The following is a 57,671-nucleotide window of genomic DNA, read 5'->3' as shown; positions in this document are numbered from 1 at the left end:
CCCTAGAATCGCTTTCCTCTCATTTTCCCCGCGCCGGATAAACTTTTTCTGCTGCTGCCTGATTGAATCCCTCCTGAGCCAATCCCGGAAGGTCACCTTTTTGCACACCTTTTCCGGAAGCTTTGCCATATAGACCTTTGCAATTTCGCCACAAAGTCCCTGTATGCCAATCAGCGTCCTCTCCGGCCTCCCAAACGCCCGAACAGCCGCCAATGTGTGCGGAAATTCCGTTCCAAAAATATGAATCACACCCGGAGAAAAATCCTGAATTATCTCCCGGAACACAGCCTCAAGCCTGCTATCATAAACCTCCGGCGTATTTAAATTTTCTTCAAAAGCGTAACAGACAGCCCCCTCTACCGGAAACTTTTTTTCCTTAATCCCTCTTATTTCCATCTCGCCCAAGGGGAAACAAATTCCTAAAGTAAAAGGCGCTTCCCTTTTCTTCACCTTCTCAAAAATACCGGAAAGCCACCCCTCCCGGTTGCTATAAGGTAAACCAAGCTCCTGCCCAATCGCAGGCAGCATAATGTTACATATCCATAAAACCCTGTTCATCCATTGCTCCATCTATATCGCTGTTATTTCACGTATGTTATCCTATGTTTTCTGTCACAATATGTCCCGCCGATACTAACGTTTTACCGTATATATATTCTCCTTCAATCGATTATAAATTCCTGCTGTCCTCTCATTCTCCGCAATTTTGGCCCGAAGCGGCGCTAAAGTAACCAGCATAATCAGCCTGAATTGAAAGAGCTGCCCTTTCGTCATATATTTTTTAGTTATTTCCCTGTGTTCCCTGGCTGATACTTTACGGTTCTCCCTCATCTCCGAGAAACCGCCCCCTTCATAATCCGCAATCACAATCTCTTTATAGGCAAAAGCTAACCTGTCCCTCTTTTCATACCCCAAAAAGCACCACAAAAACTGCTCATAATCCGCCCTCACCTTATACTTTACATCAAAAGGATGTGCCAAAACAATCTCTCTGGAATAAAAACAGGCCTGATGACAGGGCACATTCCTATAACACCCAAAAACATCCATATGGGGATTAGACGTCACCACCTGACCTGTCCGCCTTTCATAGATATTCCCATAAAAAATCCCTCTCGACTTCTTACTCTCCGTAATAAACTCCCACATATCCCCAAGAACATCCGCTGAAAAAAAGCAATCCCCGCAATTTAAGAAATAAAGATACCTTCCCTCGGCCGCCTCGGCTGCCTGATTCATAGCATCATAAATCCCTCTATCCTTCTTTTGGACTACCCTGACTCTGCAGCCCCCGGCATCTTCCTCCCTATCGCCGCTTTCTTTGTCCGCACCCTTTCTTCCGTTCACATCCTCCGCCATTGTATACGCATAATCCAAAGACCCATCGCTTGACATCCCATCCTTAACCACCACCTCAAAGTCCCGAAACGTCTGCTTTCGTATACTATCCAAAGTATCTTTCAATTTTTCTCCTGCATTTAAGCAAACCACAATAATTGAAAAGAAATACTGCATATGAATCCCCCATTCTTGCCAGTGCCCTCAAATCGGAGCGAAAGCACTAATTTCAGTTTACATCCGAAAGAATCGGTACCATCTCATGAAACATAAACGTCTCATAAGGCAAAATCCTCAGCCCGTCATTCCCCGCCTTCATCAAGATAAATACGCCAAAGTATAAGATTCCAGCGCCAATCACTCCCGCCGTAAACAATCTTTTTATCTTCTTATTTTCAATCCCAGCAAGCAAAGCCGGCAGGAAAAATATATGCGTGATTGTCAGGTAATACCCAATCCTGGATATAATCGGCAAAAACGAACAGCACACATACATAACCAGCGCTCCCAAATTGCAGTAAAAATAAAACCGATTCCTCCGGCTATCCTTCACCACATGCTTATAACAAAAAAGCGCCAAAATCAAAACTGCCAAACACCGCACAATATTAACCAGACTTGTACCGCCCTCCAAATATTCCGTATCCTCATAAGTGGGGTAAAGAAACACCACAACCTTTAAATAGAAATCCTGCATAAAGAAAAAAGTACTGCAAAGCAGTGCCATGATCGCAAGCTGCCACCTTTTCCAGGGCAAGGATGCCAAAAAATACAGCGGAATCACCACCAGGATCGATTTGTGCAGTGTTGCCCCTAAAAGCACTAGCAGAACAAACTTTACCCATTCCCTTCTAAGCACATAGGGGATCGCCACCACCGCCATGGCCAGCGCCAGATAATACCGCACCGTATTAAAAGACTGAAAATAATATCCAAAAGCCATAAACAGGAAAAAGCTAAATCCAAAACTGTCCGCCTGCCCGTAAATAGCTCCTAGAAAAAACAGAATTGTAAAAAAAGCAAAAAAGGCAAAAACCAGCTGATAATTCTCAAATCCGCTGATTCCATAAAGGATCCTTACCACCTGGTTAAACCCAACCTCCGTAGGCACAAAGGCATCACAGTTCACAAGGTGCATAAACTCCACATATTTCGCATAATCATTTCCCACATTCAGACGACATGCGCAGACCCCGAACAAAAGCAAAAAAACAGCCCCTATGCAAAGCCAGTTAAGCATTTGCTGTCTGCTTACAATATTCACCTGCTTTCGATAGCGATTATCCACCAAAAGCCCTAAAAGGACCGTAGATGCCGCCACAAAAATATATAAAATCAATGTCTACCCTTTCCTTCCCCTATTCCCTGTTTCATCAATTGATACGCCTCGCTTAAAGATATTTCCTTTAACATTTCCTCTTTGTGGGCATACAAAAACCTCAGAGAAAAAACCTTTGCCAGACCTCCATAAAGATGATGATACAAGACGCCTCTATCAATAAAAAATTTCGCATTATATCCCTTAAACCAGGTAGACGCCCGATAGACCTCCTGGCCAATCTCATCCGTAACTGCATATAAATGCAAGCCCTTTTTTAAACAGTCATGCAAAAATAAGCTATCCTCACCATTGCTGTATTTAGCTCCGCCCCCAAAAAGCAGTGAAAAACTCACATTCGCCCTGTGAAGCGCCTCTGTCCTTGCCGCCACAGCATAAGTCGGGTATCGTCCATAGTTATACCAACGTATTCTTTTTTCCGCCTGATTATAATAAGTTGCACGTGATGGATCCACCTTAAAATTGAAAGTAATGATATCCGCATCCGCCATTCTCTCAAAAGCCTTTTTTACAATTTCCCCATACCCCGGATAAAATACAATATCTTCATCTGAAAAAAGACAAAGATCTTTGTCCGCCCGCATCAACGCCTGGTTCCTGCTGCGCCCCACTCCACGCTCCGCCATGCAGAAACATTGGATTCTTTTACCCTCATGCAGATATTCCTGGTACGCAAAATGGTCACATTGATTCACCACCACCGCCTCTGTCTCCAAGTGCATCTTTTCCGCCAGCTTATTCACTTCTTCATTTACCGCCGCCACCAACACCTGCAATTCCATATATCCCCCCTGCATACCGCAAGCTTTGCTTGTGGTACTGCTACCAATAAGGAGTTTGGAAGTTACTTCCAAACTTATACCCTCTGCATACCGCAGGCTTTGCTTGTGGTACTGCTACCTTACTTAATTGGAAACGATCCACATTTTACGCATAATATCTATTTAAAAATTCTTCGTCCGCCTGAGCAATCACCATCCCCAGCACCTTGCAGTCCTGGTTGCGAAGAAGGCTTAAAATCCTCGCGGTCTTTCGCCCCGTGTCAGTGCCAAAAGGAAGCAGCAGAATCACGCCGCCAATTTCTCTAATCTTACGGCATTCTTCCTCCGACAAAATATTTTCATTGAAGGCCATCACATCATACTCACTCTTTTTCTGATTGCTGTCCTCTCTTTTACCAATATTCCAACTAAAGTCATCCTCCGCCTGGCCGCCGCCAAACACATCCGTCTCCTGGCTGCTCAGCAGACGCTCCAATTCCAGCCCACGGGTATCCGCATGATTGGCCATGTCTATAATCGCAAAGGCCTTCCTTTCCTCTAATAAATAACGGATATTAGCCTTCAGCTCCCTTGCATAAGGCTGTAATCCCTTTTGATTATGGGTTAAAAGTCCCAGTGCTTTCACACCGTACTTTTTCTCTATGTCCTCCTGCACATAGACCGATTCATCAAACACATAGTTAAAGCTAACCACCAAAAAAGCTATCACACCAAGAATCACTGCGCCGGTAACGCAGGCCGCCACCGTCCGGTCGTCCCAATATATCCGCTCCGGAGCGCCGGAACGGATCACTTCAATTTGGTCCAGTTCCTTGCTGTTACTTGCAAACTCCCGCAGGCCGCTTTCCACTGCTGTCCTAATTTCCCTGACAAACTTTTCATTTTCTCCCTTCACCGTAACCGTAAGGAGCCTTATGTCAGATAAAATCTCGGCAGTAGTAGCCGCTATCACCTGCTCTCTCTCATAGCCTGGCAGCTGCATCATCACCAGGTCCAGAATCGGGTCCGTATCCAGCAGGTCATTCCAGGTATATCCGTTATAATACTGGTACACCTCACCGCTTTCATCGTGTCCGAAACTAATGTACAGCTTGGACTCTGCCTGATATTCAACCGGCATTTTCATGGAACGCATCATCTGGTAAATGATTCCTCCGCAGCATGCACCCAAAACCGCCAGCATGATTACCAGCCATATCTTCTTTTGAAGATAAAGCACAAGCCGCTTTAAATCCATTCCTCTATTTAGATATTCCTCATTCATTTCCATCTTCTTTTTCATGGGCTTCCCCCGTATTTGCCGCCTTCATGGCCGTTGTCTGGGTGTCCTCCACCCCTTCTGTGCTCTCAGGCCGAATCAGGATCTTAAGCGTCAAAAGCATCAGCTTAATATCCAGCCACACAGAATAGTTTTCTATATAAGATAAATCCAGCTTCAGCTTATCATAGGGCGTGGTATTATATTTTCCATAAACCTGCGCATACCCTGCCAGCCCCGCTTTCACCTTCATCCGAAACAAAAATTCCGGCATCTCCTCCACATACTGTTCAATAATCTCCGGCCTCTCCGGTCTTGGGCCGATAAAGGACATATCCCCTTTTAATATATTAAGAAGCTGCGGCAGCTCGTCAATCCGTACCGCACGGATAAATTTCCCTATGGGTGTGATTCTGCTGTCATTTTTAGAAGCCAGCCTGGCCACTCCATCCTTCTCCGCATCCACCCGCATACTCCTGAATTTCAAAATATAAAACTTTTTACCCCCTGCCGTGCAACGGATCTGTTTATAAAACACCGGCCCGCCGTCATAACATCTTATCACAATTGCCGTAAGCACCATAAAAGGCGCCAAAACCGCCAACAGGATAAGAGCGCAGACCACATCAAGCAGCCTCTTTGCCGCCCTTTGCTCAACTGACAGTGCATATTCCCGTATCAGAAAAAGCGGGGTATCAAATAGATGAAGCTGATCCGATCCCTTCACAAGCACATCCGGAATCTTGGGCATCATATAAACCCGTATAAATCTGCTGTAACAAAATTTTAACAGGCGGTTTCTCTCCTCGGTGGGAATATCCCACAGCACCACCGCCCCATATCCTTTCACAATCTCTTTTTCCAGATTTTTGAAACCCTCCCGCACATCAATACACTTCGTAATTTTATATTTATCACCACGGGATTCAAATTTTCTGAGAATATCCTCCATGCTCCTCTCTCCATACACCAAGAGCATTTCCCTTGGGGGAAATACTTTGCGGTATAGGCTGTTGCAGACAATTGTCCATACGCCCGCCACTAAAAGCTGGAAAAAAGTAGCCGCCGCAAAAATATCTACGGGAACCAGCCAGCCTTTCATCAGAGATAACTGAAAATATGTAAATACATTTACAATAAGCTGTGAAAACAATTGTGAGAGAAAAATATCCATGGACTTCAGATAGCCTATCTTCAGCCCTCCATAAGTGTTCATAAAGAAAAACAGCAGAACAAAGTATAACCCAATAGTCACAAGATGACCGTTTCTCTCAAACTTAAGACCCCGATTAAAGTTATTGATAATCGGATAGTAATATTTAAGCCAAATATAAGCGTAAATACCTGTCTGAATCAAAAGCCCTATCAGGCTCATCCACAATACGCTGATTCTTTTCAAAGATTCTAAACGTTTCACTTTAACCTCCATGCTGCCGCTTTGCGACAGCACAAATTCTGCCAAAATGCCGGAATACTACAGTCTTCTAAGCGTAGCCCGCAATGCCCAAAAAAACAAATTATAAACACTGTATCCAAAAGAAAGCTTTTCTTCCTTCCTGTACAGATTCCATATTCTCCTTACAGCCTTTAATTTATTGGAGGATAGAGATTTGACCGGCCTCCGATAAACTGCAAGCACTTCATTTAATCCATAAGCGGTAAAGCCACTACGCAAAATTTTCCACCAGGTCGCCGTATCCTCGCTTTTCACTGCCGGCATTTGGATCAATTCCCGTCCCGTTTTATTCGTATCAATCAAAACCGTTGTGGTAAAAATGACCGTCCGTGATAATGCCTGATGGTAAGTGAGCGTCTTAGGAACATGAACCACCTTACCCGTTCCTTTTGCCCGCTCATCCCCAAACTCATAGGCAGTAAACACAAAAGCCGCCTGCTTTTCTTTCATAAATGCCAATTCTTTTTCCAGCTTGTCCTTCATCCACACATCATCTGCATCCAAAAAGGCAATATACCTTCCTTTCGCTGCCCGTATGCCTGTATTTCTTGCCCTGGCGGCGCCCTCGTTGACATCTTTTTTCATCAGGCGTATCTTATCCGTAATGTACTTTTCTATCCTGACACAGCCATCATCTGTGGAGCAATCGTCTACCAAAATCAATTCCCAATTAGTATAAGTCTGTGCCTGTACCATAGCAATCGCTTCTTCTATATAATGACCGGCATTATAAACCGGAACAATAATGCTAATCAACTCATCCGGCCTTTTCATCCAATTCCTCCATGTTTCCAATGGTCCTCAAATTTGGGCGAAAGCACAAATTTGTACTTGGAAAATCTTTGATTTTTCAATCTATTTTCCACAGCTTATTTCTTCCTTTATAAGATAGATTGGCCTTCTTTTTACTTCCATATACGTTTTTGCAAGATATTGTCCCACAATTCCCAGACAAAAAAGCTGTACGCCGCTAATCAGGGAAATAATACACACCAAAGACGGCCAGCCTGAGGTTGGATCCCCAAATAAAGCCTTTCTAACAATTGTAAAAAGAATCAATGCAAAAGCTGCCAGACAAAATAGCACTCCCATAAAAGCTGCAAAGGCCAACGGCGCTGTAGAAAAAGCCGTGATTCCATCAAGAGAATAAATAAACAATTTCCAGAAAGACCACTTGGTCTCCCCTTTTTTCCTCTCAATGTTTTCAAATTCAATCCATTTGGTCTCAAATCCCACCCAGCCAAATATACCTTTACTGAACCTGTTATACTCCGGCATGGAAAGAATAGCCTCTACCACAGGTCTTTTCATCAGCCGGTAATCCCTTGCCCCATCCATAATTTCCGTTCTGGAAATTTTTTTCATCAAACGATAAAACATTCTTGCAAAAAAAGACCGGATAGGCGGCTCCCCTTTTCGGGTAACGCGTCTTGTGGCAACCGAATCATAGCCCTGCTCCAAAAAACCCAGCATTTCCGGAAGAAGTGCAGGCGGATCCTGCAAATCCGCGTCCAAAAACACCACATAATCACCCTTTGATTTCTCTAAACCTGCATAAATTGCCGCTTCCTTTCCAAAATTTCTGGAAAAAGATAAAAGATGCACACGGCTATCCTTTTCAATCAGATTTTTAATTTTCGAAACAGTGCCGTCCTTTGACCCGTCATCAATATACCAAATCTCAAATTCTATTTCCTTTTCTTTAAAAAAGGGCTCATTTTTTACAAATTCCTGATAAAAATCAGCAATATTTTCTTCCTCATTGTAACAAGGTACAATGGCACTGAGTAATTTCATTTTTAAGGCACCTCATATTCTGATTCGTCAATTGTTACTTTTCACCGTTTCACCGTTCAACACCAAAAGCAGCTTGTCCTGTGTCCGGCGTGTGCAAAGCAGCATGATACCTTTATCCCGTAATTCTTCTATCCAGCTTCTTAGAAAGCTTCGTTCCAATTACCTGCAAAATCTGCACCAGTACCACCAAAAGCACTACCGTTATCATCATAATATCTCCCTGGTATCTGTAATAACCATAGCGGATTGCAATATCGCCAAGTCCGCCTCCGCCTACCACACCGGCCATAGCCGAATACCCTAAAATAGTGCCAAGGGAAATCGTTGCCCCCACAATCAAAGAAGTTCTGGCCTCCGCCAAAAGCACCTTCCAGATAATCGTCCACAGACTGGCACCCATACTTTGCGCCGCCTCGACCACACCATGATCTACCTCAAGGAGGGAGGATTCCACCAGCCTGGCCACAAAAGGAGCCGCCGCAATAGACAACGGCACCACGGTTGCCGCCGCTCCATAGCTTTTTCCTACAATAAACCGGGTAAAAGGTATAATCAGCATCAGCAAAATCAAAAAGGGGATACTTCTGACGATATTAACAACCACATCCAAAATCTTGTATACAATCCTGTTCGGTTTCAGTCCCCCCGGCGCTGTCACTACCAATAGAATTCCCATAGGGAGCCCTAAAACATACGCTATCAGTGTGGAAAAAAGCGTCATATACAGCGTTACGCCAGTTCCCTCTACTATCATCATAATTGTCTGATTATCCAACATAATTGTTCAGCTCCTCCACTTCCAGTTTCCTGTCTCTTAAGTACCGTATCATCTTCTCCGCCACCGCATTATCCTCCGGCAATTGGAGAATCATCTGGCCATGGGCCACGCCGCCAATATCCCTGGTATCCGCCAGCAGAATATTAACCGGTACCTTACATGCCAGCACCATATTTCCGATAACCGGTTCAAAAGAAGAATTGCTGGTAAACACAATACGTATACAGCGTTTGCCCTTCATCTCCTCATACTGTTCCCGCTCTCCCTGGAAAACCAGCTTTTTGGCCGCCTTACTCCTTGGTCTTTGAAATACCTCCTCAACTCTCCCCGTCTCAGCAAGATTTCCCTCGTCTATAATCGCCACATGGGTACAGATTTCCTGCACCACCGACATCTCATGGGTAATGATCACAATGGTAATTCCATACTTTTCATTGATTTCCTTAAGCAAAGCCAGAATCGCCTTAGTGGTAGTAGGGTCAAGCGCACTGGTAGCCTCATCGCAAAGCAGAATCTGGGGATTCGTAGCAAGAGCCCTTGCAATTGCAACCCTCTGCTTCTGGCCGCCGGATAACTGCGCCGGATATGCCTGCTCCTTCTCAGAAAGTCCCACGATACCAAGCAGCTCTTTTGCCCTGGCTAAAGCGTCCTTCTTGGGCATCTTGATAATTTCCATGGGAAAGCAGACATTATCAATCACGGTCCTTTGCATAAGCAGATTAAAATGCTGAAAAATCATTGCAATCCGCGTACGCATCTTACGAAGCTCACTGTCCCTTAGCGTGGACAAATCCTTCCCCTCCACAAGAACCGTTCCGCTGCTGGGCCGCTCTAAAAAATTAAGGCATCTGACCAGAGTAGATTTCCCGGCGCCGCTCATACCGATGATACCGTAAATCTCCCCTCTGTGTATCTCAAGATTAATTCCCTTTAAGGCCTCCACCGTATTATCCTTGCCTATAAAGGTTTTCGTCACATCCTTTATCTGAATCATCGTCTCCATATATCCGTAAAACCCCATTTCTATTTATTTAGAAAATTTCCATTTATAAGTTTTCTTAAATACTTGTCGTCTGTGCAAAAAAACATTTTTTATTAAAACACTTCATATTTTTCCATATTAATATACATTATCTTATCACAAAGCTAGTTGGCTTGCAACGTAGGAAATTTCCATACTTATACCCCTGCATACCCAAAAAAGCGTTTAGCCACCAATGTCGCCAAACGCTTTTCTTTTTCATATATGTAATTATTATGACTCAGATCATCCTTCAGATGCCCTTTCATCACCGATAACCTGCTCTCTAAACTGTTGACAAATCCCATTCTTCATAAATCTTAGGCACGTCATTGATCAGTCTCTGTGTATAAGCAGCCTTCGGATGCAGAATCACATCTTCTGCCTTCCCATGCTCCACAAACTTACCGTGCTCCATAATATATACGGAATCAGATATATAGTAAGCCAAACCAATATCATGGGTGATGAAAATAATTGTCATGTTGATTTCGTCACGGAGCTTTAAGAGCATATCCAGAATCGTTGCCCTTGAGCAGGCGTCAATCATGGAAGTAGGCTCATCCGCCAAAAGAATCTTCGGCTTAAGCAGGAAAATTCGTGCAATCATAAGTCTCTGCATCTGCCCGCCGGAAAGCTCGAAGGGATATTTGTTCGTCAATTCCTTAAACTCCAAATTTACGAAGCTGCAGGCTTCCCGCATCATTTCAAACTTCTTTTCATAAGGAAGGGATTTGCCCCCTCTCATGTTAATACAGTCCAAAAGCACCGAGTCAATTTTATTAAACATATTATAGGAAGAAAATGGATCCTGGAAGATAGCCTGAATCCCCTTCCAATATTCCCTTTTCTTTTGACCGGTTGAGATATCTCTGGGTTTCCCTTGAAAGAGAACCTCTCCTTCCGTCACACTGATTAGACCTAGAAGCATCTTGGAAAGAGTGGTCTTGCCGCTGCCGGATTCTCCTACAATAGATACGATTTCACCTTCCCGGAAATCAAAATCCACGTTATTAACAGCCACAGTCTTTTTATCACCAAAGCCAAAGACCTTGGTAACTCCATTCCCTTTTAAGCAGGACGCTCTTTTATCACTCATTCTCATACACCTCCCTAATCTTTCTCACAGACATCAGGCAGCGATACTCGCGGTTGTAGCCCTCGTTCTCTTTGCTGGGAACTTCCAGGTTAGGAACTTCCATTGACATACAGGTTGGTGATGCATATTTACATCTGTCTGCAAAACGGCATCCTTTGGGCGGATGTTTTAAGTTAGGAGGCGTACCTGGTATCGCTATCAGTTTATTCTCCCTGACGCCTTCCTCCGGTACGATAATAGAGCCCATCAGACCTTTCGTGTAAGGATGCAGGGGATCAAATACCATCTCCTTAGCTGTACCGCGCTCCACGATCTGCCCGGCGTACATTACCATGATATCATCTGTTACATTATATAGAAGTGGCAACTCATGGGTAATGAAAATCATACTTCTGATAAATCCTTTATCCATCAGATCCCGCATCATCTTGATAACCATCTTCTGGCTGGTAACGTCTAAAGCAGATGACGGCTCATCTGCAATCAGAACCTTAGGAGAAAGGATAGTGGATATAGCGATAACCGTACGTTGTTTCATACCACCTGAAAGCTCAACCGCATGTTTTTGCAATACTTCCTCTGGAAGACCTAAGATAGCAAATCGCTCCTTCGCCAAATCATAAATATCCTTTTTGCTCATTTTAGGATCATGTACGTGAATTACATCTTCTATAAAACGGATAATTTTCTGGGTAGGATTCAACGCATTCATAGCGGCCTGAGGAATATAAGCAATTTCTGTTCCCAGTACTTTTCTCCGCACATCATCTGGCTTCATTCCGGAAATATTGTTTCCATCTACAATAATATCACCGCTGATATAATGTAAAGGCGGGAAATAATATCCCATCAGTGAAAGGGCCAATGTGGATTTACCACAGCCAGACTCTCCGGCAACACCTAAAGATTTTCCTTCTTCAATTTTTAAGGATACGCCGTCAACCGCAAATACGTCTTCCCTTAAACGGGTAACATATTTTGTTTTTAAATTTTTTACTTCAAGCATTACTTTTCCCATGGTATCCCTCCTTAATCTCTCAGCTGTGGATTGAAGATCTGATCAAGTCCCGTATTCATCAAATTGAGAGAGAACGAAATCAGGGCAATCATAATAACAACAGGAAAATACGCCCACCAAGAACCATTAAGAGGCGCTGCGTACAGGTTTGCCCAGTTCATCATAAGGCCCAGTGTAGCCGTGGTTGATGTTGAGGGGCCAAGACCTAACATGGAAAGCTGTGCTTCTGCAAGGATACCTGATGATATCTGCAAAATAAATGCCATTACCACATAAGAAGCAATGTAAGGCAGAATATCCGTAAGTACAATACGCATCATACTGTGTCCGGACAGTTTGGATAGATTTACATGGTCACGGTTTCTCAAAGAGATAACCTGCGAACGCACGGAACGCGTTGTCCATGTCCAGGAAGTCAATCCGATAATTGTAGCTACCAGATTAACGCCTCTTGCCGCCTGGCCTACGGAGTAAGAAATCAAAATCAAAAGAATAAAGGAAGGAATAACCGTAAACAGGTTGGTAATGAAGGTAATAATATTATCCACCATTCCTCCCAGGTAACCCGATAAAAGTCCTAAGAATAATCCAATCAGTGTTGCAACAACACCTGCAATTAATCCTACTCTTAAGGATGTCTTCGTTGCGTCTAAAAGTTCCGTGAGCACATCCCGGCCAAAGTTATCCGTACCTAAAACAAAAGTTCTTCTGTTTGCAACATCCTTTGTATTGACAAATTCCTTAGATGCAATCGTACCTGTCTGCTCTAACTCGCCTGTTTCAGAATTTTCTTTTGCAATGATCACATCATTGTCTTCCAAAATACCATTCAGACTGTTGTTCAGACGAACATAGTATTTTTTCTTAGAGGCAAGAATCCCTGTCTGGTCCGCATCGGGATCATAATGGGTCTGCCAAAGCCCAAGCAGACTTTCAACATCGTTAACGTTTATATCAGCTTCAGCAACTCCTCCATATTTTATCAGCCAATCTTTCATATCATCCTTATCACTGGAACTGATCTTGTTATCCAGTGAACCGGACTGTACATCAATATTCAAAGTATAATGGGTTCCCTCCACCGCATCCTTAACAGATACATAGGTACCCGGTTTAAAAAAGTTACCATTACCTACCATTTCAAGAGGATCCGCAATCACCACCAGCGGATAAATAATGACAGTAAGTAATATCAATGCAAATATCGAAAATCCAATCACAAATTTGGGAGAATGGAACACCTGTCTTAATGTATTTTTCATAATCCACCTCCTAATCCTGTTGAGCTGCCTTGACACGAGGGTCAATCACGCCATAGAGAATCTCAACCAACAGATTTGCTAAAAGTACCATAATAGTAATAATCAATGTACAAGCTGACAAAAGAGGATAATCCTGCCCTCTTACCGCAGTCATCATTGCCGTGCCGATTCCAGGGTAGCTGAAGATAATCTCCGCAACCAGAGCGCCGCCCATCATAGTTCCCAGAGACATTGCCAAACCGGTAATCTGGGGCAGCATAGCATTTCTGAACACATAGCCTACGATCTTTCTGTCTTTTATTCCCAGGAAACGACTGTATTTTACATAATCCGCATTCAATTCGTAAATAGACATGGAACGCATACCAATTGCCTGACCGCCAATGGTAATCAAAACGATTGACCAGAAAGGCATCTGATAATGGGAAATAACGGAACTGATAAATTCCCAGCTGAAATTCGGGATTAATTCAAAACCATACGCTCCACTGGTTGGGAACCATTTTAAATTAATACCGAATACCGTTAACAGAATAATCGCCATACCAAAAGCTGGTACATTACTGATAAACATGAATACCGGCAAGAGCACCTTATCAAAAGCACCTTTTATGTACGCTGCCACGGCTCCTAAAATATTACCCAGTAACCATCCCACTATAATAGCCGGCAGCTGCAGCGCTAATGTCCATCCGATAGATGAAGATATGATGTTGCCTACCGTTCTTGGATACTGACTGAAGGAAACGCCAAAATCTCCTTTTAAAGCATTTCCCGCCCACATACCAAACTGCACGATCATGGGCTTATTCACACCAAACTTTTCCGCATATTCCTCATATACCTTTTGAATCGCGGTAGCATCCGTCATACCGGATACGGCTCCCGATGCAATACCGGCCACTGGATCGCCCGGCATCAGTCTCGGTAATACAAAGTTCAAAACAATTGCAAAGAAAAGTGTAATCAGATACCATATGATTTTCTGACCGTAATATTTCTTATACCCTTTCAAACACTTCACCCCTTCCATTCCTTATAAAACGCCCACTCTCCACAAGAAAGCTTATTGATAAAATCCGGCCGGAGAATCTGTCCCCGGCCGGTTCTTTAAATATTTCCTAAATCTTATTCAACCAGTGTCAGATTGTAGAGAGCTGCAATTCCATAACCATCTGTACAATCAGTAGGAGGAATATTGCTTCCGTCATCCTTCATAGGATATCCTGTCCACACGCTCTCATTTACTGCATAGAACAATTCCGGTCTGTACATCAGAGCAAAGGAAGGAACATCTGTCAGGTAAATCTCATTTAATCTTGTGTAGTATTCTTTTAAAGTAGCCTGATCTGTCTCCAGAGGAATCTTAGCAAGAATCTCATCTGCTTCGTCATTCCTGTAGTGACTCCAGTTACCATTCCAGTTAACTTCCAAGTCAGCGTACTGGCTGCTTAAGAACTGCATGCAGCGTCCCCAAGGGTTGGTAATAGATGAACCGGAAGGAGAATTCATACAAATTTCAAAAGAGCCTGTTGTGATATCATTGTAGAAAGTATTGGTATCCGGGAAATATGTCTGAATATCAATACCAATATTCTTAGCGGAAGATGCTACGATTTCAAGAGAAGCCATCCAGTCTGTCCATCCATCAGGGCATTCAGCCTTAAAGGAAAGAGGCTTGCCATTATATTCACGGATTCCATCGCCGTCAGAGTCAACGATACCTGCTTCATCAAGTAACGCATTTGCGCCATCAACATCATTTCCTGCGAACTGTAAATCTTTAACTGCTGCCTGATCATATAGAGCCTGCTCGCCGTCCGTAGGGTTCATAGTAGAACGAGGAACATCCTTAAAGGTAGGGGACTGATTGGACATAGCGGATGCAATAACCTGATCAAAATCCGTAGCCATTGCAATTGCTTTTCTAACTTCAGCCTGATCCAAACCTTCCACATCAACGTTCATCCAGCAGGAAGGCATGGTCGCACACTGTCCATAAGGAGGCTCGTCAATGTATGTAGTAATTGGAAGACCTTCTTCTTCCCATAATTTCTGTACGTCTGTGATAAACTGCTGGCAAACGTCAACTTCCCCTGCCGTAAGTGCAATCTGTCCCGCATTGTTATCTGCATAAATCACATGAGCAATATATTTAGGTGTCGGCAACTTGCCCCACATAGAAGCCGCCTGGCCCCAGTAATTCTCATCTCTGATAAATACAACCTTCTGGTCGTCATCATAGAAAGGCATATAAGGACCGGATGCAATCAAATCATCCATCTTGTCAAGTTTCATAGCTTCTTTATCGGAATCATTTCTTGCTTCAACGGTTTCAAGATATGCTTTCTGCATAATGTACATCTGCTGTAACAGCTGCTGAACCTTCAGGGGATTCGTAGGATTCCCTGCATCATCCAATGCACACTTGATTGCTACTGTGGTATCGTCTACTGCCGTAATGGATTCAATGTAGTTCGGAAAATCCACGCCCAGAGAAGACTCATACTTAACGTTACAGTCCCATGTGTAAGCAACGTCCTCTGCCGTAAGGGCAGAGCCATCACTCCAGTGTGCATCAGGATTCAAATTAATAGTCAGGCTGGTCATTGTATCATCATCCCAAGCCCAATCTGTAGCAAGTAAAGGATAAAGCTCGCCATCTAACATATTAAACATAAACAATGTTTCATAAATCAATGTACGGGAAGAATCCTTCTGCTGAATTGCCATTGCATTGTTGGAATTAGCTGAGAAGGGATTCCAGTCATTTATAGTTCCCCACTGCTGACCTGCAAAATATAAAGTTTCATTTCTCGGTGTGCTGTTTACATCACCTGAAGCTGTGCTGGTGTCTGCTGCATCGCCGGTATCCGCTGCATCTGCATCTCCTGCTGCGTCAGGCGCTTCCTCCTGCCCCGCTTCAGTACCGCTGCCTGACGTATCGCTGCTAGCCGGTTCGGAAGTTCCGCCGCCACAGCCTGCCAGTAAAGACACGGTCATAGCAAGAGTTGCAAAAAGCGCAACCAGTCTTTTACTACGTGCTTTCATAACTTTTCTACCTCCTGATTTGTTTTTTGAAAAATATAGTTTATTCTTACTAACAATTCTATATTCTTCGTACTCTTAAAAGAGTAGCACAAATGCACAAAAAAAGCAAGGTAAAATTTATTATTCTGTGAATTATGTTTAATTTATCAGTGAATGGAACTATTTTTGCATTGTCAATTATGTCCACCTCTCTTTTTGGGCAAAAAAAACACACTTTTCTGTCTGATAAGCGTGTAAAAAATTGACTAAAAGTCAAGATAATAAAATTATGATACATGCCTATGCCAACCCATTCTTTCCGTGAAAATCTCCACATTGATGTTTCGCGCCCACCCTCCATGATTCCGCTTTGCGGAATCTCAAATCGGTGCGGAGAATGCCCGTATTTTAGGCATTCTCCTGTGTGAGACTTAGTACTTCTCCACGAAACAGCCCCTGCTGTGAGTGGCTAGAAGTACTTCTCACACTAATCCCCATGCATATCGCAAGCCTGCTTGCGATACTGCTTAAAAAGAAGATTGATAAAATCAGCCATCAGGATGATTTTTCAATCTATTCCCATACATCATTTCCCAATCCATTGATGAACCCATGCAGCTCCAGAGCCATATTCATTGCCTCCTGTACCCGCACATGCCCCGGCGTTCCCCTTCCATTTTCTCCATACAGAAAATGCGCTATCCTGGAATCGTTTAATTCCGCGCACACTTTTCCAATGTTCCTGTCCCAGCCGGAATGATGCGCCCGTATGGTAGTCGTCAGAATAATCCACGCTTTTGGGTACAAACGCCGCAGGGATAATATCCATTGCTTATAACGCTCCCTCCATACCTTAGCTTTTTCTCCTTTGTCATCTTCCTTCATAATATCCTCCGGCCAGGCATCATTCTGTCCCACAGCCACCACCACCACATGGGGCGTATAACGGTGAAAATCCCACTCTGCCGGTTCTGCATTTTCTCCTTCTTTCCCGACAAACCCCACCTTCGTATAACAGCTTTCCATTCCCCTTTTACCTTCCATAAAATATCCGGCGCCGTCTTGAAAAGCAATTCCGTTTTGCGCCACCAGGTGCACCCGGGCATGGAGCATGCGGGCCGCTGCCCAGGCATAGGAAAAATATGCATTGGAAAGCTCTCCCCTATGGTCCGGGTCCGGCTTACCACAATATCCTATTGCCTCTGATGCCTCGCCTGCGGTTACGCCATCCCCATAAAATTCCATCTTTTTTCTGGGAAGGGCCGCCCCTTTTATCACCCTGCTGCCATATTCCAAAAGGAATCCCAAAAAGGCGTACTCATGGCTGTGGTCCATCCGTTTAAAAAAGGTGATCATATGTTCCTCACCCTTTTCCAGATTTTCTGCTAAAGTCAGTACCACCGGCTCTCCATCCTTTTCAATCTTCCTTTTCGCCTGCTCCTGATCCAGCAGCACTCCTACCCAGGGATCATTGTAAAAGCTCTTATTCACCACCACAGCCTTCACATAAGAAGATCCTGTAAACTTCATGCGCACAAAGCTGCCCGGCATGGTAAATACGGGCGCGCCTACGTCCCTGTCATCAATCCTGCCGCAGTATTGCAAATCATCGCAAATTGGTTCCACCAGCCGTTCTTTTTCCTTGTCCCAGTCATTCCATTTTTCCATTTTCCTCTTAATCCTCCTGCATTCACATTATTGAAGTATTTCATATGGTGGCACTAACCATAACTACGGCGACACTATATTCAGGTGATTTTAAACTTGGGGTAGGTATGAATTTTCAAATGCACTCCACGCCTTGAGAAGATCGCCTCACAATTATTACTTCTATTATACTCCTCCGAATACCTTCTACACAACTGTTACCTTTCCTCCATTTCTCATATGCTGTACAAATCCCCCCTCTTTTGATATACTATTTTTGTGCTTTATTATAATTATAAGCTGAAACTAATGCTTGCCGCATAAATACAAAAATCTATTCCATAGAAAGGTTTATCAATCATGAATCCAATGACAAGTCATAAGAAAAAAGCAGTGGTTTCCCTTGGGCATAATGCCTTAGGCCACACCACCACCCAGCAGCGGGACGCTGTCAAGGTTACCGCCAGAACACTGGCAGATTTGGTGGAGGCAGGCTATCAGCTTACCATCACCCACAGCAACGGCCCCCAGATCAGCATGATTCACAAGGCTATGACAGAGCTGCGCCGTCTTTATATTGATTACACGCCGGCGCCCATGTGCGTCTGCAGTGCCATGAGTCAGGGCTATGTGGGCTACGATATCCAAAATTCCCTGAAAGCTGAACTCTTAAGCCGGGGAATCAGTAAAACCGTTTCTACCATTTTAACCCAGGTAACGGTGGACCCTTATGATGATGCCTTTTATGAACCCACCAAGCTGATTGGACGAAATATGTCATCCGATGACGCTGAAATAGAAATCAAGAAAGGCAATTATGTGCAGGAGATACCCGGTAAAGGTTTTCGCCGAATCATTGCCGCACCTAAGCCTATCGACATTGTGGAAATTGAGGCCATCCGCACACTTTCTGAGGCCGGTCAGATCGTCATTGCCTGCGGCGGCGGCGGTATCCCTGTCATGGAACAAAAGCATACCTTAAAAGGGGCCTCGGCTGTTATTGAAAAGGACGCCATTGCAGGGAAACTTGCCGGCGACCTTATGGCCGACCAGCTCATCATCCTGACCAGTGTCCCTAATGTTTACAGAAATTTTGGAACGCCTGAGCAAAAGAACATTTCATCCCTTACCATAACCGAAGCCAAAAGAATGATTGACGAAGGACAGTTTGGCAAAGGTACTATGCTCCCAAAAATCGAAGCCGCCATCTCTTATCTTACCGTAAATAAAGAAGGCAGCGTGTTGATTACTTCCCTTGAAGCAGCAGCCGATGCCTTAAAAGGAAAAGCAGGTTCTCTAATCACTGCCTAGAGCGTGTCTGAAAAATGCTCTGGCGCTCCGCCAACGTACTATATGAAAGGCAGAGTCCGCATCCACGCAAAACTCTGCCTTAATTTTACCTCATAATTTCGTTTCATAAACCAATCTGCTTATATCTTTGCCCTACTCTAATTCAAGCTTATGACGGATCAAATACTCGCTCATAAAATACAGCCCTATCCCCAATACCAGCGACACACCTGCCACCAGGAAATAAAAAGATGTCAAAATCGGGAAAGGCGACTGTGCACCATATGCGCTGTCGTAATAAGATGAATCCATCATTTTCACCATCATAGGAATCATAATTACCGTACTGAAAATCTGAACAATAATAGTCAGCCCAAAATAAGCGCCTACCGCTCCCAGTATTCTATGCTTGCGTACCATCTGGCCTAAAGTAATCGCGCCGATCAACATCATGCTATTGCTAAACGCTCCTATCAGCACCACAAGCAGTCCTCCAATACAAAATCCTTCAAATCCGTCCATATAAGGAGATTTTAATACTTCCGGCCAGGCTCTGATTGTTTCCATAAGCTCTCTGGTAAAACTGCTGTCCTTAGGCGCCAATGACAATATCATAATTGCAAAAAAGACAAATATACTGATCACCACCGCCAGCATTGCAATCAGATTCCACGCACTCATGGTAATCGTTTTGTTTAAAAGAAGCTGTCGGGCGGTTACCGGCAGAGTATGGGTTAAATATCCCTCGTCCGTAAACATATTTTTGTAATACCGTACCGCAAAATAAATCATAATTCCCACAGTCACCGCTATTATTGCAAAATAAAACATACAAATTAACATTATTCCCGAAAGCGGAAGTCCAACCCACTCGCTGTCCCATATAGGCAGAGCAAAGGTAAGCCCGGCCATCACTGCGGTGATCATCAGTATCGCAATCAAAAGCATCGGCACCTTCCAAACTGCTTTCCATTCATGTTTTAACAGTTTCCCTAACATGCAAACACCTCCCTGAAATATGCATCTACCGACTTTCCTCTGCATTCCCGGATATTTTCCACTGTATCCTGAAGTATCACTCTCCCATTTCGGATAAATATAACTTCATCCAATACCTTCTCAATATCGGAAATTAAATGAGTTGATAAAAGTACGGTGGCATTTTCATTATAATTGGTAATAATCGTCCGTAAAATATAATCCCTTGCTGCCGGATCCACGCCTGCTATCGGTTCATCCAAAACATATAGCTGCGCCTCCCGGCTCATCACCATGATAAGCTGCACCTTTTCCTTAGTTCCCTTAGACAATGTCTTTAACTTGGCGTTTTCACTGATGTTTAAGTTAGACAGCATCTGCCTTGCCCGCTCCGGGCGAAAGTCCTGATAAAAGTCACAGAAAAAACGAATCAGCTCATCAACGCGCATATTATTATGGAAATAGGTCCGCTCCGGCAGGTAAGAAATCCAGTTCTTCGTCTGTGGCCCGGGCCTGTGCCCATTCATCAGCACTTCTCCCTCCGTAGCTTCCAGCAAACCGTTCATCAGCTTAATCAACGTAGTCTTTCCGCTTCCATTAGGCCCTAAAAGCCCGATAATCTTTCCTCTGGGTATGGTAAGATTCATATGGTCTAACGCTATCTTTTTCTTCTCATAAATCTTGGTAAGATTGATTACTTCTACCAGTGCATTCATGCGTCTTCCCCTCCCATTCTCTCAAAAAGTTCCACTACTTCCTTTTTGCTAAATCCTAATTCCTTCATTTTATCAATAAACTCACTTACCTGCTCTCTGGCAAGCTTATTGCGGGTCGTTTGAATCATATCCATGTCCTCCGTTACCATCCTGCCACTTGTTCTCTGGGTTACCACTAATCCGTTTCTCTCCAGCTCGGCCAATGCCTTTTGCATTGTATTGGGATTTACGCCTGCCTCTGCCGCTAAATCCCGCACACTCGGTATCTTCTCCCCTGGACGGTACCGGCCTGAGATAATACGAAGCTGTATCACATCAAGGATTTGGGCATAAATAGGACGATCCGAATTTAAATTCCACGCCATGCATATCTTCCTTTCTTTGTATTATTGTATTACTTAATTAATACAATAACGCAATAGAGACACTTTGTCAAGACTTATTTTTATAAACGTAAAAAAGACCGTAACCGTTCAGCCTTCGGCTTCACTGTTACCAAATCTAACTGTTGCAAAAGGCCGCTGCCAATGTTTTCACAGGTTCACCGCCGTCCCCTCCTGGCTATGTTGCTGCCTGACCTGCGGAAAAACAGTTTATTGCTTCTCCCAGCCGATCACGCTCAGCAGCGCTCCCACCATTATGCAGAAATCACTTATGTTAAAAATTACCTTCCGAAGGCCAAATGGCACATTAAAACTCACATAATCCACTACATATTTCCGCACAAGCCTGTCATAGGTATTACTATAAGCACCTCCCAGCAAGAAAGTAAGCCCCCACTTCAAAAGCCCTTTTCCTGCATTTCCAAGCGTTGCCAAAAACAAAACCGTAAGTGCTGCTGTCAGACAAACGGACAGCCTCACAACCACTTTCCGCCTATCCTGCCCTGCATTCAAAAAAGCCCCTCTGTTATGATGCTTCCTTATCAGCAAAAAGCCTCCGCACTTCTCCTTCGTCCTCCCTTCCTCCATCCTCTCCTCTATATCATTTTTCACCTTCCACTCCGCTCCGAAAATTCCCAAAATCACAAAAAAATACCTCATGTCCATTCCTCCTGCCTGCCACATATGATCCATGCTGGCATAATCTCTTGATTCCTTAAATTACATCATACAATAATACACTGTTTCCCACAATCACGACTGTAATATTTTTCCCTGTTTACTTTTCCCTTTCCCCACTATAAAATATGATTGAAAGTACAAACTGCACGGGCATTTCCATATATTCCGTTGAATCGGGCATGCCCCATACATAAAGGAGGAAAATCTCTTGTACGAATGTCCAAACTGTGGGGGGAACCTAAAATTCGATATCCCCACCCAACAACTCAAGTGCGAACACTGCCTTACCTTAAAAGACCCTTACGAAGTGACCAAAGACAGGGATGCCGAAGAAAGCAATGTTTTTGATGCAACCATATTCACCTGTCCCCAATGCGGTGGTGAAATTCTAAGCACAGACACATCTGCTGCCGAATTTTGCAGCTTCTGCGGCGCCTCCACTATTTTAGACAGCCGCATCAGCAGAGAATTACGCCCCACCCGCATCATCCCCTTTCAGCAGACAAAGGATGCCTGCAAGAGCGCATTTATCGCTCACATAAAGCGCTCTCCCTTTGCCCCAAACGACTTAAAGGATGAAAAGCACATCGAAAGCTTTCGCGGGATTTACATGCCTTACTGGTCTTATAATATTTCCCAGCAAGGAGCCGTTAACCTCACGGCGGAAAAATCCTACCGTAGAGGAAATTACCTCTATACGGACCGCTATGCCCTAAGTGGCAGCATAGATGCCCAATACCATAACCTGTCCTATGACGCGTCCTCCTCCTTTGCAGACAACATCAGTGAGCAGATTGCTCCTTTTGATACCAAGATGCAAATAGATTTTGCGCCCTCTTTCCTCAGCGGCTTTTACGCGGATACTGCTGATGTAGACAGCAGTATCTATGAAAATGACGCCAGGGCTCTTGCCAACGATGCCAGCTACAAGGAAATCAAAAGGGTACCCTCTTTCTCCGGCCTTTCCTTTAAAAACAGCGGTCCTTTAGATGAGATGCTGGGCACCAAATGCCCCACCCCAAGACGTGTCATGTATCCGGTCTGGTTTATGTCCTACCGCAAAGGCGACCGTATCGCCTACGCTACCGTTAACGGTCAAACCGGCAAAGTTGCAGCGGATATTCCTGTGGATACCAAAAAATACATCATTGCTTGCCTCATAATGGCAATACCGATTTTTATATTCCTAAATTTATTTTTTACTATCTCACCAAAAATAACACTTATATGTTCTATGATCTTGGCAGCCGCTACCTTTTTTATTTACCTGTCGGAGATTGTAAAAATATATCACAGGGACAAAAAGGATGACGACCGGGGCTACCTGTTCCAGCAAACCTTCAATTCATCCACCGACTTGGGAAATCAGACAAAAGCCTCGAAGGCTCCGGCCATGAAAAAGCTCCCACAAGGTTCCGGCTTTGAAGGGGGCAAAACGCCAGTCGGTATTATCGGCTCATTGGCCGCCATGATTGCCGCTATCTTTGTCTGTGTATGGAACCCTGTATCGGATATTTGGTATTACGGCAGTACAATCCTTATCTTCCTTGGCATTTTATTTACAATCACAGGAATCATACGCAAATATAACATACTGACTACCAGAAAGCTTCCGCAGTTTGAAAGAAAGGGAGGGGACGATAATGCTTTTTAAAACAGAACCTGCTTATAACACTTATCCTAACGTATTCATAAGGTATATAAAATTTATAAAGCAGGTGAACGCCTGCAAAAACAGCTCCAAAAAAAGAGTGCTTCTGGCAGGCATAATTATCTTTTTATTATTCGGCCTTAACTCCTTAAAGGCGCAGGCTGCTATCTCCTCCGCCAATGCTCCGGAAACAGAACTATGGGAAAATACGGAAACCGGCTACTGCGTTATTTTAGAGGATGATGCCGCTTTGCTTAGCCAGTCCGAGAAAGAACAGCTTTCTTTGGAAATGCAGGCTATTACGGACTATGGAAATGTAATTTTTAAATCAATTGATTACAACCCATACTCCACCTCCTATTTTGCCGAAGATTTTTATCATGAGCGCATCGGCACAAACAGCGGCTGCCTTTTTCTGATTGACATGGACAACCGTGAAATTTATATCTTCAGCGATGGCGCCGTTTATAAAACCATCACCTCCTCCTATGCTGACACCATCACTGACAATGTATACCGCTACGCATCAAAAGCCGATTATTTCAGCTGCGCTCTGAGAGCCTTTGCCCAGATCCATACCCTTTTATCCGGGCAAAAAATAGCGCAGCCTATGAAGTACATAAGCAATCTCCTGCTTGCCCTCATATTAGCTGCGCTCATCAACTATTTTGTTGTAAGAATATCATCCGGCACCGCCAAACCATCTGACAGAGAACTTTTACAATCAGCTTCCACCAGATTTGCCTTCACCAACCCTCAAATGAAGTTAACCCACCAGTCCAAGGTGTACAGTCCTCCCAGCAACAGCAGTGGCGGTGGTGGAAGCCGCAGTGGTGGCGGAGGCGGCGGCCGAAGCGGCGGGGGCGGCGGCCATAGGTTTTAAATACTTGTTACCATACAGTCCATCAAGTTTTCTACCGTGGTAAAGGCCAGTCCCGTTACGGTATCCGCACATCCATAATAGATGGCAATTCTTCCTGTTGCGGCATCTGTCAGTGCCGCGCAGGGGAATACCACATTAGGCACATCTCCTACACATTCGTATAATTCGTGAGGCCCTAAAATATAATCTTTCGTTCTCTTTTTTACCTTCCAGGGTTCCTCCAAATCCAACAGAGCGCATCCCATCCTGTAAACGAATCCATTACAGGTATTAATCACGCCATGGTAGAGCAAAATCCAACCCTCCTGCGTCTCAATGGGCACACTGCCGGCTCCAATTTTGGTACTCTGCCAAGCCGATGCATCTCCCTTGACAGTTCCCATCACATAACGATGGCATCCCCAATATTTCAGGTCAGGGCTTTCACTTAAGAAAATATCTCCAAAAGGCGTATGCCCATTGTCACTGGGACGGCTGAGCATATAATAGTTACCGTTTATTTTTCTGGGAAACAGCACACCGTTCCTGTTAAAGGGCAGAAATGCATTTTCCAACTGATAAAAAGTCTTAAAATCAAAGGTATATCCCACTCCAATTGTCGGATATCCATGGTACCCATTGCACCAAGTCACATAATACCTGTCCTCAATAAAGCAAACCCTGGGGTCATACCGGTAATCCCGCTTTGCCACCTCCGGATGCGCCCCCTCAAACTTAACCGGTTCATCTGAAATATCCCAATTGATACCGTCACTACTAAATCCTGGAAAAATATCCATACTAATCGACTTACTGTCACAGCGGAACACCCCTGCAAAGCCGTCCCCAAAGGGCACTACCGCGCTGTTAAAAATACTGTTTGAATTTTTGGTAGCAAACCTTTCAATAATCGGATTCGCATCATAACGCCATACCGGCAGCTTTTCATTACCTTTCGGCTCCTGCCATGGCATATTCGGCAAAGCCTTACCTACAATCTTTGTCATTTTTTCCTCCATTCTTTTTTCTATATGAGACTATTTCCAGAAACACCCTGTAAGGCCATCGCCTACAGGAATCATTATCTCAAATTATAGACGATTTCCCGCCATGCGTCAAACCTTCCTGATATTCATATAATTTTTATTACCGTTACCTTGTTACTTTCCACTGCGCAATTTCACCCAACTGTAAAGTAGACACTTTTTTTAAACTATGATACAATGTTATAATATATATGAGAATTACAGACATTGAGTATACACAGGAAAGGTGGATTCAGCAGCATGAAAAAAGCGCTTGTCATAGGTGCAGGCCCCGCAGGCTTGACCGCAGCTTATGAACTCCTGACAAAATCAAAAGATATTGAGGTTGTCGTGTTCGAAGAAAGCGATTGTTTTGGAGGCATTTCCAAGACTGTAAATTATAAAGGTAATCGTATGGATATGGGTGGACATCGCTTTTTCTCCAAAATCCCGGAGGTAAACGCCTGGTGGGACAAGATGCTTCCCATGCAAGGCGCCCCTACCTATGATGACATCCTTCTAAACCGTTCCATGCCCCTGCATGAGGGAGGCCCGGATCCTGAAAAGGAAGACAAGGTAATGCTGACACGCCACCGCGTGTCCAGAATTTACTTTGGCTCCAAATTTTATGATTATCCCATCTCCCTAAAGTTTGAAACTTTAAGGGATTTTGGCTTTATCACCACCATGCAGGTTGGTTTCAGCTACCTTGCCGCCCTACTTCACAAACGGCCGGATGATAATCTTGAAAATTTTTATATTAACCGCTATGGCCGCAAGCTCTATTCCATGTTCTTTGAATATTACACGGAAAACCTGTGGGGACGACATCCCAGCGAGATTGACGCTTCCTGGGGCGCACAGCGTACTAAGGGCTTATCTATTATGGCAATCATTAAGGATGTCGTTGAAAGGAAATTAAAAAGGAAAAACCGCAAGGTGGAAACCTCTCTGATAGAAGAATTTAAATACCCCAAGCTTGGCCCTGGTCAGTTATGGGATGTTACTGCTGCCGAAATAGAAGATTTAGGCGGAACTATCATCAAAAATGCAAGGGTAACAAAACTCAACAAAAAAAATAACGTTATCACCTCCCTCACCTATGAAAAGGGCGGCCACGAGTACACTATGTTTGGCGACTATTTCATCTCCTCCATGCCGGTGAAGGATTTAGTGGCAGGTATGAATGATGTTCCCTCCGAGCCTGCCAGAATTGCGGCCGGGCTTCCTTATCGGGATTATATGACCCTGGGTGTGTTGGTGCCCAAAATCAACCTGGTAAATAAAACCAATATCAAAACCATTGCCAATATCGTTCCTGACTGCTGGGTGTATGTTCAGGACAGAACCGTAAAGCTGGGCAGATTCCAGATTTACAACAACTGGTCTCCATACATGATTAAGGATTTACAGCACACCGTATGGATTGGTCTGGAATACTTCGTAAATGAAGGCGATAAATTCTGGAATATGACAGAAAAAGAATTTTCCAAAATAGGCGTGGAAGAAATGATTAAGCTTGGTCTGATTGATAACGCTGAATGCGTTTTAGATACTCATATGGAAAAGGTGAAAAAAGCTTATCCTGCTTACTTTGATACCTATGACGAAATTGACACTCTGGTAGCTTATCTAAGCTCTATCGAGAATCTTTACTGTGTAGGACGTAATGGCCAGCACCGCTACAACAACATTGACCACTCCATGGTCACATCCTTTGAGGCTGTAAAAAATATTCTAAGCGGCACCACGGACAAGACCAATATCTGGAACGTCAACACCGAAAAAGAATATCACGAGGAAGGCGTTCAAAATGAAGCTGAAGTAGATTAATCCTCCATGTTTCCAATAGCCCTCAAATTTGGGCGTAAGCACAAATTTGTAGGCATTTTTCCGGGTGAAAAGAAGTTCTTAGCGAAACAGCCTCTGCTGTGCGCTTTAGAACTTCTTTTCACCCTATTTTCTAAACAGGGATTGTCTTGCCCCATGGTTAGCGGCTCTGTTTTTCAGCGTATCATCCACCACATCCATACGCAGGCCTGCGTCAATAAAATCACAATACTTACAAAAGCTGTAATCTCCGCGCCCTTTCCTGATTGCCTGGCGGAGCTTTTTGTATTCTTCACTGTTCCATGCTTCCTTTAAAGGTGTTACCCTAAGGTCTGCCAGCGCAGTCACTTCAAAATTATCACAGCAGCAAATGCCCATTCTTCCATCTGGGAATATGAACATATCCGTATAAGGCATCAGGCAAGTTTCCTTGATCACCTTTTGGTCATTCTGTTTATTAGGAGCGCTTCCTGCACGGTTGGTCAGCACTGCGTCCATATAACGCATCTGAAAAAGCAATTCCACATCCTTAAATTCCTCCTGATGCGTTCTTGCATAATCATAAATTTCTTTTATATTATCATGCAGCTTCATATCCCGGCAGTAATTGTTAATAATGAACTGATCTAAATAAGGAACCATCTCCTTTACCTTATCCACCGTAAGCAGCAGTCCGTTGGTAGAAAGGAAGATAAAGCAGTCCGGAAGCTGTTCCCTGCAATACTTATGAAATTCCACCACCCTGGTATCCAAAAAAGGTTCATTGTTCCCATACAGGGTCAGGTGCCCCTTGTAGCCCCAATCCCGCAGCTGGTCAATAATGCTATAAAAAAGCGCCTCCTCCATCCGCTTATAGGGACGCTTCTCCGCATTCTTATTTGCCGTACAGAAAGAGCAGGTACTGTTGCAACGGTTAATCGTCTCCAAGTTTACCACCAGTGGCATAGGAGCTTCCTCACTCTGAAGGAAATATTCAATATACTTTTCCTGCAATTTGTTTCTGGTAAGAAACTGTAATTTTAAGTAGCTTTCTGACGACAGCTTAGGAAATTTCTTCTGCAGATTCCACCCCAGCGCACCGCCAAAATTATGATATTTAACTGACATTTCTGCCTCCTTCTATACTTATTTTTATTTTTCTCATACTAACATTGATTTGAACTACCGTCAAGCACGCATCCTAGCGTCCTCTCATCCATATAAACCAGATAAAAAAGTAACTAAAAAGCAACCTCCCCGTCATGAGACACCAGCGAAACGCTCTCCACTCCTTCCAGCTTTTGAACAGCCTGTATCATTTCATATTCCTTAGAGGCCCTGACCTCCACAACTAAATTACATCTGCCCGCGGTAACATTTCTGGATTTTACCTTATGATATTTACAATACTCTGAAACCTTACCCATAAAAAGCGGCTCTTTTTCCAAATCCTGCAAATTTGCCACCAAAATCATTGGCGCCCGTCCTATCGGCAGCCTGTCCAGGATAAGCACCAGCACCGTAAGCACCAAAGAAAGCACCATCGCAATCTCCGTCATATGGGCGCCGCAGCATATGCCCACCGCAATTGACCAAAACAAAAAGCACAAATCCATAGGCTCCTTGATTGCAGTACGAAAACGCACAATCGAAAGAGCGCCCACCATTCCCAGCGAGATCACAATACTGGATTGCACCGCCAGAATAATTCCTGCCGTAATCACTGCAATTGCCGCCAGCGAGATATTAAAATTCTTAGAATAAAAAGTTTTTTTCGTGATAAGCCTGTACACTACGAAAATATAACACGCTATAATTGCCGTGATCAAAAGCACCGCCGTTATATGGGGTACGCTAACCCCATCGGTCGTGTAAGACGCCAAAAAATCTCTTTTAAATATATCTGAAAAACCCATCTTAGTATCCATATTCCTTTCTCTTGCTAAAAGTAAATTGTTTACATTCCAAACTTTCTACAAAGATAATACTTTGAAAATGTACTGGCACTCAGTCCATCAAGCTGTAAAAGGCTGTATATCTCATCAGGCAGAAAACTGTCAAACTTCACTTCCATAAGTGCCTGCCCTGCCGTCAAAACGCCCCTTCCATATATCCTTTCGTCCAAAAATGAACTGACATCGTTTACCGATGTAATGTTGCTGTCAAAAGTAACCCTTACATTCGCATCCTCTCTCCTGTATAGATAGGGAACCCTGTCATAATCTACAATAACTGCCGGCTTCATGAGCCGCACTGCCATCAGGTATGCCAGCTTATGCAGCACTTGCTGCTGCGGCTTTATATCATCCGGAATCATACCATCCATCAGCTTTCTGCACTGTGCCAGCGTAATCGGACAGGTTCGCTTGCTGGTTTTCCCGCGAATTTTTTGCTTTAATTCCAGCGTAATTCTTTCCGCGCTGTGGTTATAAATCCGTATCCTGTATTTTTCCCTGTTATCCACACCGTTTTCATTATCCATGTAACAGCTATTATCATAATCGTCAAAATACAGACTTCTTATGTTATAAAATCCTGCTTCACCCACATGCGCATCCTTTTGGGCAACTGCACTTATTTTAGCATTTTCTATCAGTATTTGTCCATGCATTAATGGGTATTTGTATTCATGTCTATAATGTATTTCATCCAAAATAGTGTTTATCCTCCTACTGCCCTGTAACACCCTCCAGCACACAATCCTCCCATAGGATAGTGCCATCAGAAATTTTTTCTCCTGTTTTCCTGTCCACATACGCACAAAGTGACCCATTTTCATCCTTAAACTGAGGAAGGCCCTGTAAAGGTTTTCCTTTCTCCACCCAGTAATAAATCGTCTGATTATAATCCTGGTTCAAAAAGGGGAAATCATTCCGTACCTCCACAATACAAAATTCCTTATGTTCTATCCACAGCTTATCCAAAAAGTCTTTCTTTTGTGTCAAAAAATCCTTTACCATCTGGACATGGCTTTTTAGCTGCGTATAATCCTTATAGTCACACGCCCGCGGAATTACAAGATCTTCTGGCAGTGCAAACATCCACCCCAGTCTTTTTTCATGCCATCTGAAAGCATCTAAATCTGCGCAGCGCTCTATTTCCTCCATATAACTTTCGATTTTTACATTTAATATTTCCTCTAAATTTCCACGAAAAACGCTTTTATACTTTTCTTCCACCACTGCCCTGAACTGTTCATTTTGATATAAAGCGGCGAACCAGCGGTTTTGGTTGGCATTTCCTTCCGGTCTGGTCTGCTCAATGGATGCCACAAGCGCCACCGGATTTTTAAACATAGCCGTATTGACATTTCCCATAGTTCCGTCAAAATCCCACACCGGACCGGCATACAAAAGGGAGTCTTCTTTCTGAGGTGCATAAGCAAACTGGCTGGCAATTCCCGTGTCATGATCCCCGGATATTTCTTGCACAAGAAAGGCTTCCGCCCAGGATTCTAAATCAATTAATTCTCCTAATTCTTTTCCGCTCAGGGTACTGATACCATCCTTCGCGCTAAGAGCGCTTTCTATATCGTTTAACCTGCTGCAAATCCTATCTTTTTCCACCTCCGAAATGCCCGTGTCGGTATGAATTGCAAAAATCTGCCCTCTGTCCGTTACCACATAAGGGGTATCTTCCTCCAGTCGAAAATCAAGCTCCATCTCCAAAAACCAACTCTCCTTTGGCTCTATTTCAACACGATTTTCCGCAATCCCTACTGCCTGCGTCAAAAGATAGAGGCCCTGATAGCCGCCATTTAAATAAACCTCCACAAATTCTCCCTCAGGCTCATAGGCCGAAATACTCTCGTTCGCTAAGTCCAGCGTCAGCTTATTCCGCAGATAAGAACCGTCCGTGGCATTCGCCAGCAAGTTCCACTTAATACCAGGTGTCATACCACATAATCCAATTGGCGTACGAAAGGAAAAGGTAAGAGGCTTCTTGTCCAAAGCAGCGGTAAGATTCCCTCTTACCTTAAGCTTTTCAAGGCTCTCCCTGCAGACAACATTCCCCCCTTCATCCACCATAACCAGACTGCCGGTTTCAATATATTTTTTGTGATCAAATTCTTCCATACGCAGCAAATCTTCCTGTGCCTGCACCGTAAACAAAAGGGCAGGCACCTTTTCAGAAACAAGTACCCTAAACCCTTTGTCCCCATATGTTCCGCCAAAAGGACTAAGCAGCTCAAGCCTGTGCATTTCCTCTCTGCCATCCTCCGTAAAAAAGTCGCCGTCCCTATAGGAAACATTATCTATTTTGACGGAGCCTTTTCTGTCCTCATACCGAAGTACAAATTCTTCTCTTTTTTCCGCAAATAAAGACGGCAGAAAGAGATAGTATGTCCCTGTTTCCGCATCCTCCCACAATCCAAACCTTATTGTCTCGCCATTAAGGCTATACTCAAAAAACAAACTGTCTATTATCTCCTTTTCATGATCGGTCCTCATGTAGGAGCCTGCCAAAAGTACTGTCAGCATCAGGCAGGCAGATAAAATCATAAAAATGCGTATTTTGTTTTCAAAGCTTATCCTGCTATGCATACAGCCGCTCCGCCTTCCAAATTTGCTCCACTTATTATAAAATATACATAGCTAAAAAACAACCTCCTCTAAGCACGTCCTAGTATTCTAATCCATCCAGTGTCCCATCTTCATAGCTTTGCAGCTCCTCGTAGATCATTTCCACATTGGCGTCCCATGATTCATACCCCTCCTGTCCCCTTCGGTCAGGTATTCTGTCATAGGAATCCAAAAAGGAACCCAGATATTCCGTAAATTTGCAGCTTCCCCAATAATTCAAATGCGAATCATCGTTAAAATCCTTTTCAAAATCCAGCCCGATTGTTTCGTAATACTCATTATAATTAATAAAAATAAGTCCATTTTCCGCTGCAATCTCAGTGATCCTGTTATAAGTCCTCTGATCCTCGGACGTAATCACATAAGGTGAAACAATGAGTACCAGATCGCTTCCCTTCTTTTTTGTGAGGGCAATTATTTTTTTCAGATATTTTTCCGATTTGGATGTCAGCCCATCATTTCTGTCCTCTGAAAAACCCGGTTTTTGCTGAGGCCTTGTATTCCAATAAGGCGTATACCCTTTAAAAGCTTCTTTTTTCTCATTGTTCCACAAAAAGTGCTGAAAATCTTCCTCCTCAAGATCATCATACCTGCTGTGATAAACTGCAAAGTCAGGGAAATAGTGATGCAGCTTTACAGGCTCCACACTGACGGGCAGCATCTGCATCTTGTTCAGGGAAAACCGCATGCCATATATATTTTCCGCAATCCAGTCATATTGGTAATCTTCCTTAAATCTTGCAGGGGCATACATATCCAAAACAATCACTTCCGGGTTTTGATATTTATACAGCTCCTTCAAATAATAATATGTCATCCATAAGGGCTGCTCCGCCCCGCTGTAATCATACGCCGCAATCCCATACTTTTCCCATAAAATACCTGTATTGATGTCACAGTGAATATGGCTTGTCCCCATCATCGCCACATCTATAGAATCCTTTGGCTGTATATACAGCCCTGCTTTCTGATTCACCCCATGTTCCGACTTAATGCGCAAAACGCTGGCCGTAAGATAAATTGTCACCAGAAAAAGCACAGCAAAGCCGGCCCGTATCAAATTCTTTTTCATTCTGCTCGCTTTCATACATATCCCTGCTCTGAAATGTTTTCTCAAAACCGCATATAGATAAACTGCTCCGCATGATATCCTGGTCCGTACATCCCAAAAATGAAAATTGCCATAATCAACAAGTAGAAAACAAAATACCTGCCCGCATTTTCCCTGTACTGAATCAGCATTGGCAGATGACGCTTTTTCCTGTTGCAAAGATTATCCACCATCCATATCACCGTTATCCCTATCAGAATCACTCCAATTTCCACCTGACTTAAATCCAGCGTCTGCACCATTTGTTCCCACTGCCTGAAATGCACACCCACAGTAAACATCCTTCCGATATAGGCAAACCCTGCTTCGGCGCTGCTGGCCCTAAAGAAAATCCATGCCAAAGACACCGCAAAAAATGTGATAATTTGTCCGCCTTTTACCTTCCATCCCATCTTCTTTGAAACAGTCTCCACAACAGAGTAAAAACCGTGCAGCAAACCCCAAATAACAAAATTAATGCCGGCCCCATGCCACATTCCGCATATCAAAAACACAATCATGGTATTGATACATTTTCTTACCGTTCCCTTCCGGTTTCCTCCCAAAGGAATATAAATATAATCCCTAAGCCACGTACTCAGCGAAACATGCCACCTGCGCCAAAAATCCGAAATGCTGCCGGTCAGATAAGGCGCTTTAAAATTTTGCGTTAATTCAAGACCAAAAATCTTAGCACAACCTATGGCAATATAAGAATATCCCGCAAAATCGCAGTATATCTGCATGGTATAAAAGATCATGCCCGCCATAAGCCAAAAGCTGTCAAATCCGTCAGGATTATCAAAAATCCTTCCCACGGTTACTGCGAGTCTGTCCGCCACCACCATCTTCATAAAATAGCCCCAAAGCATATAAGTAAATGCCGTAGACAGCCGTCCCCTGTCCCAGGCTTTTACCTGACTTAAATTTTTAAGCTGAGGCAGAAAATCCTGTTCCCGCTCTATAGGACCGCTGACCAGCTTTGGAAAAAAGGCCAGATGACAGCTTAAAAGTAAAAAGCTGCTTTCCGCCTGACTTTTCCCCTTATAGACATCCGCCAGATACCCAATTGCCTGAAATAAGTAAAAGGACAAGCCCACCGGCATAATAAACTGCTTTAGCACTCCCTCCGGTATTTGATTTTCCATACCGGAATCCATGAAAAAATGGGGAAGATATTTATAGCTGCACAATATCATGCAATAAGCCGCTATCACAGTTATCATAAATATTTTGCTTATAAGGATACTTCCCCGTGCGCGTAATTTTTCTATTTTTAACCCAACTGCCCATGTACAAAAAGAAATAAAAATAAGAACTGCCAGGGCACGTATTTCCATAAATCCACAAAATGCATAGCTGGAAATAAGCAAGACCATTGGTCTTAGCTTTACGGGCAGCAAAAAGAACAGCATCACGGTCATTCCCAAAAAAGCAACGAAAAACACAGAAACAAACAAACTGATTCCCTCCTGTCACTTCATGAAATATTTCCATTTACTTTTCACCACGAAATAAATGCTCCATTTCATATCATGAAATATAACTTTCTTTCGTGTCAGATTTCTAATCCGCACATTTTATTTGCTGCCTGTCTTCTCACAGGAATAAGATTTCTGCAATAAATACTCCACTAATTGCGTACATCTGTCGCAGAAAAATTATTCCTTTAAAAGCTTGGCTTTTACACAAACTGATTTCCAAGATCAGCCAATCGTTTTTAACTGGTATTAGTATAACAAAAAAAAGCCTTTTTTATAGGCTTTTTTCCAAAATTAAGAAAGACTTAAATAAATATTCAAAATTTCCTGCGGATTTTCAGGCTTTTAGCGGTTTGTTTGTCACTAGCGTATCACTGGTTCGGTCGGGCGGATTCGGGACTTGAACCCATTGGAAACGTGCGCCGCCGGGCACACAACCTGCAATATCCCGGGAAACCTGTAAACCTCCCCCGGATATTCTCTCTTAAGAAACTGTCATAAAAAATTACTGCGTTTCATTCAGGTAAAGCTGTACTCTGTTTTGGACAACTGATGCCACGTCCTCCACGCTCTTTTGTCCGCTGAAATACCCGGAGGCCTCCTCCAAAATGATATGCATCACTTCCTCGTCCATGCGCACTGTGCCCTGCGCTGACATGATCACTTCTCTTACGCGGTCTACCTGTTCCTGGGTGGCGGCATAAACCGCTACGGAATATTCTTCGCCTCCCATACTGCCGGCCCATGTCATCTTGGGCATCTGTGTCTGATTACCATTCTCCTCTTTCCTATATTCCGGTTCCATATCCTTCTCAAACTGTTTTTCAAGAGCGGATTTTAAGATAGGAAAGCCGCCGTTAGGGGCGCCTACATTTTCCTGCCGCTCCTTTGTCACGTTAAATCGGATAAATTCCCATACCCCTTCTTTGTTTTCAGAGCCAGAGCTCATGGCGGCAGTGGTTCCATTAGAAAACAATGTCAGGCCGCCCTTGCCGAAGGTGGGATAGCCAATCAGATTTACCGGCCCGCCAAACATAAACTCATACATCTGATACTGGGAAACAGAAGTGACATATCCATTATACAGCAATGTTCTTCCGTTTTTTAAATCATCCAGCGTGGCTTCATCGCCTGCTTTATCGGCAAAGCCGTTCGCAAATGTAAGGATTTTTTTAAAATCCTCTCCTGTAAAGTTACATGTACCTGTTTCCTCATTGATAAACAGCTCCTGATTCATTGTGCACATAGTCCACAAAATATCTGACTTGTCCACACCGGATAAAAGCTCCACGCCGCTGTCTGCATCCGCCATCAGCTCCATTACATCCTCCACTGTCCATGTTTTGGCATCTCCAATTTCCGAAACCTTGCCTATCAGAGCCTGCACGCCATAATAGGGCATAATTGCATACAGCTTCCCCTCTCTCTCATAAGCCTCCAGGACACTCTCCACATAATCTTCTCTGTTTATAATCTCATCCGCCTCTAAATAAGGATTCAAATCCTCAATAGCCCCCACTGAAATCAGCGTTTCCAAAGGCATCGGACAATAACTCAAATCTATGATATCCGGGAACTGCCCGCTTTCCAATTCCTTTAAATACAGGTCGGACTTTTCGCGGTAGTCCATGGAGGCATCCCCATATTCTTTTATCATGATGTGGTACTTCTGACTTTGCCTGTTGAAGTCCGTAATATCCCTCTCTGCAAAAAAGGAAGGATAATAGGTTCCGTAGGTCAATATGATCTTTTCCGGTACTTCTGATTTTCGTTTCTTTGTAAGAACCACCAATTCCGTACCTCCCTCCGGGCTCATGAAGTCCGTGGTCAGCGCCGCGATCCTTCCATCAGGAAGGACAACAACCGAAGTAAGGTTGGCGGAGTTGACATCATAATCTGTCCAGCGCAAAATTTCCTCCGGCTTTTCATCTGATAAATTACAGGATAAAAGGACGCCGTTTTCTGTGTACAACAAATCTGTGTCTGCTCCGCCCTGATAGGTTCCATAATCAAATGAAATAGAGCTGTTTATCTGCTTCAGCTCTTTTTCTCCCGGAATAACCTCATTTACAATAAAACCCCGGGCATCATCAAGATATGCCGCCCCTATCTTTCCGTCCTTCATGCGGAAAAAGCAGTTTATGTATTCTCCCGGGCTCATTTGGCTATATACGCTGCCGTCCGGCTTCAAAATAAAAATTTCCCGTCCATCACAGACATAATAATTGCCATCCCCATCCGTCAAAACATTTGCTATATAAAAACCAGGCGACTGCAAAAAAGCCTCGCTGACATCTAAGGACGCTAATTCTTTTCCATCGGCATCCAGTGTTTTAATGAGTATCTCTTTTATTTGGGCAGCGGTTTCGTCCGTATAGCCTGTCACACTCACCAAAAGATTTCCTTCTCCGTCTGAATCAAGGCTGGTAATATATTGGTATTCCCCAAGCTCTGCCAAAAGCTCCACGGTCTCCTGACTGTCCATATCCATGGAAACAAGCTTGGCTTGTGAATTTTCATATTCCAGATAAAAAACGTCCCCGTCATTTCCAATTATCGCCATCCCAATTTGCTCTCCGGCTCCGCCTATAGGATGGTACTGCGCCACATAGACATACTCATCCTCCCCTGCATCCTCTGTGCCTGTGGCCTCCCCTGGCGTTTCTTCTTTCTGCCTTCCACATCCTCCAAAAACGAATGCTGCTGCAAGCGCCATGGTTGCACACAATGTAATTCTCTTTTTCATTTTAGTCCCCGTCCTTGCCAGCACTCTGCAAATCTGAGCGCCAGGCACAAATTTATTTATAAAAAATCTTATAGCGATTGCAGGCGTCAATCACTTTCCCTGCCTCCTCATCCGTCATCTCCGGGAAAAGCGGCAGTGTTACGCAATGCCTGGCCAGATATTCTGCATTCGGGCAGTCCCCTTCCTGATAGCCCAAATTTCCATAAGCCTTCTGCAAATGACAGGGCACCGGATAATGCCTATGGCATTCTATCTCCAGTCCTTCCATATACGCTACGAAATCCTCCGGATTTTCCACGGTTATCACAAATAAATGAAAAACCGGATCCGTATTTTCAGGATGTGCCTGTAAGGTAAGCAGCGGGTTTGTGATTTCCCGGATATACCGCCTGCCAATTTCCCTACGTCTTTGTGTCCACTTCGGCAAATACTTAAGGCTTACGCTAAGTACCGCCCCCTGAAGGCCCTCCAAACGGTAATTATAGCCTATCAGGTCATGATAATATCTTACCTGGCATCCCTGATTTTTGATTGTTGTAATCACATCATAATACTCCTTTTTATAGCAGGTCACGCTGCCCCCTTCTCCAAAGGCGTATAAGTTTTTCCCGGGATAAAAGCTAAAGCATCCCAGTTCTCCTAAGCTTCCAACCAATTTGCCCTCATACTCCGCGCCATGGGCCTGGGCGCAATCCTCCACCACATAAAGACCATACCGGTCGGCAATGGCCTTCACTTTATGAAATTCAAAGGGCTGTCCGTACAAATGAACCCCCAAAACCGCCCTGGTTTTATCTGTAATTTTTTCTTCTATCTTGTCCGGGTCTATCTCCCAGGTATCCGCTGTGCAGTCCACAAACACTGGGGTAGCTCCTGTATAAGTAACGCCCCAGGCCGTTGCAATATAAGTATTGGCAGGAACAATCACCTCGTCTCCTGCCCCAATTCCAAGCGCCATCATGGCACAGTGCAGGGCGGAGGTCCCATTATTAACGCCCGCCGCATAAGGCACTTTACAAAAGGCTGCAAATTCTTTATCAAACTGGTCTGCAAATCTGCCTCCTGAAAAAGCGGTCTCCTGACAAACCGCCTCAATCGCTTCCATATATTCCTTTTTATGCTTTTGAAAATCTCTGGTTAAGTCTATCCTCTTTAACATCTGTCATCCCTTCCTTTTATCTTCCCTGCCATTTTCTTAACGGTTTGCATGATTTTACTATTGTCGTGCTTTCTCCTCCGCCCTAAAAGCCTTTCGCAGCCTGTACATCTGCACCAGATAATTCTTAATTGTTTTCCACATCTTCACGGTAGTATTATAATCCTCCTGCCATTCCACCGGCATATCATAGATTACCACTCCCATCCGCTCTGCGCGCAGCAGGAATTCTATGGTATAAAACCAGCCATTGTCATCTCCGCAGGCTTCCACCAGCCGTTCAGCCGTTTCTTTGCGCAGAAATGTAAAACCGCATACTGCGTCCGTTGCTTTCATATGAAAAATCATTTTCAAAAGGAATACCAGTCCCATGGAGGTAATCTTCCGGTACCATTTCCTTCCCCGTGTATCAGATTCTCTGCTGAAACGGCTCCCGTTTACGTATTCCAGTTCCGGCCTTCTCTCGAACAGTTCAATGGTACGGCCCAAATATTTGATGTCCGTGGACAAGTCTATGTCCATATACCCCACCAAGGCACATTCGTTTAATGCAATCCCTTTTCGGAAGGCAACGCCCACGCCTCTTTCGCCTACCCGCACATAAGTTACCTCCGGGTATTTTTCCTCAAGCGCCTGCCCGATTTGAGGCGTCTCATCCTCCGAACCATTATCTAAAATCGTAAGTCTATAAGGAATCTTGACATGTTCTTTTAAATAAGCCATTGTTCTTTCTATTCCGCTTTCAAGGCGAAGCCTTTCATTTAATACCGGGAATAAAAGATTAATTGATAATTCCACCGTTCTTCCACCTTTTCTTTATAAAGACAAAGTAAAAAATTATTTTGCCTTGAATCCATCCTTTATGTTATCTCCCATCAAGGTACTTCTATCTAACATAAATTTGTAGCATGTACCCGGAAAAGTATGATATGTGTTTACTTCATCCGCCATAGAATAATAAACAACATTTCCATTTATTACAAGACTGCCCTCCTGGGCCCTGTCATAATCCTTCTGACGGATATAATAAGGCTCTTTCAAGCTCTGCTTCAAAAAAACTCCCGCATCCGTAATATAGTGATCCCAATAAGGGCTGATTGACACAAAAATACAAAACATCAGCCCTCCGGTCAGGATACTGTAAAAGCCTTTCTTTTCCTCGCTGAGATACTCCCCTGCCGCAATCATAGGAAGGGCAAGGATAAAAGCAATCCCATACCGGATAAAAGGCGCGGTAAAAAACCACACAATAAGATTACCCCAAACCGCCACCATGAGCACTGCCATATTCCACCTTAATTTCCGGTGTTCCATCACCTTTTTCGCGCTTAAAACCACCATCATAACCGCTCCAATGAAGGCTGCCCCAATTAACATTTTCTCATACCGTTCCTGCCCTTCCCACCATATGGGAAGCCAGCTTGCAACCGGCCAGTCAATTTTTTCCACATCATATAAACATCTTCCCCATACCTTAATCTGGTTGGCATCCACCAGCAAATACTCCTTTGGCACCTTCCACTGTACCGAAAAAAGATCAATCCCACCAAAAGGATACAAAAGCCATCCTGAAATCAAATAGTTCCGTACCAAGAAAGGAAACAGCATCAGACATCCACATCCAAAGTAAACTCCTATCTCCCTCCAGCGCTTTTCTTTCACCAGAAATACAGCCGGATAAATTACAATAAGCACCAGCAAACATGCGGAAAATTTTAATGTGGCCACAAAAACCGCCAGCACCGCCAGCAGGGAATATTTTGCCACACTGCTTCCCTTTTCCATATTTCCACACCATTCGGTGAGCACAAACAACACCATAAACATTGTTGCATAATCCGTAGCCGGAGACATACTTCCCGTCACAATCACCAACGTATACAGCAGTATACCCACCCGCATCATATCTGCAGTATGACGCCTGTGTCTTTTAAAATCCTTCAGCTCATGAAATGCATATAGGCACATAACCGCCTCAATAAAACCTGTGGTCGTATGCAGGGACTGTCCCAGAAGCCATCGCAGACTGAATATAGAGGCAAAAGCCAGGTAAGCGCTATTATACGCAAAGTGAAGCTGTAAATTCCCCATCCCCTTGAGCAAACCATATTCCTCATACAAACGAATCATCTGGGCATGGTAAATATTCGTGTCCGTATGAAAATTTCCGCGGGAGGTAAAAAAGGCCAACACGAAAATAAAACCGATATAAAAAAACCCTTCCCACGAAAAAATAAGCTTTTTATATTTTTCCCATTCTGTAAAAATAATCTTTCTTCCAGCTACCCCAAACCCGGCTGCCGCCAGCACCATCAAAATATGAGAAACGGCGCCTATTTTTCCAAAAATACTGAAAACTTCCACGTAGACCGTGACAGCCGCAATCCCAGCCACCAGTTCATGCGCCATGGAAAATTTTTCCGGTTCTAAGCCAGCCGCCCTGTATAGTAAATAAACACTGCCTCCGCCTATACAGCCGCACACCAATGTCATGTATATCCAGCTTATTATTACTGCAACCATATACGCTTCCTTCCCTTCGCCGCTGCTCTTGGCCTCTTTTAACGCTTTACCACCTTTTCTATGTCAGAAACCAAATATCTCTGCTGCTTAAAAATCAAATTCAGCATAACAGACAAATATTTTAATATAATTGTTAGCAGCGCAAACACACCAAAAAAACCCAACGCTAAAAAGCCCATAGTAGAAAACCACCCTTCCACCGTCTGCTTTCCCATAAAAAGGTCGGAGAAAATATAAAATCCCACTCCAATTGTCACTAACAAAAACAGACCGCATACAATTGCAGAAATTCTCTCCAATACATTTGTAAAATAAATAAAGGAATCAAGGGCAAGTGTGGTTCTCTCCGAAACCACACTTTTATTTTTCACTCTCACATCCACATCCGTACTGTCATAATGAATTGTTGTGGTATTTAAACCGCAATTCATGTACACAGCTTTTCTATATGGAATATACTGTCCCATAGATTTAATCCTGTTGATTGCTCTTCTGGAGACTAACCTGAAGGTCTCTGGCCCAATTTTGGTCTCTCCCCTGCTGGTTTTATTGTAAAGAGCATAAAACAGCCTTGACGTAATGCGGAGCTTTCCCTTACTGCTGGCGGCCACAATATCATTTCCCTCAAGCAGCTTATTGTAGACAGTCATCACTACCTCAGGATTATAATCCACAAAAATATCATCAAACTCATAAACAAAATCGCCAATCGCTATGTCCCTGCCTGCGTTCATAGCACTTTCCAGTCCCTGAAAAAAGCTCATATGCACCACATTTACCATAGCCCCAAACTGTCTGTTTTCCACATAATCCCGCAAAACTTCCACTGTGCCGTCCTGACAGTCATCGTCTACGCATACCAGCTCAAACTGCTGGAAATTTTCCTCAACCACAGGAATAATTGTATTTAAGAAATACTTGACATAAGGAGCTGCGTCATGTAGGTAAACCACCAGCGATATAAACTTTTTTTCTTTTTTACTTACATTTTCACTCCCCATAGATTCCTCCATACTATTTTTAAATCATTTTCTATTCCATTACCAAATATTCATCCAAATCATAAACCGTGTTGATTTTTCCTGATAAGACACTTACAAATACCGGCTCCCTGCTCATTACCCTGATTGCCGTAGGCCTGGAATCATCCACCTCCGAGCTTTTTAAAATCGGCTTCATAGAATACAAAGACTGCATATAAGAATAGCCATACTCCGGCTTCATGTATTTATCCGCCAAATGAGACATGTAAGGCCATGCGGAATCCGGCTTATGAGGACATTCGCTGCAATTCCCCAGTTCGTCCGGCGTACATTTATTTTTCCCCTGCTCCATTCCCTTCTGGCAGGAGAATTTCGGTTTCGGCTCATAGCTGGTCACATGAGGTGTAAAGGTTACCGCTGTCAGAGAATGCAGGCCCGTCTGCCCAAAGGGCATGATGGAAAAGAATGGCCCGTCCATTACGGTAATTCCGATTTTCTTCAAAGCATCGGAGGGCTTGCACAAAATAATCTCGCACAGCTCATACTTTATTCCAAAAAATTCCTTTTCTACTCCCTCTACCCTGTCAATCACCTGGTTCACAGAAGCATAAGTGGCATTCAGCACATAAGGCGCCTCAAAACACTTTCCATCCTCCACTTCCACCCTAAAAGACTTCTCAAGCTTAACAAGCCTCTTGATCCGGACGCCATATTCTATTTCCACATTGGTGTTCTCGTTTAGTTCATTCTCAAAAAAATGCTGCAGAACCTTCGCATCGTAAGTATATTCTTCCGTAAGAAAAGCCCCATCGCACATCCCCGGTTTAAAATACTTAGAGGCTGCCGCTTCCTCACATTTTATATCCGCCGCTTTACAGAACTCCTGAAACTGCTTTGCACTGGTCCATGAAAACTTGTCCGATGTCGCATAAATCTGCTCAAACGCATCGTGAATACAAAAGCCAAAATCTTCCACAAAACGCCTGAAATATCCCGCCGATTTTACTGCCGTGGTAAGACTCCTGGGATAGTGGTATCCCATATGCACCCTTGCCTGATTGATATAGGTGGCTCGGCCAAAAGGCTCCTTATCATATTCAAGCACTAAAACATGCTGCCCCCTTTGTGCACAGAATCTCGCCCCATATAAACCGTATAAACCAGCTCCGATTATTATTTTGTCGTACCTCTGCACCATAACCTAATCCTTTATTTTACGATTCTTATACTCCCTGCATACAACAGGCAGCGCCTATTGTCCTGTATCGCAAGCTATGCTTGCGGTACTGCACCAGCCACGTTTTTACTGTTTTAGATTTACTTTTCACACTTTTGTGTATAAACAAATTCCCGCTGAATCACAAAACTTAAAAAGAATAATAACACATCCACGGGTATTTTCGTTAACACCTCCACACCGCCAAATACGGAATGTAATCTATCCACCAGGAAACCGCTCAGCAGCATTTGCACCACTGCAAGCAACGCATAACGGGGCAATGAAGTCTTTACCGAACTTTCACTCTGAAATACGATTTTTAAATTAATCAGGTAATTATAAAGTGCCGAGAGAATCCTTGCCAAAACAGTAGCCAGCATAATATAAGTCAAATCCCCCCACTGCATATCCCTCATAAAAAAGCAGAACATTGAAAATAACACCAAATCGATTATACAGGAACTGAGCGAGGAAAAAAGAAATTTTCCAAAAATCATATATATTTTCAAAGAATCCCTGATGGGATTAAAATGGCTAGTTTTATTTTCTTCTATATATATGGTTTGGATCGGCACTTCTACAATGGGAATCCCCCTTTTTTTCGTCTCAAGAAGCATATTCGTTTCAAATTCAAAACGCTCTCCGTTAACGGTAAGAAGCCGTTCCATAAAGTTAGCAGGAATTCCCCGAAGACCTGTCTGGGTATCTGAAACCGTAATACCCGTTAAATACTTCATTACAATTCTTGTACATTTATTGCCAAATTCTGATCTTGCCGGCACATCTTCCCCTTCAAAACATCTGCAGCCTAAGACTAACGCATTCGGGTTCGCGAGCATCGCATCCACACATGCCAGTATACATTCCGGAGAATGCTGTCCATCCGAGTCCGCTGTTATTACTCCCGGCATTTCTTCCCATTTTTGAAGGCAATAATCAAAGGCTGTTTTTAAAGCACATCCTTTCCCACGGTTAATTGCATGATGTAAAACCTTACATCCATACACTTCCTCTGCCTCCGCAAAAAGATTTGCATATTTTTCCCCGCTTCCATCATCCACCAATATAATATTTTGAAAACCCTTCTTCCTCAATTTTTTCAGCAAGCCGGAAAGCTTTTCATCCGGCTCATAAGAGGGAATTATGATGGGCACTCTCCATCTTGCTGTCTCTTGTTCCATATCATCCATCCAATCCCATTTCTCAATTATACATCAACTGTAGAATTCATAAATTACCTTTTTCAGGCTAATTTCATCCGCCTATATATTTTTCCCAATGCATGACACCATCTTCTTCGCATACCCGATATAAACAATTATATTCTAATTTTTCATCCTTTATAAAAGGCCGAAACAATTCTTCTCCACTATCAGATAATGGATTTATATATAAAAAACCTGCATGTGCCTTCCTGACGGCCTCTGCAATGTCTTCACTGTTCATTGTTTCCCTATCTATACCTTTATACATAACCGACACCGGCGCCGCTTCAAAGTTTATGAAAGTATAATTGCCTTTATTTACATCTGCAATATCACATAAATATAATACACGCCCGATACTTCCTCTTTGCCCGGCGCCTATTGCCCGCAAGAATTCTTCTGCCGATTCATCCACTCTTTCTTTACGTACCGCCAATTTGCTATTTATCTCTTTTTTATAACCATTCACCGCATAATACGCGCTTGCATAATCCGTAGTAAGAAATACAAATATTATGCATAAAACCGCCCCCGTCACCTGCTTACGGCTATTCAAAGCAAAATAAGCTGTCAGATACATTCCCCCTATAAAAAACGGCGCCCCATATCTTTCTATGGACAAAATCATCGTGGCCGGATCCAGGTACTGAGTTTCCCTTGCAAAGATTGTCAAATGACTGATTAAATTAAACGAATAAAACAAAATGCCGGAAAGAATAAAAAATATTTCCATAAAGACTGCCAGATATTTATCCACAACATGAAATTGATAAAGCAGAAAAACAAAAAGAATTAACAGTAAATACATTCCTAAAGGACTTAAATCTACCGCTATGGTATTCCATCTGTGGAGAGGGTAACGGATAAAAGCCTGTATAAATACCTTTACCATTTCCTCTTGGTAATCGGGAATGCCCATACTTCCTGCTGCCATTTGAATCGCCTGGTCCGTAAGCACCGCCACTCGTTTATTGAGAAAGCAGAATCCCAGCCACGAAATTTCCGTCAACAACGGCAGAGCCATAACGATAAGCAACGCTTTTTTTCTTCTCTCTCCTCTCTTATACACCAAACTATGATAGCCGAAACTAAATATGAGCCCAAAAATCACCCAGACAAAACCTGTATTTTTACACAAAACCAACACTGATAAAAACAGCGCCTGCCTGCCATAATAAAAAGCATTCCCACACTCCCTATCTGTCACAGACGCAAGAAAAGCTCCATAAACTATAGCCATTGTAAGGTCCGCACAGCATCCCTCATACCACATCACTTCCACCACTGCCGGAAAGAGCCAAAGCGCCAGTGCACTAGCCACCATGATAAAAATATTTCTTCTTTTCAGATTTTTTAAAAGCGGAAACAAAAATGCCAGGTTCATAAAATAATAACCGGCAAAAATTAAGTTCTCCCGAAACTCAATTGGTGAAAAGTGCAAAAACCACCATTTTATCATTTGCGTCCCAGGCGGATAATCTCCAAACTCTGTTGCCACATTTGCATATTTGTCCGCAAAACCATCCAAATAAAAGATAGATTTCACATCGGTAGCCCAAAAATTATAATCATCCCACCAACTGACGATCCGCTCATTTACACATAGAACCACCACCACCGTCAACCCAAGCGCCGTCAATGTACTTGCACTGAAAAGTTCCTGCCGCACAAAATTTAAAATTTCCCCGCGTTGTTCTTTTGACATTTTCACGAAAAAAAAGGCAGTAACAGCCACTCCCGCAATCATGATATAATCCGAAAGCATCAGCATCCTAAAGAAAGAAAGGACATAGAGCATAAGAATCAATATCGCACTTCCTACCGGAACGGCTTCAACCAGCCGTATCTCACATTTCCATGATATATATAAAATCAGAATCAGAAATGCCGCTATATGAAAAATATACATTTCATCATTTCCTCCCGTAGATTACACGCAACGGCCCATATTTTCCCGTAAACATTCTACCATAGATAGCACTATTTGACGAGAAAGAATTTGAATTCTTAATATCTATAGCATTGCTAAAACTATTTTTCTCGTATATACTTTAATTTATGAGGAGAAATACGCTGATGCAGGATAATCAAATGCTTTCAATTATTATACCTTCCTATAATGAGCAGGATAATATACCCAAAACTTTTACTGTGATAAAAGAAATACTGGATGCGTCCTGCATTCCCTTTGAAATCATTTTTGTTGACGATGGTTCCAAGGACGCCACATACCATCGCATCCATACGCTTTCAAGAGAATATCCCCAGGCAAAAGGCCTGTCCTTTTCAAGAAACTTTGGAAAAGAAGCGGCCATTTTTGCAGGGCTGGAGGCTTCCTCCGGTGCCTGCTGTGTTATCATGGACTGCGACTTACAGCATCCCCCTGCCCTGCTGCCCGAAATGTATCAACTTTGGCAGGAAGGTTACGAAGTAATTGAAGGAGTCAAAGCTTCCCGCGGAAAGGAAAGCTGCCTCCATACCCTTTGTGCCAATGCCTTTTACTGTATGATCAGTAAGGCAACCGGCATTGATATGTCCAAAGCCTCTGATTTTAAACTGATGGACCGCAAAGCGGTGGATGCACTTTTAATTCTCCCGGAACGGTCTCCCTTCTTTCGGGCGCTTTCGTCATGGGTAGGTTTCCGTTCTACCACGCTTCCCTTCGAAGTCCAGGAACGCACCATCGGCACTTCTAAGTGGTCCATGTGGAGCCTTACCAAATATGCCATCCAAAACATTACTTCCTTTTCAGGCGCTCCCATGCAGTTTGTAAGCCTGATGGGCTGGATTATGTTGATTGCGTCCATTGCACTTGGCATCCAGTCCTTATACAAATATTTTTCCGGTTCTGCTTTAGAAGGCTTTACCACCGTGATTCTGTTGCAGCTGATTATCGGCAGCGTTCTGATGATCAGCCTGGGCATTATCGGTCATTATATTTCCAGAATCTATGACGAAATCAAAGCAAGGCCCAGATATATCATTCATAAAAGATGCGGCTGTTAGACGCCGCATCTTGGGTATTCTCTGAAACATTAAGCAACTCTCAGGCAGCGTTTTTGACGCCTTAGAGCTGCTTAATGTTTTCTTCATCCTATCGCCCGATGCTGTAATATTCTACCCCTGCTTCTTTCATTGCTTCTATCGGATAAAGATTTCTGCCATCATATACGAGAGGGGTATGCATTCTTTCCTTAAATTCCACAGGCATAACCGCCTTGATCTCCGGCCACTCCGTAAATACAAAGCATATATGAGCCTTGTCTAAAGCTTCCCCCACTGAAGATACATATGTCATGGTTCCATTTTCTACTTTTCCCACCGGAAAAATCATTTCGGCCCGTTCCGCGCCCTTAGGGTCGTACGCAAAGACATCCGCACCTGCTGCCAGTAAAAGCTTTAAATTATCAATCGAGGGAGCTTCCCGTAAATCATCTGTTCCCGCTTTAAAGGTAAGTCCCAAAACCGCCACTTTTAAGCCGTTAAACGTAATCATCCTGTCCTTTGCCTTTTCAAACAGTCTGGTCTTCTGGGAAACATTCACATCTACACAGGCCTCCACTGTCTTAAGCTGGTAGCCGTGCTCTCTGGCCAAATATTTAAGCGCTTTCGTATCCTTAGGAAAACAGCTTCCCCCAAATCCAATTCCCGCATTCAAAAACCGGGCGCCAATTCGCTCATCATAACTCATTCCCTTCGCTACATCCGTAATATCCGCACCCACCAGCTCACACAAATTGGCAATATCATTCATATAAGAAATCTTTAGCGCCAGAAAATCATTACAAGCATACTTAATCATCTCCGCCGAACGGCGTTTTACCGAAACAATAGGCAGCCCAAAGGGCTCATATATTTTTGTAAGCAGCTCCTCCGCCTCTTTACTTTCCGTTCCAATAATAATTCTGGCGGCATGCAAGGTGTCATGAACAGCAGTTCCCTGAGCCAAAAATTCAGGATTGGAGGCCACCTCTACCTTCACATGATGCACCAAAAAATCCTTAATAAACTGTTCTACCTTATCATTGGTGCCCACTGGAACTGTGGATTTTACCACCACCAGACAATCCTTCTCAACCGTCTCCGCAATCTGCCTGGAAACTGTGGCAATATAGCTTAAATTAGCGCTGCCATTCGGCATCTCCGGCGTCCCCACGCCAATAAAAATAGCATCCGCATCCCTGTAAGCACATTTATAATCCGTAGTAAAATGTAAGGTTCCGTCTGCATTATTCTTCCGTATCAGTTCCTCCAGACCTTCTTCATAAATGGGAGAAATCCCCTGGCGCATCATTTCAACCTTTTTTTCATCCACATCCACACAGGTTACATCATACCCTTTTTCCGCAAAGCATACACCTGCTACCAAACCTACATACCCAGTTCCCGCCACTGTAATTTTCATTTCAGTCCTCCATTCCCGTGCGCTTAATCCTATTTATAATATTCCAAAAACCACTTTGCAAACCTGCCAAGCCCTTCTTCAATCGTGGTAGATGGTTTGAATCCGAAATCATTCATTAAGTCCTGCACATCCGCATAAGTCTCATACACATCTCCGGGCTGCATAGGCAGATACTCTTTTTTCGCTTCCTTCCCCAGACACTTTTCAAGCATTGCTATATAATCCATTAATTTTTCCGGCTTATTGTTTCCTATATTGTAAATCTTATAGGCAGCGCCATTTTCATCCGCCGCCGGAGGCCTTTCAAGGACCCCTTCTATTCCCTTTACAATATCGTCAATATACGTAAAATCACGGCGCATATCTCCATGATTATAAATCTGAATGGGCTCATCCGCCATAATCTTCTTTGCAAACTTGAAGTACGCCATATCCGGCCTTCCCATAGGGCCATATACAGTAAAAAATCGCAGTCCGGTTAAAGGAATCTGATACAGCTTGCTGTAAGAATAGGCCATCAGCTCATTGGACTTTTTCGTAGCCGCATACAGGCTTACCGGCCTGTCCACCTTATCCTCCGTAGAAAAAGGCACCTTCTTATTTCCGCCATAGACGGAGCTGGAAGATGCAAACACAAGATGCTCCACCGGATAATGGCGGCACGCCTCTAAAATGTGGTAGAAGCCTATTATATTTGAATTGATATATGCGTCCGGATTATCTATGCTGTAACGCACCCCTGCCTGGGCTGCAAGATTTACCACAATCTCCGGTTTGAAATTTTCGAATATGGAAAACACTGCACTTTTATCTGCAAGATCGGCCTTGACAAAATGGTATTGGGGATATTCCTTTAGGATTGCCAGACGGTCTTCTTTCAAGGAAACTTCATAATAATCATTTAAATTATCAAGGCCAACTACCTCCATACCTCTTTCTAATAAGGCTTTGGAAAGATAATAGCCTATGAATCCGGCTCCGCCAGTGACAAGATAAGTTTTAACCATAATCGAATCGCTCATACTAATCCCCCATTCTTGCCAGCATCCCGTAAATTTGGGCGCAAGCACAAATTTGTTGTGTGAAAACTTTTGTTTTTCTGCAAATCACTGTAGTATTATAGCAAAGTTTACGTTGATAGTGAATACATATTAATAATATGTATGTTAAAAATATGTATAATAAAAAATATATATGAAAAAATTTAAGAGACTGTCGCAGCAGTCTCTAAATTTTGAATCATTTATTTCATTGTTTCTTTCTATGTTTCTTATCCGGCTTTTATTCTCCTATTTGACTTGCTTCATCAAATACCTGTCTCAAATACAAAAAACCACAGTATCCATTTTCGTCCGCAAGTCCACTTACGTCTTCTCCTGCCGGAATCCTTACACTGTATCTTTGTCCCTGATATTGATAATACAAATCTACTGCCACATCCCGCCGGCTTTCAAGTGCCTCCAATACTGTCCTGTCAAAGCTCATCCAGCGATCCGTATCTATCACAACTTCCTTTGCCTGTGCACCTTTGATTTTTTCCGCTGTTTCTTTTAAAAATACGCTGAAAGCTGAATTAGGCGCTTCCTTGTAATCTATCACATCACCGCATATCGTGCATTGGTATGCCAACAGACCGTCCTGCCCTGCCGTGGCCTGCCTTTCCCATTTATACTCCAAGTTATGCTGGCACGCCGTACTTTTAGATTCCTCTCCGCCAGACTTCGGTGCTTTATTCTGACTACCTGTATTTTCATCTCCATCAGTCTCTGAAATTTCCGTAACTTCCACTTTGCCATCTTTTATTTTTACGCTGTAATAGCTTTGCGAATAAGTCTGCACAGCTTCACTGCCATAATTCATTCCCACAGATGCAAAATAAACTCCTTCCTGTGCCTGATAAACGCTTGTACTTCCAGTTCCTGATACAGCATAAGAAAGCTTTTGCCGCGCTAAAATGGATATCTGCCCTGTTTCCTCTTTCCTGTAAAGATACAACGTCATCTCACATCCGCTCTGATCATTGTAATTTTGATAACTGCACTGGGCCATAATTCCTTGTCCATCTCCACTTTCCGAAACTTTTAAATCAGAAATCACCGGCGGTTCTGCCGCCTGTACCTCCGGCGCAGTGAAACTTGCTCCACCCAATCCCAAAATCCCAATACTCATTATCATTGCCAGCAGTTTTTTCTTTACACTTCTCTTTCCCATCTGTTTCTTACTCCTTTCCCTTTTGTACACGAACGCAGTCAGACACATTTTTATATCGTTTTTTCTTCATACAGTTCTTCAATGGAAACGCTAAGGACCTTTGCCATAGCCCGCAGCTCAAAATCTGTCACCGTGCGCTCATGACTCTCAATCCTTGAAATAGATCCCCTGCAAATATAGATTGCATACACTTCTAATTTCTCTGAAAGATCTTTTTGGCTTAATTTTCTTTCCATTCTGTATTTTTTAATTTTTTCACCCACCACATTTTGTGCTTCATCAACTATTCGTGCCATATTTAGTCTCCATTGATATTGACACAAACATTTTATTATACTTTTTCGTCCTCCCTGTCCTATAACAGGACACAGCTTAAACTTTTTTATTTTCAGGAAAAGGAAAACGATTTATTACCTTACACAAAGTACGATTTATCCGTTCAGCAGTCAACTTCCACCAATGCAGGCTTCTTATACCTATAATTCAATTACTTTTCACACGTTGGCCAGAGCACGCTTGGAAAAGTAGTTATTTTTCACGGGTCAGGTATGCTCATTAACTGCGCATTCCGTGAGAACGTGATTCAGGTGTGAGGGGCGATTTTTACGAAGCGAAACTTGGAATATCGCCCCAAATGTTACTATGAGCGGCCCCAGGCCGTGAATAGTAACGAAAAGTAACATAATTCACACCGGCTATTTCGTTGATTGACTTTCAATATGATTTGTGTAATATATTATTAAGTAGTGAAAACAAATTTATGGGCGGCTGGCAAAAATAGGGGATTGGTATGCGCAAATATAATCTTTTACAGCATATGAATATTTTTCTTTATGTAATATTTGCATTATTGATGTTTTTTGTGATATCTAATAAACAAAATATGCATATTGATGAAATACTAACATACGGATTAGCAAACTATACAACAGGCTGGATGGCCCCCATGGAAGCAGAAACTTACACGCCTGCCAGCAGCGCGTGGTTGGAATATGTAGCAGTCAACAGGAACAACCGATTTGATTATGATATGGTATGGAGAAACCAGGCAGGCGATGTCCACCCGCCACTCTATTATGCTTTCGTTCACACGATCTGTTCTATATTTACAGGGAAATTCAGCATATGGTTTGCAGGTGTGATTAATATCTTCTTTGCATTACTGACACTTTGGACTGTACGGCGCATTTTGTATGAATTAACACAAAGCCAGCAAGCTGTATTGTTTGGCTCCATACTATTCATCTTATCTGCAGGCATTCTGTCTGCCGCCTCCTTTTTTAGAATGTATGTGATGGCTATGTTTGAAGTCACTTTCATTACATTACTGTTTATGCAGGCGGCTTTGAAAGGATGCAGCAGAAAATTCTATATTGCCATTATCCCAGCCTCTGTTGCAGGCGCTTTAACCCATTATTATTTTATCATTTTTCTCTTTTTCTTATCCTTAATATTCGGTATCTATTTATTAATCAAAAAGAATTATAAAGATACAGTTCTGTTTATCCTGTTTATGCTTCTGTCCGGAAGACTATCCACTTGGATTTTCCCCAGTATGATTAAACATATGTTTTTAAAAGAAGGATATCGCGGACAACAGTCAATTGAAAACTTAAAACAGACTTCTATCATAGAATATATAGAAAGATTAAAAACCTTTTATCAATTTCTGAACAGCCAGCTATTTGGCGGATTCCTTACATATTTATTGATAGCTATTACTCTGTTTATCATAATTGGAATTGCCCGCAAAAGTATCCTATTAAAAAAGGAAAGAAACATTCTTTGGATCTTAACATCCTTCCCCTGCATTTGTTACTTTTTGTTCATTACCAAAACGGCTGTCATGTTTGAAAGCAGATACATATCGCCCATTTATGCCGTAGTTATGGTAAATGCCTTCAGTTTGCTCTACATTATCATAAAAAAACTCGTGAATAAAAAATATGATAAAATAGTTCTTTGCATTCTATTAACGATTATGACCGTAAACGGCTGGCGCATTTGTACATGGGAATATTTATTTCTTGATTCTGCACAGCTCATAAAAAAAGCCGGGCAGCATCGGGATGAAAATGCTATATATATTTACGATGCCGGCTGGGAAACTGCCATTTCCTTTTTTGAGGCTTCTCATTACAAAAGCATTACTTTCTTCCATATTAATAACATACAGGCTTTGCAAAATTCCCCCTGCAAAAATGACAGCAGTTTGATCGTCTATATTACCAACTCTTGTAATATAGAAAGTATTTTAAATAATGTAATGGAAATATGTCCGGCCTTAACAGGAAATGAAGAAATGGGTACTTACGGCTATGCAACATCTTATTATTTATACGATCCCAATTTAAGATAAAAAAACACTGTTCACAGAATAGATGAATACGGCTCGAAAGCCATACAAAGGCTGTCACGCTCTGCACGCCAGCCTATTGTATTAAATAGCTTTGAGCCGCATTCTTTACAAAATTCTTCTACATATCCGAATACTCTATGTTTTCAAATTCCGGAGAATCAAAAAATTCCTTTAACGTAACCCCAAACCCGTCACACAATTTTCCGACTGTCAATATGCCCGGATTCGCTGTTGATTTGTCCACAATATGCATCAGGGTTGTCATCGGCACCTCCGACCTAAATGACAATGCAGCATATGTCATTCTCTTTTCTTTGCATAAATTATTGATTCTCTCAACTAATATATTTTGTTCCTGCATTTTTAATCCCTCCGTATTCACTACGCTCATAATCATAACTGTAAAACCGTACTATATCTGTCGATCTTATCATCAACGGCGGTGACCGTGGAAGGAAGAAATAACCTTTATCATCCGGAAGTGAAGAAAATTCCACATTACCATTCACTCTGCAGTTAATAGATTAACCCCTTGAAAATAAAGCCTTTTCGTAGACAGCCATTGCAGTCAAAATAATCTATATCCTCAAATTCAAACTCAATGAAAAAATTGCATCATTACCTGAACAGTTCTTATAAAATCAATCCAAAGGGCTCCTTTTATTCCATTATCCTTAAGCGCCCTATACACCTCCTTTAAAGACAACAAGTAACTGCTAAGACTCACGGTGCTTGTCCCTCCGTAATACATTTTTACAATAGTCTCCGGTAAATATTCCAAGCGATTTCCTTTGTCTTTCAAAAAACGAATCATAAATTCACAATCTGCTGCAATCACATAGGCCGGATTATAAAGCCCATATTTTTCATAAATTTCTCTTTTCAAAAATAAAGTCGGATGTCCCGGAATCCAACCCCAATACAAGCTTTTTTGCGGTCCCATTTTCCAACGTCTAATTATCTTTTCCTCTGATACATAAACCAAATCGGCATGCGTACCCACACACTCAGGATGTTCTTCCATTAACCGAACCATTTTGGATACCGCCTGCGGACTGCTGAATAAATCATTAAAAAATACAATAATATCGCCAGATGCCATTGGATAACCCTGATTCATTGCATCGTAAATACCACTGTCCTTTCCCGTAGTCCACTTTACTGTGTATCTGCTTTTCGCTTCATATTCCCGGATAATATTCAGCGTATGATCCGAAGAACCTCCATCTTTAATGACCACCTCAATTTGCGGATAGTCCTGGTCTTCTATACTTTTGAGCGTTTTCTTCAGATTATTTTCACTATTGTATGTAGTGAGTATTAACGATACTGTCTTCATATTTTAAATTTTCTCCCATAACTGCTCTTTTCGTTTAAAATCCCGGAATCATTTCATATACATTCATGTTCTCGCCATTCACTACCCTCTTATATCGGTGGGTTCCAACTTCCAATTCTTCTTGTGCAAAAATTTCTTCTGCAATAATATAATCCGGTACAAAAGATGGATCTTCACACTTTCCCGTGTCATTTCCCACCAAAACATGCTCTATACGTTCTACACTATGCTTAAGCATATATTGTATTGGATACTCATACGTATCTTCCCCCAGAAGAATCCCTATATTCTTAGTTTCCGCCTCTTTCAGATATGAGCAGATATTTAAATACTCATCCCTGACAGATCCGCGGGTGGTAAAATAAGCGGATGGGCGGGACATTCCCTGCTTTACTACAATTTCCCCGTGATAAGAAAATAACAACATAAGATCTAATATGGCCATCCAGCAGATTATCGGCATAAATGACCTTTTCACCACCTCACTGCGGCAGTTCTTCGAAATATCTTCCGCCCAAACCGCCACCATCGGACACATTAGAGCGAGATAAGGCAGCATATATCTTGATACAAACGGCTCCCAGCGTATCAATATACATATACAGACAAATGAAACCACCGTCCCATAAGTGTAAGTTTTTTGGTATTTATCTACTGCTTTCCTTCTATATAAACACCACAAGAAGCAAACTATTGCTGTTAATAATATTGTAAAATTAACTGCAGTATCATGCCCATAGTCCGATCCTGCTCTGAGCATAAATTCCTTACCGTCTTCCGCAATACTTTCGTGGTTAATATCCACACCTGACACTGCCGCAATCAAATAGATCATTTTTCCAAGTATTTCACTACTGGCAGGTATATAAATTGTGGGCAGATTAAAAGATAAATTCTTGAGCCCATTCACAAACAGATATTTGGGGTTCAGCGTCCCCACCAACTGCCTTGCCCCTGTAATGGGCGCAAGTATTGCACCAAAAGTCCGTATATTTCGAATCATTTCCGGTGCCATCAACAATATCATGACGGGAAGCGCTGCAAAGATCAGCTTAATAATCGTTTTTACAGAATCTTTTCTGATAATGCAAAAAACCAAAAGAACTACCGCCCAAAAGGCCATACCCATAGAAACCGTAGGTTTGGTCAAATAGCCAAACCCCACGCATGCCGCCATACAGATGCATTTGCCACAGGTTTCCCTATTATCCTCAATCTTTTCCTTCCTATGCAAGAAATCTAATAAATAATAAATATATATCAGGAAAAAAACACACGCCAAATTATCATTCTGCGTTGTCAACGCTTCTCCAAAGGCAATCGGCATAGCGCAAAACAGTAAAGTGCCCGCCTTACAATATTTTTCTTCACATCCCAATTTTTTTGCTATCTCAAATATAATCCATGCGTTTGTAAAAAATGCGGCACACTGAATTAAATTGAACAAAACATCCCTGCTTTGGGTAAGAAGATAAAGCTCCGTGCAGATAAATTCGTGAAAGACCGGACTTGCCGTCTGCCGCACAATGTTGGTTGCATAATGAGCTACCGATTGATTCTGCACCCAGTGCAAAACTCTCGGCATATGGTAGGTCATGGAATCCCAGTTATATGGAACTGTCACTACCGCCAATACGGAAATCATTCCAAATAAGATAACAAAAAAAATGTTGGAAACCGCCTTTTTATACAATGTGGACGCAATTTTTCCTATCCTTATTCGCTTTCCTGTCTTTATGATATAAACAACTGCACCAATCCCAACCGCCAGCCAAAAGCAAAAAACAGCAGCTTTATTTAACATATAAAAACAGGAAAAAACCTCTATATGCAGAAAAAGAAGACTGCACCAAACTATAGTTCCCTTTATCCATGCATCAATCTCCTCTTTCTTATCATTTACAAAACATACCACTAACAGCAAGAAACTTATTCCCAGAATAATAAACATATACTTTCCTTCCTGTTTTTCATCATTTATTCTCTTATCTTGATTCCCGCCAGCAACGAGCCAAGTAGGCATGCTTGCGTATAAACATTTGGCGGCTGCCGCGAAGGTCACATACCACGCTGCCTTGCAGCGTATGCTTTGCAACATGCGCTCTGCAGCGCTGCAAGATTGATGCCTCGTTGCCGGCTGCGGAGTTATTGACTCCCTATACTCAGAAGCTATTGCTGGCAAATTCTTCAATAGATATCAACAATTATAAAAAATATATAATATGATGTCAATTTGAAAAATAGCGGGAAATTAAATAATAGATAACAGTTACATATGTCACTTTCCAAGCGTCTTCTGGCTAGCGTGTGAAAAGCAGCTTACATATCAAAACGTTCCATATTTTCAAATTCAGGGGAATCAAAAAACTCTTTTAACGTAATGCCAAATCCGTCACATAATTTTCCAATCGTCAGTACACCCGGATTTACCGTTGATTTGTCCACAATATGTATCAATGTTGTCATTGGCACCGCTGACTTATATGATAACGCATAATATGTCATTCTTTTTTGTTTACATAGATTATTGATTCTCTCAACTAATATGTCTTGAGCCTGCATCTTTTGTTCCTCCCATATTCGGTATTATTTTATTATACTATACCTTATTATAATTTCCAATTATTTCCATTTATGGAAGTACTCGTATTTTTTAGAGGCACAATTTTATATCAATTACAAGTTTCTCTTAAGAGATTTACCGTCTATACGTAATGTTCCAAAAGCAATCAAATATATTTAAAAAAATTTTTATCAAACTATTTTGATACAATAGCTTTACAGCTGGCTGCAAAAGCAGCCAGCTGTATCTGTCATGAGCTATTTTTTACTTTTTCTCCTTAAAGAGTAAGTTGGTATTTAATTCCTTTTACATATCAAAACGCTCTATGCTCTCAAATTCAGGCGAATCAAAAAATTCCTTTAAAGTGATACCAAATCCATCACACAACTTCCCAATTGTAAGCACGCCAGGATTCACTGTTGACTTGTCCACAATATGTATCAGCGTTGTCATTGGTACCGCTGACTTATAGGATAATGCATAATACGTCATTCTTTTTTGTTTGCATAAATTATTGACTCAAACTTCGCACATAGATTTAGCCTATGCACCTTGAAAATTCAATACCTGGCAGTTATTCAGTTATCT

Annotated in this window: 50 protein-coding genes (1 of these 50 running past the window's edge); 6 read left to right on the top strand and 44 right to left on the bottom strand. The window is 42.7% G+C overall.

Annotated elements, in window-relative coordinates:
- The 16 genes from D5281_RS09115 to D5281_RS09040 all read right to left on the bottom strand — a co-directional run.
- Positions 1 to 558 carry the 5' end (the start) of a glycosyltransferase family 4 protein gene (locus tag D5281_RS09115; protein WP_160559853.1) on the bottom strand. The gene continues 741 nt to the left of window position 1, outside the view, so the window shows 558 of its 1,299 coding nt (coding positions 1-558); its start codon is at positions 556 to 558; its stop codon lies beyond the left edge, outside the window.
- Positions 559 to 633: 75 nt separating this feature from the next.
- Positions 634 to 1,515, bottom strand: a complete 882-nt coding sequence (locus tag D5281_RS09110) for a glycosyltransferase (RefSeq protein WP_160559852.1) — start codon at positions 1,513 to 1,515, stop codon at positions 634 to 636.
- Between the two features lie 52 nt (positions 1,516 to 1,567).
- Positions 1,568 to 2,677 (bottom strand): EpsG family protein, encoded by a 1,110-nt coding sequence (locus D5281_RS09105; RefSeq protein ID WP_160559851.1) that lies wholly within the window; start codon positions 2,675 to 2,677, stop codon positions 1,568 to 1,570.
- Positions 2,674 to 3,459, bottom strand: a complete 786-nt coding sequence (locus D5281_RS09100; protein WP_160559850.1) for a glycosyltransferase — start codon at positions 3,457 to 3,459, stop codon at positions 2,674 to 2,676. Before D5281_RS09100 ends, D5281_RS09105 begins: the two co-directional genes overlap by 4 nt.
- Positions 3,460 to 3,604: 145 nt before the next feature.
- Positions 3,605 to 4,741: a YveK family protein gene (locus D5281_RS09095; protein ID WP_160559849.1), complete on the bottom strand. Its 1,137-nt coding sequence runs from the start codon at positions 4,739 to 4,741 to the stop codon at positions 3,605 to 3,607.
- The gene (locus D5281_RS09090) at positions 4,716 to 6,134 is read right to left on the bottom strand and encodes a sugar transferase (RefSeq protein ID WP_330584902.1); all 1,419 of its coding nucleotides are present in this window, start codon (positions 6,132 to 6,134) and stop codon (positions 4,716 to 4,718) included. Before D5281_RS09090 ends, D5281_RS09095 begins: the two co-directional genes overlap by 26 nt.
- Before the next feature lie 57 nt (positions 6,135 to 6,191).
- Complete coding sequence (locus D5281_RS09085; protein WP_160559848.1) at positions 6,192 to 6,947, bottom strand: glycosyltransferase family 2 protein; 756 nt, start codon at positions 6,945 to 6,947, stop codon at positions 6,192 to 6,194.
- Between the two features lie 81 nt (positions 6,948 to 7,028).
- Positions 7,029 to 7,970, bottom strand: a complete 942-nt coding sequence (locus D5281_RS09080) for a glycosyltransferase family 2 protein (RefSeq protein ID WP_160559847.1) — start codon at positions 7,968 to 7,970, stop codon at positions 7,029 to 7,031.
- A gap of 112 nt (positions 7,971 to 8,082) precedes the next feature.
- The gene (locus D5281_RS09075) at positions 8,083 to 8,748 is read right to left on the bottom strand and encodes a methionine ABC transporter permease (protein ID WP_160559846.1); all 666 of its coding nucleotides are present in this window, start codon (positions 8,746 to 8,748) and stop codon (positions 8,083 to 8,085) included.
- Complete coding sequence (locus D5281_RS09070) at positions 8,738 to 9,751, bottom strand: methionine ABC transporter ATP-binding protein (protein ID WP_160559845.1); 1,014 nt, start codon at positions 9,749 to 9,751, stop codon at positions 8,738 to 8,740. The genes D5281_RS09075 and D5281_RS09070 overlap by 11 nt, the downstream gene beginning before the upstream one ends.
- A gap of 304 nt (positions 9,752 to 10,055) precedes the next feature.
- Positions 10,056 to 10,868 carry an ABC transporter ATP-binding protein gene (locus D5281_RS09065; protein ID WP_160559844.1) on the bottom strand — a complete coding sequence of 271 codons (813 nt, stop codon included), beginning with the start codon at positions 10,866 to 10,868 and terminating at the stop codon, positions 10,056 to 10,058.
- Positions 10,861 to 11,886: an ABC transporter ATP-binding protein gene (locus D5281_RS09060; RefSeq protein ID WP_277935261.1), complete on the bottom strand. Its 1,026-nt coding sequence runs from the start codon at positions 11,884 to 11,886 to the stop codon at positions 10,861 to 10,863. The genes D5281_RS09065 and D5281_RS09060 overlap by 8 nt, the downstream gene beginning before the upstream one ends.
- Before the next feature lie 11 nt (positions 11,887 to 11,897).
- Entirely contained in the window at positions 11,898 to 13,148 is a 1,251-nt protein-coding gene (locus D5281_RS09055) for an ABC transporter permease (protein WP_160559843.1), read from the bottom strand.
- 10 nt (positions 13,149 to 13,158) lie between these two features.
- Positions 13,159 to 14,172, bottom strand: a complete 1,014-nt coding sequence (locus D5281_RS09050) for an ABC transporter permease (RefSeq protein ID WP_330584901.1) — start codon at positions 14,170 to 14,172, stop codon at positions 13,159 to 13,161.
- A 104-nt stretch (positions 14,173 to 14,276) separates the two neighbouring features.
- Positions 14,277 to 16,199 (bottom strand): ABC transporter substrate-binding protein, encoded by a 1,923-nt coding sequence (locus tag D5281_RS09045; RefSeq protein ID WP_160559842.1) that lies wholly within the window; start codon positions 16,197 to 16,199, stop codon positions 14,277 to 14,279.
- 552 nt (positions 16,200 to 16,751) lie between these two features.
- Entirely contained in the window at positions 16,752 to 17,846 is a 1,095-nt protein-coding gene (locus tag D5281_RS09040; RefSeq protein WP_160559841.1) for an SGNH/GDSL hydrolase family protein, read from the bottom strand.
- A gap of 339 nt (positions 17,847 to 18,185) precedes the next feature.
- Between D5281_RS09040 and arcC the strand changes: the two genes are divergently transcribed.
- Positions 18,186 to 19,136, top strand: coding sequence for a carbamate kinase (gene arcC, locus D5281_RS09035; protein ID WP_277935260.1), 951 nt, complete (start codon positions 18,186 to 18,188; stop codon positions 19,134 to 19,136).
- 132 nt (positions 19,137 to 19,268) lie between these two features.
- Here arcC and D5281_RS09030 read toward each other — a convergent pair whose 3' ends face one another.
- The 4 genes from D5281_RS09030 to D5281_RS09015 all read right to left on the bottom strand — a co-directional run bounded on the left by D5281_RS09030 (position 19,269) and on the right by D5281_RS09015 (position 21,852).
- On the bottom strand, positions 19,269 to 20,114 hold the full coding sequence (locus tag D5281_RS09030; protein ID WP_160559840.1) for a hypothetical protein: 846 nt from the start codon (positions 20,112 to 20,114) through the stop codon (positions 19,269 to 19,271).
- A complete protein-coding gene (locus D5281_RS09025; protein ID WP_160559839.1) occupies positions 20,108 to 20,809 on the bottom strand; it encodes an ABC transporter ATP-binding protein in 702 nt (233 codons plus the stop codon). The genes D5281_RS09030 and D5281_RS09025 overlap by 7 nt, the downstream gene beginning before the upstream one ends.
- On the bottom strand, positions 20,806 to 21,174 hold the full coding sequence (locus D5281_RS09020) for a GntR family transcriptional regulator (protein ID WP_160559838.1): 369 nt from the start codon (positions 21,172 to 21,174) through the stop codon (positions 20,806 to 20,808). Before D5281_RS09020 ends, D5281_RS09025 begins: the two co-directional genes overlap by 4 nt.
- A 228-nt stretch (positions 21,175 to 21,402) precedes the next feature.
- On the bottom strand, positions 21,403 to 21,852 hold the full coding sequence (locus D5281_RS09015) for a signal peptidase II (protein WP_160559837.1): 450 nt from the start codon (positions 21,850 to 21,852) through the stop codon (positions 21,403 to 21,405).
- 229 nt (positions 21,853 to 22,081) lie between these two features.
- Between D5281_RS09015 and D5281_RS09010 the strand changes: the two genes are divergently transcribed.
- Positions 22,082 to 23,527 (top strand): hypothetical protein, encoded by a 1,446-nt coding sequence (locus D5281_RS09010; protein ID WP_160559836.1) that lies wholly within the window; start codon positions 22,082 to 22,084, stop codon positions 23,525 to 23,527.
- Entirely contained in the window at positions 23,517 to 24,407 is an 891-nt protein-coding gene (locus D5281_RS09005; RefSeq protein ID WP_160559835.1) for a TPM domain-containing protein, read from the top strand. The genes D5281_RS09010 and D5281_RS09005 overlap by 11 nt, the downstream gene beginning before the upstream one ends.
- On the opposite strand, the gene D5281_RS09000 is transcribed toward D5281_RS09005, so the two are convergent.
- Entirely contained in the window at positions 24,404 to 25,393 is a 990-nt protein-coding gene (locus D5281_RS09000) for a glycoside hydrolase family 130 protein (RefSeq protein ID WP_160559834.1), read from the bottom strand. The two genes, D5281_RS09005 and D5281_RS09000, sit on opposite strands and share 4 nt — an antisense overlap.
- A 279-nt stretch (positions 25,394 to 25,672) precedes the next feature.
- On the opposite strand from D5281_RS09000, the gene D5281_RS08995 reads away from it, so the two are divergent.
- Positions 25,673 to 27,244: an NAD(P)/FAD-dependent oxidoreductase gene (locus D5281_RS08995; RefSeq protein WP_160559833.1), complete on the top strand. Its 1,572-nt coding sequence runs from the start codon at positions 25,673 to 25,675 to the stop codon at positions 27,242 to 27,244.
- A 123-nt stretch (positions 27,245 to 27,367) separates the two neighbouring features.
- Here the strand turns inward: D5281_RS08995 and D5281_RS08990 are convergent, their stop codons facing one another.
- The 14 genes from D5281_RS08990 to D5281_RS08925 form a co-directional block, all read right to left on the bottom strand.
- Positions 27,368 to 28,348, bottom strand: coding sequence for a radical SAM/SPASM domain-containing protein (locus D5281_RS08990; protein WP_160559832.1), 981 nt, complete (start codon positions 28,346 to 28,348; stop codon positions 27,368 to 27,370).
- 113 nt (positions 28,349 to 28,461) lie between these two features.
- Positions 28,462 to 29,148 (bottom strand): DUF4956 domain-containing protein, encoded by a 687-nt coding sequence (locus D5281_RS08985; RefSeq protein ID WP_277935259.1) that lies wholly within the window; start codon positions 29,146 to 29,148, stop codon positions 28,462 to 28,464.
- 29 nt (positions 29,149 to 29,177) lie between these two features.
- Positions 29,178 to 29,873, bottom strand: coding sequence for a polyphosphate polymerase domain-containing protein (locus D5281_RS08980; protein WP_277935258.1), 696 nt, complete (start codon positions 29,871 to 29,873; stop codon positions 29,178 to 29,180).
- A gap of 16 nt (positions 29,874 to 29,889) precedes the next feature.
- Positions 29,890 to 31,764 (bottom strand): CotH kinase family protein, encoded by a 1,875-nt coding sequence (locus D5281_RS08975; RefSeq protein WP_160559830.1) that lies wholly within the window; start codon positions 31,762 to 31,764, stop codon positions 29,890 to 29,892.
- 79 nt (positions 31,765 to 31,843) lie between these two features.
- Positions 31,844 to 32,890, bottom strand: a complete 1,047-nt coding sequence (locus tag D5281_RS08970) for a hypothetical protein (protein WP_160559829.1) — start codon at positions 32,888 to 32,890, stop codon at positions 31,844 to 31,846.
- A gap of 26 nt (positions 32,891 to 32,916) precedes the next feature.
- Positions 32,917 to 34,353 (bottom strand): MBOAT family O-acyltransferase, encoded by a 1,437-nt coding sequence (locus D5281_RS08965; protein WP_160559828.1) that lies wholly within the window; start codon positions 34,351 to 34,353, stop codon positions 32,917 to 32,919.
- Positions 34,354 to 34,879: 526 nt separating this feature from the next.
- Positions 34,880 to 37,120 carry an extracellular solute-binding protein gene (locus D5281_RS08960; protein ID WP_160559827.1) on the bottom strand — a complete coding sequence of 747 codons (2,241 nt, stop codon included), beginning with the start codon at positions 37,118 to 37,120 and terminating at the stop codon, positions 34,880 to 34,882.
- A gap of 52 nt (positions 37,121 to 37,172) precedes the next feature.
- Entirely contained in the window at positions 37,173 to 38,279 is a 1,107-nt protein-coding gene (locus D5281_RS08955; RefSeq protein WP_160559826.1) for a DegT/DnrJ/EryC1/StrS family aminotransferase, read from the bottom strand.
- 57 nt (positions 38,280 to 38,336) lie between these two features.
- Complete coding sequence (locus D5281_RS08950) at positions 38,337 to 39,074, bottom strand: glycosyltransferase (protein ID WP_160559825.1); 738 nt, start codon at positions 39,072 to 39,074, stop codon at positions 38,337 to 38,339.
- Between the two features lie 39 nt (positions 39,075 to 39,113).
- Positions 39,114 to 40,799, bottom strand: a complete 1,686-nt coding sequence (locus tag D5281_RS08945; protein ID WP_160559824.1) for an LIC_10190 family membrane protein — start codon at positions 40,797 to 40,799, stop codon at positions 39,114 to 39,116.
- A gap of 38 nt (positions 40,800 to 40,837) precedes the next feature.
- Entirely contained in the window at positions 40,838 to 41,800 is a 963-nt protein-coding gene (locus tag D5281_RS08940) for a glycosyltransferase (protein WP_160559823.1), read from the bottom strand.
- A gap of 31 nt (positions 41,801 to 41,831) precedes the next feature.
- Positions 41,832 to 42,980, bottom strand: coding sequence for an FAD-dependent oxidoreductase (locus tag D5281_RS08935; protein ID WP_160559822.1), 1,149 nt, complete (start codon positions 42,978 to 42,980; stop codon positions 41,832 to 41,834).
- Between the two features lie 119 nt (positions 42,981 to 43,099).
- On the bottom strand, positions 43,100 to 44,182 hold the full coding sequence (locus D5281_RS08930; RefSeq protein ID WP_160559821.1) for a glycosyltransferase: 1,083 nt from the start codon (positions 44,180 to 44,182) through the stop codon (positions 43,100 to 43,102).
- Between the two features lie 73 nt (positions 44,183 to 44,255).
- Positions 44,256 to 46,115, bottom strand: a complete 1,860-nt coding sequence (locus tag D5281_RS08925; protein ID WP_160559820.1) for a hypothetical protein — start codon at positions 46,113 to 46,115, stop codon at positions 44,256 to 44,258.
- A gap of 167 nt (positions 46,116 to 46,282) precedes the next feature.
- Here D5281_RS08925 and D5281_RS08920 point away from each other — a divergent pair, with 167 nt between their 5' ends.
- Positions 46,283 to 47,212 (top strand): glycosyltransferase family 2 protein, encoded by a 930-nt coding sequence (locus tag D5281_RS08920; protein WP_160559819.1) that lies wholly within the window; start codon positions 46,283 to 46,285, stop codon positions 47,210 to 47,212.
- 88 nt (positions 47,213 to 47,300) lie between these two features.
- Here the strand turns inward: D5281_RS08920 and D5281_RS08915 are convergent, their stop codons facing one another.
- From D5281_RS08915 to D5281_RS08900, 4 genes are all read right to left on the bottom strand, one after another.
- The gene (locus D5281_RS08915) at positions 47,301 to 48,611 is read right to left on the bottom strand and encodes a UDP-glucose dehydrogenase family protein (RefSeq protein WP_160559818.1); all 1,311 of its coding nucleotides are present in this window, start codon (positions 48,609 to 48,611) and stop codon (positions 47,301 to 47,303) included.
- A 29-nt stretch (positions 48,612 to 48,640) separates the two neighbouring features.
- Positions 48,641 to 49,633 (bottom strand): NAD-dependent epimerase, encoded by a 993-nt coding sequence (locus tag D5281_RS08910; RefSeq protein ID WP_160559817.1) that lies wholly within the window; start codon positions 49,631 to 49,633, stop codon positions 48,641 to 48,643.
- Positions 49,634 to 49,892: 259 nt separating this feature from the next.
- Entirely contained in the window at positions 49,893 to 50,822 is a 930-nt protein-coding gene (locus D5281_RS08905) for a hypothetical protein (protein WP_160559816.1), read from the bottom strand.
- Between the two features lie 50 nt (positions 50,823 to 50,872).
- Complete coding sequence (locus tag D5281_RS08900) at positions 50,873 to 51,118, bottom strand: helix-turn-helix domain-containing protein (protein WP_160559815.1); 246 nt, start codon at positions 51,116 to 51,118, stop codon at positions 50,873 to 50,875.
- Positions 51,119 to 51,768: 650 nt separating this feature from the next.
- Here D5281_RS08900 and D5281_RS08895 point away from each other — a divergent pair.
- The gene (locus D5281_RS08895) at positions 51,769 to 53,181 is read left to right on the top strand and encodes a glycosyltransferase family 39 protein (protein ID WP_160559814.1); all 1,413 of its coding nucleotides are present in this window, start codon (positions 51,769 to 51,771) and stop codon (positions 53,179 to 53,181) included.
- A 118-nt stretch (positions 53,182 to 53,299) separates the two neighbouring features.
- On the opposite strand, the gene D5281_RS08890 is transcribed toward D5281_RS08895, so the two are convergent.
- The 5 genes from D5281_RS08890 to D5281_RS08870 all read right to left on the bottom strand — a co-directional run bounded on the left by D5281_RS08890 (position 53,300) and on the right by D5281_RS08870 (position 57,575).
- Entirely contained in the window at positions 53,300 to 53,542 is a 243-nt protein-coding gene (locus tag D5281_RS08890; protein WP_160559813.1) for a helix-turn-helix domain-containing protein, read from the bottom strand.
- A 237-nt stretch (positions 53,543 to 53,779) separates the two neighbouring features.
- Positions 53,780 to 54,520, bottom strand: coding sequence for a glycosyltransferase family 2 protein (locus tag D5281_RS08885; protein ID WP_160559812.1), 741 nt, complete (start codon positions 54,518 to 54,520; stop codon positions 53,780 to 53,782).
- Between the two features lie 34 nt (positions 54,521 to 54,554).
- Positions 54,555 to 56,471, bottom strand: coding sequence for a hypothetical protein (locus D5281_RS08880; protein ID WP_160559811.1), 1,917 nt, complete (start codon positions 56,469 to 56,471; stop codon positions 54,555 to 54,557).
- Positions 56,472 to 56,839: 368 nt separating this feature from the next.
- Positions 56,840 to 57,082, bottom strand: a complete 243-nt coding sequence (locus D5281_RS08875; RefSeq protein ID WP_160559810.1) for a helix-turn-helix domain-containing protein — start codon at positions 57,080 to 57,082, stop codon at positions 56,840 to 56,842.
- Positions 57,083 to 57,389: 307 nt separating this feature from the next.
- The gene (locus tag D5281_RS08870; RefSeq protein WP_160559809.1) at positions 57,390 to 57,575 is read right to left on the bottom strand and encodes an XRE family transcriptional regulator; all 186 of its coding nucleotides are present in this window, start codon (positions 57,573 to 57,575) and stop codon (positions 57,390 to 57,392) included.
- Positions 57,576 to 57,671 lie beyond the last annotated feature (96 nt).

Origin of the sequence: Parablautia muri (assembly GCF_009917485.1) — a bacterium.
Lineage (GTDB): Bacteria > Bacillota > Clostridia > Lachnospirales > Lachnospiraceae > Suilimivivens > Suilimivivens muri.
This window is presented reverse-complemented; position numbering and strand designations above follow the sequence as displayed.

What these genes read in the sequence shown, in the direction of transcription:
- D5281_RS09085 (WP_160559848.1), bottom strand. Translation starts at nt 6,947, where the DNA reads ATGAAAAGGCCGGATGAGTTGATTAGCATTATTGTTCCGGTTTATAAT.
- D5281_RS08935 (WP_160559822.1), bottom strand. Translation starts at nt 42,980, where the DNA reads ATGGTGCAGAGGTACGACAAAATAATAATCGGAGCTGGTTTATACGGT.
- D5281_RS08910 (WP_160559817.1), bottom strand. Translation starts at nt 49,633, where the DNA reads ATGAGCGATTCGATTATGGTTAAAACTTATCTTGTCACTGGCGGAGCC.
- D5281_RS08890 (WP_160559813.1), bottom strand. Translation starts at nt 53,542, where the DNA reads ATGCAGGAACAAAATATATTAGTTGAGAGAATCAATAATTTATGCAAA.
- D5281_RS08895 (WP_160559814.1), top strand. Translation starts at nt 51,769, where the DNA reads ATGGAAGCAGAAACTTACACGCCTGCCAGCAGCGCGTGGTTGGAATAT.
- D5281_RS08875 (WP_160559810.1), bottom strand. Translation starts at nt 57,082, where the DNA reads ATGCAGGCTCAAGACATATTAGTTGAGAGAATCAATAATCTATGTAAA.
- D5281_RS09065 (WP_160559844.1), bottom strand. Translation starts at nt 10,868, where the DNA reads ATGAGTGATAAAAGAGCGTCCTGCTTAAAAGGGAATGGAGTTACCAAG.
- D5281_RS09055 (WP_160559843.1), bottom strand. Translation starts at nt 13,148, where the DNA reads ATGAAAAATACATTAAGACAGGTGTTCCATTCTCCCAAATTTGTGATT.
- D5281_RS09020 (WP_160559838.1), bottom strand. Translation starts at nt 21,174, where the DNA reads ATGGCGTGGAATTTAAATTCGGATCGTCCTATTTATGCCCAAATCCTT.
- D5281_RS09060 (WP_277935261.1), bottom strand. Translation starts at nt 11,886, where the DNA reads ATGGGAAAAGTAATGCTTGAAGTAAAAAATTTAAAAACAAAATATGTT.
- D5281_RS08925 (WP_160559820.1), bottom strand. Translation starts at nt 46,115, where the DNA reads ATGTATATTTTTCATATAGCGGCATTTCTGATTCTGATTTTATATATA.
- D5281_RS08960 (WP_160559827.1), bottom strand. Translation starts at nt 37,120, where the DNA reads ATGAAAAAGAGAATTACATTGTGTGCAACCATGGCGCTTGCAGCAGCA.
- D5281_RS09110 (WP_160559852.1), bottom strand. Translation starts at nt 1,515, where the DNA reads ATGCAGTATTTCTTTTCAATTATTGTGGTTTGCTTAAATGCAGGAGAA.
- arcC (WP_277935260.1), top strand. Translation starts at nt 18,186, where the DNA reads ATGAATCCAATGACAAGTCATAAGAAAAAAGCAGTGGTTTCCCTTGGG.
- D5281_RS08945 (WP_160559824.1), bottom strand. Translation starts at nt 40,799, where the DNA reads ATGGTTGCAGTAATAATAAGCTGGATATACATGACATTGGTGTGCGGC.
- D5281_RS08985 (WP_277935259.1), bottom strand. Translation starts at nt 29,148, where the DNA reads ATGGATACTAAGATGGGTTTTTCAGATATATTTAAAAGAGATTTTTTG.
- D5281_RS08885 (WP_160559812.1), bottom strand. Translation starts at nt 54,520, where the DNA reads ATGAAGACAGTATCGTTAATACTCACTACATACAATAGTGAAAATAAT.
- D5281_RS09025 (WP_160559839.1), bottom strand. Translation starts at nt 20,809, where the DNA reads ATGAATGCACTGGTAGAAGTAATCAATCTTACCAAGATTTATGAGAAG.
- D5281_RS09005 (WP_160559835.1), top strand. Translation starts at nt 23,517, where the DNA reads ATGCTTTTTAAAACAGAACCTGCTTATAACACTTATCCTAACGTATTC.
- D5281_RS09075 (WP_160559846.1), bottom strand. Translation starts at nt 8,748, where the DNA reads ATGTTGGATAATCAGACAATTATGATGATAGTAGAGGGAACTGGCGTA.
- D5281_RS09080 (WP_160559847.1), bottom strand. Translation starts at nt 7,970, where the DNA reads ATGAAATTACTCAGTGCCATTGTACCTTGTTACAATGAGGAAGAAAAT.
- D5281_RS09100 (WP_160559850.1), bottom strand. Translation starts at nt 3,459, where the DNA reads ATGGAATTGCAGGTGTTGGTGGCGGCGGTAAATGAAGAAGTGAATAAG.
- D5281_RS09095 (WP_160559849.1), bottom strand. Translation starts at nt 4,741, where the DNA reads ATGAAAAAGAAGATGGAAATGAATGAGGAATATCTAAATAGAGGAATG.
- D5281_RS09000 (WP_160559834.1), bottom strand. Translation starts at nt 25,393, where the DNA reads ATGACAAAGATTGTAGGTAAGGCTTTGCCGAATATGCCATGGCAGGAG.
- D5281_RS08880 (WP_160559811.1), bottom strand. Translation starts at nt 56,471, where the DNA reads ATGTTTATTATTCTGGGAATAAGTTTCTTGCTGTTAGTGGTATGTTTT.
- D5281_RS08930 (WP_160559821.1), bottom strand. Translation starts at nt 44,182, where the DNA reads ATGGAACAAGAGACAGCAAGATGGAGAGTGCCCATCATAATTCCCTCT.
- D5281_RS08955 (WP_160559826.1), bottom strand. Translation starts at nt 38,279, where the DNA reads ATGTTAAAGAGGATAGACTTAACCAGAGATTTTCAAAAGCATAAAAAG.
- D5281_RS08900 (WP_160559815.1), bottom strand. Translation starts at nt 51,118, where the DNA reads ATGGCACGAATAGTTGATGAAGCACAAAATGTGGTGGGTGAAAAAATT.
- D5281_RS08915 (WP_160559818.1), bottom strand. Translation starts at nt 48,611, where the DNA reads ATGAAAATTACAGTGGCGGGAACTGGGTATGTAGGTTTGGTAGCAGGT.
- D5281_RS08990 (WP_160559832.1), bottom strand. Translation starts at nt 28,348, where the DNA reads ATGTCAGTTAAATATCATAATTTTGGCGGTGCGCTGGGGTGGAATCTG.
- D5281_RS08870 (WP_160559809.1), bottom strand. Translation starts at nt 57,575, where the DNA reads ATGACGTATTATGCATTATCCTATAAGTCAGCGGTACCAATGACAACG.
- D5281_RS08995 (WP_160559833.1), top strand. Translation starts at nt 25,673, where the DNA reads ATGAAAAAAGCGCTTGTCATAGGTGCAGGCCCCGCAGGCTTGACCGCA.
- D5281_RS08970 (WP_160559829.1), bottom strand. Translation starts at nt 32,890, where the DNA reads ATGAAAGCGAGCAGAATGAAAAAGAATTTGATACGGGCCGGCTTTGCT.
- D5281_RS09070 (WP_160559845.1), bottom strand. Translation starts at nt 9,751, where the DNA reads ATGGAGACGATGATTCAGATAAAGGATGTGACGAAAACCTTTATAGGC.
- D5281_RS08905 (WP_160559816.1), bottom strand. Translation starts at nt 50,822, where the DNA reads ATGGGAAAGAGAAGTGTAAAGAAAAAACTGCTGGCAATGATAATGAGT.
- D5281_RS09030 (WP_160559840.1), bottom strand. Translation starts at nt 20,114, where the DNA reads ATGTTAGGGAAACTGTTAAAACATGAATGGAAAGCAGTTTGGAAGGTG.
- D5281_RS09040 (WP_160559841.1), bottom strand. Translation starts at nt 17,846, where the DNA reads ATGGAAAAATGGAATGACTGGGACAAGGAAAAAGAACGGCTGGTGGAA.
- D5281_RS09045 (WP_160559842.1), bottom strand. Translation starts at nt 16,199, where the DNA reads ATGAAAGCACGTAGTAAAAGACTGGTTGCGCTTTTTGCAACTCTTGCT.
- D5281_RS08920 (WP_160559819.1), top strand. Translation starts at nt 46,283, where the DNA reads ATGCAGGATAATCAAATGCTTTCAATTATTATACCTTCCTATAATGAG.
- D5281_RS08975 (WP_160559830.1), bottom strand. Translation starts at nt 31,764, where the DNA reads ATGCATAGCAGGATAAGCTTTGAAAACAAAATACGCATTTTTATGATT.
- D5281_RS08940 (WP_160559823.1), bottom strand. Translation starts at nt 41,800, where the DNA reads ATGGGGAGTGAAAATGTAAGTAAAAAAGAAAAAAAGTTTATATCGCTG.
- D5281_RS09015 (WP_160559837.1), bottom strand. Translation starts at nt 21,852, where the DNA reads ATGAGGTATTTTTTTGTGATTTTGGGAATTTTCGGAGCGGAGTGGAAG.